This window comes from Micromonospora sp. NPDC049497, from assembly GCF_044465805.1.
Lineage (GTDB): Bacteria > Actinomycetota > Actinomycetes > Mycobacteriales > Micromonosporaceae > Micromonospora.
Map to the genome: position 1 here is coordinate 1 of NZ_JBITMC010000018.1, position 56,372 is coordinate 56,372.

The following is a 56,372-nucleotide window of genomic DNA, read 5'->3' on the forward strand; positions in this document are numbered from 1 at the left end:
AAACGGTTGGCTCGACACCACCGGACCTACCGAGGGCCTTCCCTTACCTCCAACACGACACGCCGCCGAACCAACCCACTTCTCAAACGCTCACTTAACGCCTGGCGTTGTAAAAGGGCCCCTTGTTAACACCGGCCTGACGGGTGTGCGTCGGGTGTGGTGGCGAGGTGTTAAGGCGGGGCCCTTCCTCTACCGCAGGCGTTAAGAAGGGGCCCTTCCTTTCACTCGGGCAGGAGGCAGCGTCGTTCGCGGTCGGAGGCGGGCCAGACGTACTCCAGGTCGGGAGGGACGGCGTCGTCGAAGAGCGGCCGGTAGTGCTCGGGGTCCTTGCGCAACAGCGACGAGCGGTGGCTGAGGTGCAGCTCCTCCCGGCCCAGCCAGGGCGGCAGCTCACCGGCGGCGGCCAGCTCCCCCTGGGTGCGGACCCGGGTCAGGCCGCACGCGGCGGCGAGGTCGCTCGTCATCGTGGCGGCGCAGGTGTCCGCCCGGCCCGGCTCACACCAGACCGCGCACATGTCCAGCCCGTACCGGGTCAGGGCCTCCTCGTACCCGGCCCACATCTTCACCGCCGGGTGGTTGCGCCACCCGTACGCCGGGCGGGTGAGGCCGCGCAGCACCTGGATCGTCTCCACCCGCTGCTTGCCCAGCCGCTTCTGGTCCAGCGTCCGTGCGCTGGCCAGGAAGTCCGGGTACGGGAGGAACGTCTGCATACCGCTGCTCTACCCGTCGCGGGGCGCGACATGCTCCGGCGACCAGCGTTCATGATCAGGGGGCAGCGCGCGTTGCGACCGGGTGACTACCATGCGGCACATGGCGGAGCCCCTCCTCGATCGCGCGCGCCGGGCCGGCCGGCGCTGGGTCAACGGGGATCCCAGGGCGCACTACGTGATCTGCGGCCACGACGCGCTGGCGTACTGGGTGGTCAAGGCGCTGCTCGCCACCGAGGTGCAGAGCGGCGGGATCCGGATCACGCTGGTGGTGCCGGAGCGCCGGCGTACGGACAGCCCGGACGGGCGGGACATCGAGGGCGTCGAGGTGGTCCGCGCCGACCGGCTGGACGAGGTGACGTTCCGCCGCGCCGGCCTGGCCGGGGCCGACGGGCTCGCCCTGCTGCACCAGGACGACGTCGGCAACATGCACGCCGCGCTCTGCGCCCAGGAGGTCGAGCCCCGGCTGCGCCTGGTGGTGCGGATGTTCAACACGGGCCTGGCGAACGGGGTCCGGCAGATCTTCCCGGACTCAGCGGTGCTGTCGGACGCGTCGATGGCGGCGCCGGCCTTCGTGGCCGCCGCGCTCGGCGAGGTCGATCCGACGCACTTCCGGCACGGTGGGCGCACCCTGTACGTGGCGCGGCGCGACGACGTCCGGCCGGTCGACGTGGTGTGCGCGATCGCCGACACCCGGGACGCGCAGGAGGTCCGGGTGCTCCCGGCCGACGAGGGCGACGCGGACGTGGTGCTCGCCGAGGCCACGGGCGCGCCCCCGGGCACCGAACTGGCCGCCCGCCGGTTGCGCCGGGCGCGGCGCCGGCGTCGTCCGGTCGCGATGCTGGTCCGCGCGGTCCGCAGCTTCGCCACCCGCAAGATCGGCATCGCGGTGCTCGTCCTGCTCGCGGTGATCGCCGCCCTCGGCGGGCTGTACGCGGGCACCGCCCACGTGAGTCTGGGTCAGGCGCTCTACCTGACGCTCGTCACCACGTTGAGCGGGCAGGATCCGGAGCCGGGCAAGCCGGTTGCCCAGCAGGTCATGCAGGTGGTGCTCAACCTGGCCGGGCTGGCGTTGATCCCCCTGATCACGGCCGTGGTCGTCGACGGCATCGTCAACGCGCGGCTCGCCCTGCACACGGGCCGCATCCTGCCGGAGCGCTCGGGGCACGTCGTGGTGGTCGGGCTGGGCAACATCGGCATGCGGGTGATGGCCCAGCTCTGCGACTTCGGCGTCGAGGTGGTGGCGATCGACAAGGACCCCAACGCGCGAGGCGTGCCGTTGGCCCGGCGGCTCGGCGTACCGGTCGTGGTGGGGGACGCGGCCCTGGAGGAGACGCTGCGGGTCGCGTCGGTCGAGAGCTGCCAGGCGCTGGTGGTGGTGTCGACCGACGACGGCGCCAACCTGCGGGCGGCCCTCAACGGTCGGGCCCTCACCGACGAGTTGCGGGTGGTGCTGCGCCTCTTCGACGGCGACTTCGCCGAACGCGTCCAGCGGGCCTTCGGTATCGGCATCTCGCGCAGCGTGTCGTACCTGGCCGCGCCCTCGTTCGTCGCCGCGTTGCTGGACCGGGCGGTGCTCGCCACCATCCCGGTGGGCCGGCACGCGCTCCTGGTCACGGAGGTCTCGGTGGCGGCCGGCTCCGGACTGGACGGCCGGGCGCTCGCGGCGGTGGACCGCCCGGAGAGCGTACGGCTGCTGGCGCACGCCCGCGCCGGCCAGAAGTACGACTGGGCGCCCGACCGGCGGCTGGTGATCGTGGCCGGTGACCGGCTGACCGTGGTGGCCCGCCGGGCCGGGCTGAACGCCCTGCTCCGCGAGACCGCCCCACCGGAGCCCCCGCCGCCTCCCGGCGCGTCCCCGCGTCCGGCGGGCACGCCGCCGCGACCGGCCGGCCTGCCGGGGCCGCGCGAGGCGGAGGACTGAGCGTCAGGATCGTCGGCGGAGGGCGTAGCCGGTCGCGCCGACGGCGAGGACCCCGAAGCCGGCGAGCACGCTCGACAGCGGCAGGTTGACCGCGAGCAGCAGGCAGCCGACCAGCCCGAGCGCGGCCAGCGCCTGCACCGGCAGCTTCCGCGCGGGCTCCCGGCCCAGGGTCAGCGCCGCCGCGTTCGTGATCGCGTAGTAGACCAGCACCGTGACGCTGGAGAACCCGATGGCGTCCCGCACGTCGCCGAGCAGCACCACGACGATCACCACTGCGGCCACCGCCAACTCGGCCCGGTGCGGCACCCGGTGGACCGGGTGCACGGCGTCCAGCGCGCCGGGCAGGTCGCGGCGGCGGGCCATCGCCAGGGTGGTGCGGCCGACCCCGGCCAGCAGGGAGAGCAGCACCCCGGTCACCGCGACGGCCGCCCCGGCGCGAACCACCCAGGCCAGGCCGGGCAGCCCGGCGGCGCTCACCACGTCGGCCAGCGGCGCGGCGGACCCGGCGAGCCGGTCCGGCCCGAGGACGCCGAGCGCGATCACGGCGAGCACCAGGTAGATCGCCAGCACGATGCCGAGCGCGAGCGGCACCGCCCGGGGGATCGTCCGTTCCGGGTCGCGGACCTCCTCGCCGAGGGTGGCGACCCGCGCGTACCCGGCGAAGGCGAAGAAGAGCAGTCCGGCAGCGGTGAGCACGCCCCGGCCGGCGCCGTCGGTGTCGGCGAGCCGGCCGACGGAGAAGTCGGTCGCACCGACCACGGCCACCACCGCCAGGATCGCCAGGACGACGACGACCAGGACCCGGGTCGCGGTCGCGGTCTTCGCGACGCCACGCAGGTTGACGGCGGTCACCGCGACGACGGCGGCGACCGCGACGAGCCGGGCCTGGCCCGGCCACAGGTACGCCCCGATGGTCAGCGCCATCGCCGCGCAGCTCGCCGTCTTGCCGACCACGAACCCCCAGCCGGCCAGGAACCCGGCGAACGGGCCGAGGCGCTCCCGCCCGTAGACGTACGTGCCGCCGGACTCCGGGTAGCGGGCGGCGAGCCGCGCCGAACTGGTCGCGTTGCAGAAGGCGACGAAGCCGGCCAGCGCCAGCGCCGCCAGCAGCCCGACACCCCCGGCCGCCGCCGCGGCGGGGGCGAAGACCACGAAGACGCCCGCGCCGAGCATCGAGCCCAGACCGATGACGACGGCGTCGCGTACGCCCAGCCGGCGCGCCAGTTGATCCACGAGCGACACCCTAGGGGTACGAGGTGAACGGCGGGTTCCAGCGGTCGAGCGCCCTCGGCAGCGGCAGGTCGTCCCAGGGCACCCGGTGCAGCAGCCGGTCCAGCAGGAGGCCGAGCAGCAGTCCGGCCACCGAGTCGGTCAGCCAGTGCCAGCCGAGGTAGGTGGTCGTGGTGAGCACCACGAGCGGCGGGACGATCCGGACCACGGTGACCAGTCGGGGCGGCATCGTGCGTCCGTAGCCGCGCAGCAAGGGGGCGAGCAGCAGGGCGATCACCCCGTACCAGACGATCGCGTTGGCGACGTGCCCGGACGGGTAGGACTGGGCGAAGCGCAGCGGCAGGTCGTCCTGGAAGAGCGGGAGGGTCCGCTCCGGTGGCAGGAACGGCTCGCGGGTGGCGGCGCTGGGCGCCGGCCGGGCCGTCCACACCTTGAGCGGGCCGATCGTCAGGTAGGTGAACGCGAACGCGACGACCGGCGGCAGCAGCGGACGGACCGACCGGAGCCGGACCGCCAGCAGGAGGCCCAGCCCGGCGGCGATCAGCGTCAGCGGGGTGCCCTGCCCGAGGTAGTTGAGGATCCGGGCGACCCAGTACGCCACCGGAGGGCGGTGCGCGTCGGACCAGTCGGCGATCGCGCGGTCCAGACCGAAGAGGTGACCGTTGGCGAGGGCGACGGTGAGCAGCACCAGCCCGGCGAGCAGCAGAACGTCGAACCACCAGCCGGCCGGGCGGACCGGCCGGAGCAGTGGCTTCGGCCGTACCGTCGTGGTTTCCCGCACGCGACCACGCTACCGGCCACCCGCGAGGCCCGACCGGGACGGGCCGGGGGCCCTGTGTGCCCAGCCACGAAAAGCGGCGCTCCGCGGGGACAACCGTCACACTTGTCCGCGTGCGGATCACCTCGGCCCTCGTCGACCCGGCGCTGCTCGACCTTCCCTGGTCGACGCCGCTGGAGGAGTGGCCTGCCCAGCACCTGGTGGCGCTGCCCCAGGGCATCTCCCGGCACATCGTCCGGTTCGTCCGGCTCGGTGACTACGTGTACGCGTTCAAGGAGACCCGCGAGCGGATCGCCGAGCGGGAGTACGACCTGCTGCGCGCCCTGGAGCGGATCGACTTCCCCTCGGTGGAGGCGGTGGCGATCGTCGCCGACCGGCAGACCGAGGACGGTGAGCCGCTCGAGTCGGTGCTGATCACCCGGCACCTCCAGTTCTCCCTGCCGTATCGGGCGCTGTTCTCGCACACGCTGCGCCCGGAGACGATGCAGCGGCTGCTCGACGCGCTGGCCGCGCTGCTCGTGCGGATGCACCTGACCGGATTCTTCTGGGGCGACTGCTCGCTGTCGAACACGCTGTTCCGGCGGGACGCCGGGGCCTTCGCCGCGTACCTGGTCGACGCCGAGACGGGCGCCCTGCACAGCGCGCTGTCCAACGGGCAGCGCGGTGAGGACCTGGAGATCGCCCGGGTCAACATCTTCGGTGAGGCGCTCGACCTCCAGGCCGCCGGCCTGCTGCACGAGTCGATCGACCCGGAGGTGGTCTGCGAGGAGGTCGTGCAGCGCTACGAGCGGCTCTGGCACGAGATCACGTACGAGCAGCAGGTCGAGCGGGAGGCCCGGCACGACATCGAGGGCCGCATCCGCCGCCTCAACGAGATGGGCTTCGACGTCGCCGAGGTGGCCATGTCGACGATCGACGACGGGCGTTACCTGATCCGCCCGAAGGTGGTCGACGCCGGCTACCACACCCGGCGGCTGCTCCGGCTCACCGGCCTGGACGCCGAGGAGAACCAGGCCCGGCGGCTCCTCAACGACCTCGACGCGTACCGGGCGGAGAGCGACCTGACCGACGAGCAGCAGGCCGCCCACCGCTGGCTGACCGAGGTCTTCGAACCGGTCGTCCGGGCGGTCCCCGCGAACCTGCGCCGGAAGCTGGAGCCGCAGGAGATCTTCGCGCAGATCATCGAGCACAAGTGGCTGCTCTCCGAGGAGGCCGGCCGGGACGTGGGGATGGCCCCGGCCGTGCAGTCGTACCTGTCCAACGTGCTCGCGCACCGCCCCGACGAGCAGGCCGTCCTCGGCGTCGAGGTCCCCGCCGTCATCGGCTGACCGGGTGCGGGAGCCTGGCGCATGCGGCGCGGCGTCCGGTTGCTGGGGAGGCTGTGACGGTCACTCCACCCAGGAGCCGCCGCGCATCACCCGCACCACGTTCAGGTCGTCGTCGAGGACGACCAGGTCGGCGCGGAGCCCGATCTGGAGGGCGCCGAGCCGGTCGCCGAGCCCGATCGCGCGGGCCGGCGTGGTCGCCACCATCCGGGTCGCGTCGGCCATCGGGATGCCGGCGTCGACCGCGTGCCGCAGCGCCGCGTCCATGGTCAGGGTGCTGCCGGCGATCGCACCGTCGCGGGCCAGCCGGGCCATCCCGTCGGCGACGGACACGGCCTGGCCACCCAGCTCGTACTCCCCGTCGGGCATGCCGGCGGCGGCCATCGCGTCGGTGATCAGCGCGGTCCGGTCGGGGCCGGCGGTCGTGCTGGCGAAGGCCAGCATGCCGTCGTGCAGGTGCACCCCGTCGGCGACCAGCTCGCACACGACGTTCGGGGCGGACAGCAGCGCCACGACCGGGCCGGGCTCGCGGTGGTGCACCGGGCGCATCCCGTTGAAAAGGTGGGTGCCGACGCTCGCGCCGGCCGCCACGGCGGCGCGGGTCTGGTCGTACGTGGCGTCGGTGTGCCCGACGGCGGCCACCACGCCCCGGCCGGTGAGCAGCTTGACCGCCTCCAGCGCGCCGTCCCGCTCGGGCGCCAGGGTGACCATGCGGACCGCGCCGTCGCCCAGCTCGATCAGCTCGGCCAACTCGTCGGTCGACGGGTCACGGAGGAACTCCGGGTTCTGCGCGCCGCAGCGGGCCGCCGACAGGTAGGGCCCCTCGAAGTGGATCCCGGCGAGCACGCCCTCGCGGACCAGCGGGGCGTACGCGGCGGTGGCGTCGCGCATCAGCGCGAACGGCGAGCTGACCAGGCTGGCCAGGAGGGTGGTGGTGCCGTGCCGCAGGTGGAAGCCGGCCGCCGCGCGGGCCTGCTCGGCGTCGCCGGTGGTGAAGGTGTGCCCGCCCCCGCCGTGGGTGTGGATGTCCACGAAGCCGGGGAGGATCCAGTGGCCGTCGCGCACCGACGGGTACTCGGCCACCGCGCTGATCCGGTCGCCGTCCAGCTCCACGCAGCCCTGCCGGATGACACCGGTCGGGGTCACCACCTTGCCGTTCACCCGAAGGGCCATCACGTCTCCTTAACTGTCGAGGGCGAGCAGGGCCGCGCCGAGACAGCCTGCCTCGTCGCCGAGGGCCGCCGCGACCAGGCGCGGTTCCCGGTGGAACGTCATCCGCTCGTGCACGGCGGCACGCAGCGGGTCGAGCAGCTGGGCGCCGGCCCGGACCAGTCCGCCGCCGACGACGATCGTCTCCACGTCGAAGAGGGCCTGGCCGGTGGCGAGCCCGTCGGCCAGCGCCTCGACGGCCTCCCGCCACACCCGCCCGGCCCGCTCCTCGCCGGCCGCGGCCCGCTCGGCCACCTCGGCGGCGGTCACCGTGACACCGGCCAGCTCCGTGTAGCGGCGGCCGATCGCGGAGGCGGACGCCACCGCCTCCAGGCAGCCGGGTCGGCCGCAGCCGCAGCGGGGCCCGTCGGGGCGTACCAGGATGTGGCCGATCTCCCCGGCGGCGCCGTGCGCGCCGGTGACGGCCGACCCGTCGACCACGTGGGCGGCGGCGATGCCGGTGCCGATCGCGACGAAGAGCACGTGCCCGGCGTGGCGTCCGGCTCCCAGGCGGGCCTCGGCGAGGCCGCCGGCGCGCACGTCGTGGCCGAGCGCCGCCGGCAGGCCGAGCCGCGCGCCCACCAGGTCCCGCAGGGGTACGTCCCGGAAGCCCACGTTCGCCGACCAGACCGCCACCCCGGCGGCCTCGTCGACGACGCCCGGCACGGCGACGCCGACCGCCACCGGCGTGTGTCCCTCGGCGCGGGCCTTGCCGGCCAGCCCTTCGGCGACCTCCAGGATCGTGTCGACCACGGCGTCCGGACCGCGCCCGGCGTCGGTGGGATGCCGCTCGGTGTGCACGGGCGTGCCGTCCGGGCGGACCAGGGCGCACTTCATCCCGGTGCCGCCGACGTCGAGCGCGACGACGAGATCGGTCACGCGAGAACCACGGAGCGGGTCAGGTGCCGCGGCGTGTCCGGGTCGAGGTCGCGGCTGGTGGCCAGGGCGACGGCGAAGCGCTGGGCGAGGATCAGGTCGGCCATCGGGTCGACCGGCGTACGTCCGGCGGCCCAGCTCCCGAGCACGGTGCGGCAGCCGTGGGTGCGGCTGTGCACGAACGCCGCCCCGGTCGCCGCCACGTCCTCCGGCAGGCCGTCCGGCAGCTCGCCGAACGCCCACACCAGCCGACCGGGGGCGGCGACCGAGATCGGGCCGTGCCGGTAGTCCATCGCCGGGTACGCCTCGGCCCAGAAGGTGGCCGCCTCACGGCACTTCAGCGCGGCCTCGTGGGCCAGGCCCACCGTCCAGCCGCGACCGAGGAAGGTGACCTGACCGATGGTGGTCGGGTCGATCGGCAGTGGGGCCCGCACGGCCACCTCCGCGTCGGCGGACAGCGCGGCGATGTTGTCGCCGAGGTGGGCGCGGAGCAGGGACAGCGCGGTCGTCGCGAAGCGGGTCTGCACCACCGAGCGCTCGTCGGCGAAGGGCATGGTGACCGCGGCGTCGGCCAGCTCCACGGCGGGCGAGGCGGGGTCGCCGACCAGGACGGTCGTGGGCACCTCGCCGCGCAGCGCGGCGAGCAGCTCGGTGACCTCGGTGGTGGTGCCGGAGCGGGTGATCGCGACGAGCCGGTCGTAGCGGCGACCGGCGGGGAACTCGGACGCCTGGAAGGCGTCGGTCTCGCCCTGGCCGGCGGCTTCGCGGCGGGCCGCGTACGCCATCGCCATGAACCAGGACGTGCCGCACCCCACGACGGCGACCCGCTCCCCCCGGCGCGGGAGGTGCGTGCCGACGGTGGCGGCCAGGTGCGCCGCCTCCCGCCAGCAGTCGGGCTGGCTCGCGATCTCCGCGTCGACGTACGACATGGGAAACTCTCCTCCGCAGGGGAGCGCTGCGCAATACGGCTCGTTTGACCCGTCTTTCGCGCGCCATTCTGCGCGAGACCCGGGGCCGGTGGCAACCGGCCCCGCGACCGCGCAGGTCAGGGTTTTGCGCACTCGTAGTTTCGCGCACTACTGTGCACGCAATCAATCACCGACTGTGCAGTAACTGGGAGGGTCTGGGTGGATCGCTACGCCAGATGGAACGCCCTGCTCGAAATGCTGACCGACAACGGCCGGGTCAGCGTCGAGGAGGCCGCCGGGCGGCTCGACGTCTCCCAGGCCACCATCCGGCGTGACTTCGACCAGCTCGCCCAGCAGCAGATGATCACCCGCACCCGGGGTGGCGCGGTCGCCAACGGCGTCTCCTACGACCTGCCGCTGCGCTACAAGACCGCCAAGCACTCGGCGGAGAAGCAGCGGATCGGGGCGGCAGCCGCCGCGCTGGTGACCCCGGGCACCGTGGTCGGCCTCAACGGCGGCACCACGAGCACCGAGGTCGCGCGCGCCCTCGCGGTCCGCCCGGACCTGAACACCAGCGCCGAGGGTGCCCAGCTCACCGTCGTCACCAACGCCCTGAACATCGCCAACGAACTGCTGGTCCGCTCGCGGATGAAGGTGGTGGTGGCCGGAGGTGTGGTCCGCCCCAAGTCGTTCGAGCTGGTCGGCCCGCTGGGCGGTGCCCTGCTGCGCGAGGTCACCCTGGACGTGGCCCTGCTCGGTGTGGACGCCATCGACCCGCAGCTCGGGGCCGCCGCCCACCACGAGGGCGAGGCGGCGATGAACAACCTGATGGTCGCCCGGGCGAAGCGCGTGGTCATCATCGCCGACTCGTCGAAGCTCGGCGGGCACGCGTTCGCCCGGATCTGTCCGGTGGACCGGGTGGAGACGCTGGTCACCGATTCCGGGGCCGCTCCGGAGGTGGTCGAGGCGTTCCGCGCCGCCGGAGTCCACGTCATCTGCGCCTGACACCGGATGCATCGGCGTGTCGATGCATACCGGGTATTGCCCTCCGGGGTATACCGCGTATGGTGTCTGGCGTCACCCACACCATCGGGGGAGGTGCAGCTTGCCAGCTGTCCTGGAGATCGAAGGTCTACGCAAGACGTACAAGAGCCGTCGGCGCGGCACCCGCAACGCGCTGGACGGTTTCGACATGCGGGTCGAGGCCGGGCAGGTGCACGGCTTCCTCGGCCCCAACGGGTCCGGCAAGACGACCACCCTGCGGACCCTGCTCGGCCTGATCCGCCCCGACGGTGGGCGGATGGCGGTCCTCGGCCACGAGGTGCCGGCCGCGCTGCCCACGGTGGCCGGCCAGGTCGGCGCGATCGTGGAGAGCCCGCAGTTCTTCCCGCACTTCACCGCCCGGGACACCCTGTCCCTGCTGGCCGGCGCCGGCGAGGTGCCCGCCACGCGGGTCGACGAGGTGCTGGAGCTGGTCGGGCTGCGCGACCGGGCCGGTGAGCGGGTCAAGACGTACTCGCTCGGCATGAAGCAGCGGCTCGCGGTCGCGTCGGCGCTGCTCAAGAACCCGAAGCTGCTGATCCTCGACGAGCCGGCCAACGGTCTCGACCCGGGCGGCATCCGGGAGATGCGCTCGCTGATGCGCGACCTCGCCGCCTCGGGCATGACGGTGGTGCTGTCCAGCCACATCCTCGGCGAGATCCAACTCATCTGCGACTCGGTCACGATCATCTCGCTCGGCCGCCGCGTCGCGTTCGGTCCGGTCGAGGAGGTGCTCGCGCAGCATTCCTCCGGCGCGGTCCGGATCCGCCTCGAGGCGGTCACCGACCTGCCCGTCGCGGCGGAGACGCTGAGCCGGGCCGGCATCCGTGTCACCGGGCAGCCGGACCACCTGATGCTCGCCGGCGTCGACAAGCCGGCGACCGTGACCCGGCTCCTCGCCGAGCAGGGCCTGTACGTCAGCGAACTGGCCCCGGTCGCGGTCGACCTGGAGAGCGTCTTCCTCGAACTGACCGCCACCGCGCCGGTTCCCGGCCAGCACCGGCAGGTCGACCAGTCCACGAAGGTCGGTGAGCCGGGCCAGTCCGGCGGCACCGGGGGAGGTTGGGGCGCGTGAGTCTCTACCGTACGGAGCTGCGCCGGCTCGCCAAGCGGCGCTTCACCCGCTGGATGACGGTCCTCGGCCTGCTGGTGCTCGCCGCGGTGGTCGTCGGCAGCTTCTTCTCCAACCAGAAGATCGACGCCGCCACCGTCGCCAAGGCCGAGCGCGCCGCCGAGGCTCAGTGGCAGCGTGACGTCCAGATCAACGAGCAGTTCCGGGCCGAGTGCGAACGGGCCAAGACGGCCGGGACGGCGCAGCCGGGGCAGTTCCCGGACGACTGCTCGGTGATCACGCCACCGCCACGGGAGGCCATCGAGGCGCAGTGGTTCCTGCCGTCCACCTTCGACTTCCGGGAGAACTTCGGCTTCACGCTGCTGCCACTCGCCGCGATCCTGGCGCTCGTCGGGTTCATCGTGGGCGCCTCCTTCGTGGGGGCCGAGTGGAGCACCGGCGGCATGATGAACCTGCTGCTGTGGCGGCCGAAGCGGCTGACCGTACTCCTGACGAAGCTGGCGGCCCTGCTCACCGGCGTGTTCGCCCTGGCCGTGACCACGACGGCGCTGTGGTTCGGCAGCTTCTGGCTGGTCGCCAACCTGCGCGGCACCACCGAGAAGATGACGTCCGGTGCCTGGCAGTCCTTCGCCCTGACCGGCCTGCGCGGTGTCGCGCTCGTGGTGGTCCTGACGGCGGTCGGCTTCGGGCTGGCGTCGCTCGGGCGGCACACCGCGATGGCCCTCGGCGGGGTGGTCGCCCTGATGGTGGTCGGCCAGTTCGGCCTGGGCATCCTGCTGGACCTGTCCGGCGTCAAGTTCGCCGAGGCGTGGCTGCTGCCGACGTACGCCATCGCGTGGATGCGTAAGAAGGTCGTCCTGGAGAACTGGGACGCCTGCCAGGCGACCTACTTCGGTGAGTGCAAGCCGGAGACGATGGAGATCACCTGGCAGCAGTCGTCGCTGCTGCTGGGTGTCGGGGCGGTACTGATCCTCGGGGCGGCCCTCTGGGCCATGCGCCGGCGCGACGTCGCCTGACCGGTAGCGGGTGTCCGGACGGCCCTCCCCGGCCCCGGGCACCCGCCGCCGCGGCCGGCGGACCGACGGTCGGTGACGCGCCAGCGGTACGACACGCCGGCCGACGTGCCGCTGAGACGTCACGGTTCGCACCGGCCCGGATCGGGCGGATGCGGTTTGGAGGGGCCCTGGTTAGGGTGGGGTCCCCGGGTTGGCGTCACCGTGCCGCCGCCCGCCCTCGCGAGGAGCGCCATGCAGCCCGACGCCGCCCCGGTCCGCACCGAGCCGTCGGTCCCCCCGCCCCGCTCCGCCCCCGAGTCCACACTCGCGAGCGGCGCCGCCGAACTGGACGCCACGAGCGCCGAGCCCGACGCCACCACCGGGGCCGAGCCCCCGGCGGGGCTGACCGACCGGGAGCGCGACATCCTCGACTTCGAGCAGCAGTGGTGGCGGCACGCCGGTGCGAAGGAGCAGGCCATCCGGGACCGCTTCGACCTCTCGGCCACGCGTTACTACCAGCTGCTCAACGGGCTCCTCGACAATCCCGCCGCGCTGGCCGCCGAGCCGCTGCTGGTCGGTCGACTGCGTCGGCTGCGCTCGTCGCGGGCCCGCAACCGCCGGCGCTGAGTCAGTGCTTCTCGTACATCTGCAGGCCGTTGCCGATGGCGAAGAACGTCGGCGCCCACTCCCCGATGAAGATGCCCCAGCGGTCGGCCCGCGCCACGCCCGCCCTCTCCAGGTGCTTCGAGAGGAACCAGCTGGTGAACGACAGCCCGATGCTGACGAACCCGGCCACGTACGCGTGTTCCGCCTTCACCCCGGCCTCGTGCAAGCGCTTCAACATCGTCCGATTCCCCCTGTCGCGACGGACGGTCCCGCCGTGGGCGGCCCGTAGGCCGACGCTACAACGCGTCACCGGGGCGTATCCGACTGTTGGAGCAACCGGCGGGCGCACGGACGCGGCGAGCATGCGCCGCACCGAGGTGGGTAGGCGAGTCGTCCGTCCGCGGACCGGCGGGCGGGGAGGGAGGGTGCGGCCATGGGAGTGACGGACCCGGCCGGGTCGCGGGTGGGCTACCGCGCGCCGGAGGCGGTGGACGAGCCCCGACGCTCGGCGGTGGTCCGGACGATGCGGGTCCGCTCGGCCTCGGTGGCGGCTCCGGGCCGCACGCTCAACGAGGACGTCGTCTTCCAGGTCGGCCCGCTGGTGGGGGTCCTCGACGGGGCGACGGTCCCGGAGGGTTTCGACACCGGTTGCGTGCACGGGCCGTCCTGGTACGTGCGGCACCTCGCCGCCCGGCTGGCGGTGGCCGAGGCGGCCCGACCGGCGGCGACCCTGGTCAGCAACCTGGCGGCGGCGATCCTGGCGGTACGCGCCGATCACGGCGGTGTGTGCGACCTGGACCACCCCGGCACCCCGTCGAGCACGGTCTGCCTGCTGCGGGACGGCGGCGACCAGGTGGACTGGCTGGTGCTCTGCGACAGCCCGCTGGTGCTGGACACCGGTGACCGGGTGACGGTGGTGGCCGACGACCGGCTGGACGCCGCGATGGCGGACCTGCGGGCGATCGCCGCGACGATCCCGGTGGACCCGACCGATCCGGCCGCCCGGTTCCGGCACGCCGTGAACCTCCAGCGGCAGCGGATGAACCGTACCCACGGCTACTGGGTGGCGGCGGCGGACCCGGACGCCGCGTACCACGCGTTGACCGGGACGGTGCCGCTGCGGGGGCCCGGTGCGCTACGCCGCGCGGCCCTGCTCAGTGACGGCGCGTCAGCGGTGGTCGACCAGTTCGGTCTCCTCGACTGGGCCGGGCTGCTGGACGTGGTCACCGTCGAGGGGCCGGAGGCGCTGATCGGTCGCGTCCGCGCCGCCGAACGGGACCACGCCGGCCGCCTGCGCCGGTACAAGTCCGTCGACGACGCCTCGGTGGTGCTCTGCGAGTTCGGCACCGACGGGCGCGGCGACAGCGGAGCGTGAGGCGGAACACCATGCCGGCCGACCGGCTCATACCCGCCGCCGGACCGCCACTCGCCGTTCATTGGGGTGGACTCGGGCCGGTGGGGACGGCAGACTGCGGCACGTGACGCGTGCGGTCCGGTTGGAGCCGGTGAACGAAGGGAACCTGGAGCCGTTGCTCTCCGTAGCGGCGGCCGAGGCGGAGCCCGGCGACGTGATGCCGCCGGTGGAGGCTCCGGCCGGCTGGTCGCACGCCCGGCGGGAGGCGTTCCGGGAGTTCCACCGTGCCAGCTTCGGCGGCCTCGACGGGCCCACCCGGACCCGGATGTACGCGATCCTGGCCGGCGGCGAGGTGGTCGGCATGATCAGGATGACCCGGTGTGACGAGTTGGGCACGGCGGAGACCGGCATGTGGCTCGGTCGGTCCGCCCGCGGTCAGGGCATCGGTCCGGCGGCGCTGCGCGAGTTGCTGAACGAGGCCGCCGCCGCCGGCATGCGACTCGTCGTCGCCGAGACCGTTCCGGACAATTACGGGGCCCTGAAGGTGCTGGAGAAGTGCGGCGCGAAATTGCGTGAGGATGACGGCAAGGTCCGTGCCGAGATCTGTCTCGATTCGACGCCGCCCGCCCTCTGAGCGTCCTTTTCCTCCTTCGTTCCTCTTTGGTGTTCAGGCTGCTCAGGACGGCTTGATTGTCCGTATTGCGGCGCTGTGGACCGCGGCTCCGAATACCTGCCCCCCACGCATCGCGTAAATGTTTCACGCATTTGTCGCCGGGTACTGCCTGCCGGGTCCGCTGATGACGGGCACCTGATCGCGGGCCATTTCTGTTTTCCCCGGTGGCTGCTTTCCCGGCCTTGCACCGGTCAGGTGCCGCTGCCCCGGGGAGCGAAGGAGTACTGATGAACAACGGAGCGCGAATCGGGCTGGCGGTGGGTGCCGGATACCTGCTCGGCCGCCGGCGCAAGCTGCGCAAGGCGCTGGTGCTGGCGGCTGCCGTCGCAGCCGGCCGGGCCAGCCAGAACTCCGGCGGGCTGATGAACGCCGGATCGCGGCTGCTGCAGTCGTCCCCGCAGCTGAGCAACCTGGGCCGACTCGGTGGCCCCCTCGTCTCGGCGTCCAAGGCCGCCGCCACCGCCGCTGCCGGCAGCGGCATCGACGCGGTCGGCGGCAAGCTGCGTGGTTCCGCCGACGCGCTGCGCCGCAAGGGCGGTGCCGGGCAGCAGAACGAGGGCGATGCCGAGCAGCAGAACGACGGCGATGCCGGACAGCAGAACAAGGACGGCGCCGAGCAGCAGAACAAGGATGACCAGGGGTCCGGCGACGCCCGGCCCGAGGGTGCCGGCGCCGACAAGAAGCAGCGGGGGCGGTGACCATGGCACCGAACACGGGTGGACTCGGCGACCGGGTCCGGACGCAGCTCGGCGGTGAGGTGCGCAATCTGGCGCACGCGATCGGCGAACGCGCCGTCCAGGTGGTGACCGACCGGATCACCGGCGCCACCGGCCGGCTCAGCGACTACGCCCAGCAGGGCGGTGGACCGGGGTTGATCGCCGCGGCGACGGGCGCGCAGAAGCTCGCCCAGGGCGACTCACCGATGAAGGCGATGTTCCATGCCGGGTTGGCCGGCGGTAAGGAGAAGGTGATGGCGGCCTTCCGCGGTGGCAAGGGCGGCAAGGGTGGCGGCAAGAAGCAGAAGGTCACCAACATCGTCGAGACGATCGAGGTCGGGGTTCCCGTACGGGTCGCGTACAACCAGTGGACCCAGTTCGGTGACTTCCCGAGCTTCATGAAGAAGGTCGAGCAGGCCGAGAACGACTCCGACGAGAAGATGACCTGGAAGGCGCAGGTCTTCTGGTCGCACCGGACGTGGGAGTCGACGATCGTCCGGCAGATCCCGGACAAGCTGATCCACTGGCGGTCCAAGGGCGAGAAGGGTTCGGTCGACGGCACCGTCAGCTTCCACGAGGTGTCACCGGACCTGACCCGGATCCTGGTGGTGCTGGAGTACCACCCGCAGGGCCTCTTCGAGCACACCGGCAACCTGTGGCGCGCCCAGGGGCGGCGGGCCCGGCTGGAGCTGAAGCACTTCGTCCGCCACGTGATGACCTCCACCGTGCTCGACCCGGACTCGGTCGAGGGCTGGCGTGGCGAGATCGAGGACTCCCAGGTCGTCAAGGACCACGAGACCGCCCTCCGCGAGGAGCAGGAGGCCCGTGAGAAGGCCGCCGCCGAACCCGAGCAGGCCGAGGAGCAGCCGGAGGAGGAGCCCGAGGAGGAGCGCGAGGAGCGCCGGCCCGCCGAGCGCGCCCGCCGTCGGCCGCCCGCGCGCCGTCGTCCTCCGGAGGAGGAGTACGACGAGTACGACGAGGGCGAGGACTTCGACGAGGGGTACGACGAGGAGGAGCCCGAGGAGGAGCCGGCCCCGCCGCGTCGCCGCGCTCCGGAACGGGCCCGTCGACCCCAGCCCCGGGAGGAGCCGCGACCCCGCGAGGAGCCCCGGTCCCGGGAGGAGCCGCGGTCCCGCCGTGCCCCGGAGGCGCCGCGCCGCCCGGTCGTCCGCCGTCGGCGTGAGGAGCGCGACCAGTGACCGTCGCGACGAACACGGGCCAGCCTGGCGGCGCCCTCGAGCGGGGTGGCGCCGGCTCGAATCTGGCCGACGTGGTGGAGACCGTCCTGGACAAGGGCGTGGTGATCGACGCCCAGGTGTCGGTGGCGGTCGTCGGCATCCAGCTCCTGGAGATCAACGCCCGGATCGTCATCGCCAGCGTGGAGACGTACCTGCGGTTCGCCGAGGCGGTCGACCGCTACGACATCACCCCCAAGGGCCAGAAGGGCCTGCCCGACCTGCTCGACGGGGCGACCGGGGCGGTCGGTGCCGGCAAGGCCGTATCCGGGCTGGGCAGCACGGTCGGCGCCATCGGCGGTGCCGTGAAGGACGCGGTCGGCGAACTCGGCTCCGGCGGTCGCGACCAGGACCGCGAACGGGACCGCGACCGGGAACGGGACCGTCCCCGACGGCGGCGGGACGAGGAGCGCTGACATGGCCGAGGAGACCGGACTGTTCGTCTACGGCATCGTGCCCTCCGACGTGGAGCCGACCCCGGACGCCCCCGGGGTCGGCGACCCGCCGGGGGAGGTCACCGCGGTCCGCCACGGCGACCTCGCGGCGCTGGTGAGCGAGGTGCCCCTCGAAGGGCCGCTCGGACGCCCCGCGGACCTGACCGCGTACCAGGAACTGCTCGACGGCACCGTGGCGGTCGCGCCGGTGCTGCCGGTGCGCTTCGGGACGGTGGTGACCGGGACCGACGCGGTGGTCGACCTGCTCGACGCCCACCAGGACCGGTTCGCCGACGCGCTGGACGAGTTCGAGGGACGGATCCAGTACACGGTGCACGCCCGGTTCGACGAGCAGACGCTCATTGCCGGCATCCTGGCCGACAACCCCGCCGCCGCCGACCTCGCCGACCAGGTGAAGGGCCAGCCGGAGGCGACGAGCCGGGAGCAGCGCATCCGGCTGGGTGAGATGATCAGCCAGGCGGTGGAGCTGGCACGGGAGGCGGAGAACCGGCACGTCCTGGACCTGCTCTCGCCCTTGGCCGTCGCGGCGGCACCCCGGCCGCCGAGCAACGAGATGGACGCGGCGAACGCCGCCTTCCTGGTGGAACGGGACCGCGAGGACGAGTTCGTCGGCGCGGTGGAGGAGTACGCCGAACAGCGCCAGGAGCTGATCCGGACGCGTCTGCTCGGCCCGCTGGCCCCGTACGACTTCGTCAGCGCCCACCAGCTCGCGGGGTGAGCGGTGGACATCCTGTGGGCGCTGCTGACCCTGCCGTACGCACCCGTGCGGGGGCTGACGGCGGTGGTCAAGGTGATCGCGCGGGAGGCGGAGTCCCGACAGGTCGACCCGGCGAACGTACGCCGGGAGTTGGAGGAGCTGGACGCGGCGGCGGCGACCGGGGACATCACCCCGGCCGAGCGCGACCGGGGCCAGCAGCAGGTGCTGGACCGGCTGACCGGCACCGCCCAGCGGCCGGCGCCCCGTACGGGCGGCGGCCGCCGGGCCCGGCCGGGAGCGGAACGGCGCCGGGCGGCCGGGGCGGAGAAGGAACGACGACGAAGCACCGGACGGGCGCGCGACGGCGGTGTGGAAGGTGAGGGCCATGACGCAGCTGATCCGCGGCGACGGCGGTAGGAGCCGCCGGAACGAGCCGGCGAACCACGACGACGACCGGTACGACGACGAGGACGAGTACCTGGAGCCGATCTCGGCGGCCGAGGCCGCCCGGGAGGGGCTGCGGCAGGTCGTGGAGCTGACCGGCCGGGACCCGGTCGGGACCACCTCGCTGAAGTCGGTGCGGGACGGCTGGCTCGTCGGGGTGGAGGTGGTCGAGGACCACCGCATCCCCGCCTCGACGGACCTGCTCGGCCTCTACGAGGTGGAACTGGACGTCGAGGGCGGCCTGCTCGGCTACCGCCGCGTGCGTCGCTACCAGCGTGGGAAGGGCGAGGTGGGGTGAGGTGTCCGTGCAGCCCTCGGTGGTGCAGAACTCCGGGCAGGTCCTGCCCGCCGGCCATGAGCCGGCCAACCTCGGCGACATCCTGGAACGGGTGCTCGACCGGGGCATCGTGATCGCCGGTGACATCCGGGTGAGCCTGCTCGACATCGAACTGCTGACGCTCAAGCTGCGGCTCGTCATCGCCTCGGTGGACACCGCCCGACAGATCGGCATCGACTGGTGGGAGCACGACCCGTGGCTCAGTTCCCGGGCCCGCCCGCCGGTGGAGCCGGGTCCCCGGGACCCGGAGCAGGTGGAGGCGGAGCGCCGCCTCCGGATCGCCCGGCGGGCCGCGTCCCGGGAGGAGTGGGATGACCTGGCCTGAGCCGGCCGGGACCGCCGCCGCGGACCCGCGTACCGGTGCCTGGTTGCACGGGGTGGTGCGCGACGTGGAGCCGGGCACGCTGGCCGCGACCGCCGGCCTGGAGGGCGACCGGGTCCGGGCCGTGCGGGCCGCGGGCCTGACCGCCGTGGTGAGCACCGTGCCGCTGAGCGCGTACGGCGAGGAGGCGCTGCGCCGCAACCTGGAGGACCTGGCGTGGCTGGAGCGGGCCGCGCGGGCGCACCACGCCGTGGTGGACGCCCTGTCGAGGGCGGGCGCGGTCGTGCCCGCCCGGCTCGCGACCGTGCACCACGGCGACGAGGGGGTGGCCCGCGTCCTGGTCGAGCGCCACGACGAGCTGGCCGCGACCCTCGACCGGCTCGACGGTCGCGGGGAGTGGGGCGTCAAGGGGTACGCGGTGCCCGGTGCCGTACCCCGTGCGGAGGCTCCGGCCGGCGGGGGTGGGGCCGGCGCGGCGTACCTGCGGCGGCGCCGGGCCCAGTTGACCGCCCGCGAGGAGGGGCAGCGGATCGCCGCCGAGGCGGCGGCGGCCGTGCACGAGGCCCTCGCCGGGTACGCGGTCGCCGCCCGCCGGCACGCACCCCAGGACCGCCGGCTCTCCGGCGCGGCGACCGCGATGGTGCTCAACGGCGCGTACCTCGTCGACCGGCCCCGCCTGAAGGGGTTCTCCGCGCTGGTCGACGCGCTCGCCGACCGGCACCCGGAGATCCGGCTGGAGCTGACCGGCCCGTGGCCGCCGTACTCCTTCGTGGCGGAACCCACGACGGAGGCCGCGCACACCGTTCGGGAGCCGGCGTGACCGCGGCGCGGAGGCCGGCATGGCGGTGACCACCCTCGCGCCGAGCAGCGCCGACGACCCGCTCGCCCACCGGACCGTGTCCCTGGTGGACCTGCTCGACCGGGTGCTCGCCACCGGCGTGGTGATCTCCGGCGACATCACCATCTCGATCGCGGACGTCGACCTGGTCCGGGTCTCCCTGCGTGCGCTGGTCGCCTCGGTCGGCGCGCTCGCCGCACCCGAGCTGCCCGCCCCGGCGGCCGGCGAGGCCGCGGTCGTCGCGGGGGAGGGGGCATGACCGACCGGGACGAGGCGGCGGAACTGGCGGCGGCGCTCGGCGAGTCGTCGTGGCGGGAACCCCGGGTCACCCCGCTGGACCGGCGGCTCGCGGTCGACCCCGGCTCGGTGGAACGCGGCCTGGCGAGCCTGGTGCTGACCGTGGTCGAGCTGCTGCGCCAGCTCATGGAACGGCAGGCGCTGCGCCGGGTGGACCTCGGTGACCTGACCGAGGAGCAGATCGAGCGGATCGGGACGACCCTGATGGCGCTGGAGGAGCAGATGACGCTGCTCCGCGAGCACTTCGGGCTGTCGCCCGAGGACCTCAACCTGGACCTCGGTCCTCTCGGCCCGCTCCTGCCCACCGACTGACGCTGCGCTGCGGCTATCGCGTGGCCGGTACGGTCTCCGGCCGGGTGGGACCACGTCGTCACGCGCACTGTCGAGCTGATGTCGTGGATGAATCAGAACCGTGCGCTGCCCGGCCGCGTCGCCCCCACCGCTGCCCAACCAGGTCTCTGTGCCTGCGCGGCATCGTCCCCGCCGCTACCCGCGCCGGTCCCCGTCCTGGCCGATCCATGCCCCGGTCGGTGAAGGGGCCTGGCTGCGGCGAGCCGTGGATCGGTGGGCATGGCTGATTCACTGACGACATCAGCTCGACAGTGCCCGACCGGAAGATTTCGCGGCTGGGACGCCCCTCCCGTCGACCCGTCAGATCAGCGCCCGCGAAGGCCGTCGTCGAGGACCACCGGCCGGGTTCAGCCCTGGCGGCCCTCGGCGTACGCCTCCAACCAGGCCACCTGCGCCGGGTCCAGGGACGGGCGGACCCGTCGCCGGGCGGTCTCCACGTGGGCGGCGGTGACCGTCGTGGCGGTCAGCGACTCCCGCATCGCGGCGAGCGCCGCCTCCCGCACCAGCGCCGCGCAGTCCGCCGCCGAGAACCCGTCCAGCTCCCCGCCGAGCGCGGCCATGTCCACGTCCGGCGCGAGCGGTACGGTCCGCGACGCGGCGCGCAGGATCTCGGCGCGGGCCGGGCCGTCCGGCGGCGGCACGTACACCAGGCGTTCCAACCGGCCGGGCCGCAGCAGCGCCGGGTCGACCAGGTCGGGCCGGTTCGTCGCACCGACCACCACCACGTTGCGCAACGACTCCACGCCGTCCAGTTCGGTGAGGAGAGCCGCGACCACCCGGTCGGTCGTACCGCCGTCGGTGGTCTGGCCACGGACCGGCGCGAGGGCGTCCACCTCGTCCAGGAAGATCAGCGTGGGGGCCGCCTCGCGGGCGCGGCGGAACAGCTCCCGTACGGCGCGCTCGCTCTCGCCCACCCACTTCGACAGCAGCTCGGCGCCCTTCACCGACAGCACGTTGGCCCGGCCGGAGCCGGCGAGCGCGGTCACCAGGTAGGTCTTGCCGCAGCCGGGCGGCCCGTAGAGCAGGACTCCGCGGGGCGGCTGCACGCCCAGCCGGGCGAACGTGTCCGGGTACGTGAGCGGCCACAGCACCGACTCGGTCAGCGTCTGCTTCACTTCGACCAGGTCGCCCACGTCGTCGAGGGTCACCCGGGCCAGCTCCAGGGTGGACGCCGCCATGGTCGTCGGGCGGACCACCTCCAGCGCCGCCGTGAAGTCCGCCATCGCCACCGTCGGCCGCTCCGCCGACTTCTGCCGCAGCGCCGCGCGCACGCCGGCCTCCCGGACCAGCGCGGCCAGGTCCGCGGCGACGAACCCGGGCGTACGACCGGCGACCTCGTCCAACCGGACGTCCTCCGCCAGCGGGACCTGCCGGGTCAGCACCGTCAACTGCTCCCGTCGCAGCGCGGGGTCGGGCAGCGGCACGCCGATCCGCAGCGACAGCAGGTCCGGTGCCCGCAGTGCCGGGTCGACGGCCTCCGGGCGGCCGGTGGTGCACACGACCGCCGCCCCCGCGCGGAGGGTCTCGGCGAGCACCTGCCGGAAGACCGTCGCCACCGGGCCGGGCTCGTCCGCCGGGGCGAGCGCCTCCACGTCGGTGACCAGCAGCACCGCCGGCCCGCCCGCCCGTACGTCGGCGGCGGCGTCGCGCAGGCGCTGGGCCGCCGCCTCGTTGGTCAACGCGGCCAGCTCGGGCGCCCAGAGCGGGCGGACCCGCGCGCCGACCCCGGCGGCCACGGCGCGGACCAGCGCGGACTTGCCCGAACCGGCCGGGCCGTCGACCAGGACGCCGAGCGAGACCGTCGTGCCCAGCCGGCCCAGCACCTCGCGATGGTGGAAGCCGAGGTCGAGCAGCTCGGTCAGCTCCTCGGCCTGGGCGCGGAGGCCGGGCAGCTCGTCCACCGACGGCGCGTCGTCGACACCTGTCGCCTCGGCCGGTCGGGCCGCCTCGCCGCCGGCTCCGGGACGGGTGGTGGCGTGGCCTCCGGGGCGGGCCGTCGTGGCGGCGCCACCTCCGGGCGGGCCGGCGGTCCGTGTCGGGGTGGGCGTCCCGGCCCGGCCGGCCGGGTAGCCGTTGGCCGGGACACCGCCGGAGCCGTGGGTGACCGGGCCGTGCTCCCAGGCCACCACGGTGTCCATGGTGACCAGGGCGGCGGTGTCCGGCTCGGCGGCGACCACGGTGAGCAGGGTGCTGGTCCAGGCGTACCCGACCCGGTTCGAGAGGCTTCGTCGCGCCGTCTCGACGAGGCTGCGCACCGAGGCGTCCGGCAGCACGTCCTGCGGCAGCAGCGACACGTCGTCCCGGACGGTTACCACCTTGCCGAGCAGGGCGAGCCGCAGCATCTCCGGCGAGACCACCGCGACGACCGGCGGCGGCCCGGCGAGGACCACGCGGCGCGCGGCGGTGACCGGCACCGGGCTGACGTTCACCTCTCCGCCGTCACGGATGCCGAGGTTGCCCAGCATCAGGTCGTCGGCGTACAGGAGGCCGGTGCCGGCGTCGGGCCCGGCCGGCGCCACGATGCCGGCGCTCACCCGCCGGCCGGCCAGCCGGACCGGGTCGCCCGGGCGCAGCCCGAGCGCGGTGAGTACCTCCGGGTGCAGCCGGACGATGCCGCGCCGGGCGTCCAGCGCCGCCGGCCGCAGGCTCGCGGTCAGGGTCAGGTCGGGTACCGCCACCGCCCGACCCTAGCCCCCGGAGTCACCTCGGCGGGCCGGCGGTCACCGCGGTCGGTGGTCGTCGGTGAGGAGCGAGGGATCCTGGCGGATGATCTCCGCCAGCCGGGCCGCGGGGTCCGGGGTCGGTCCGTCCTGCGGCGTCCACGCCGGAACGGTCTTCACCGACATGGGCCAGGGCGGGGGCGGTACGGCGGCACCTGCCGCGCTGACCGTGACGATGCCGCCCGACCAGGAGACCCGCAGCGGGTACGCCTGCCCGTCGTGGTCGACCCGCACGGACACCGCCATTCCCGGGTGCTCCGCGACCACCCGGCGCACCACCTCGGCGACCTCCTCGACCGGGTCCCGCCACATGACGTCGTCGGCCCGGTGCTGGCCACCGGCGGCGTCGGTCCAGTGCGGAGGACCGGCTCCCTCCGGCCGGTCGCGGTCGCCCGGGCCGCGCTGCGGCCGGCCGCCGTCGGTCGTGCGGGCGGCTTCCCGGCCGTCCGCCCAGCCGGGCCCCGCGTTCCGGCCACCACCGAGGGCGGTGCCGGGACCGGTGGCCGCCGCGGGTCCCGAGGCGGACGGGCCGGGCGCCGTGGGGTGGTCGGACAGCGTGACGGCGCCGGGCGGTGCGCCCGAGCCGGGGAGGGCGACCGTGTCCTCCTCGGCGGCCCGCCGGCGCAGCGCCTCCTCGCGCCGGGCCAGTCGGGCCAGTGTCTCGTCCAGCCCACCTCTCATCACGACCACCCCTTTCCATGAAACGGGTCCGACCGCCGCTTGGTTCAGGTCTTCCTCTCCCGGGTGGCCCGGTCCAGCGCGCGGTCCAGGACGACCAGGAGGGCGTCCCGCACCGAGAGCCGGTCCCGGGCGTCGAACTGCACCAGGGGTACGTGGTCGCCGATGGCCAGCGCCCACCGGATCGCCGTGAGGTCGTGCGCCACCCGACCGTCGAAGGCGTTGACGCCGACCACGAAGGGCAGCCCGCCCCGCTCGAAGAAGTCGATCGCCGGGTAGCAGTCGTCCAGGCGTGCGCTGTCCACCACGACCAGCGCGCCGAGCGCGCCGCGGGCCAGGTCGTCCCACATGAAACCGAACCGCGCCTGGCCGGGCGTGCCGAACAGGTACAGCTTCAGGCTGCGGTCGATGGTGACGCAGCCGAAGTCCATCGCCACCGTGGTGGTGGTCTTCGTGGTGCGTACGCCCGGGTCGTCGACGCCCAGCGCGGCGCTGGTCATCTCCGCCTCGGTGGTGAGCGGGGCGATCTCGGAGATCGCGCCGACCGTCGTGGTCTTGCCCACCCCGAAACCGCCGGCCACCAGGATCTTCACCGGGATGGGCGGTGCGGCGCGCGGCTCGGGCGCGGCGCCCGGTTCCGGCGCGGAGCCCGGCGGCCGGTACGGCGGAGGTGGCGCGGCCGGGCCGTGTCCGGCCGGCGGGTGTCCGCCGGTCGGCGCGCCGTAGCGGGCGGCGGCGCTGTTGGCCGCGAGTCCGCCCAGCGGGGCGGCCGGCCAGTCAGGAGATCGCACGGAGTCCATCAATCACTCGCAGGATGATGTCGGGGTCGAGGGCGTCGTCGGCGGCGCCGACGTGCACGTCCAGGTGCCCGGCGGCGCGCAGGTCGCCGACCAGGACCCGGGTCACGCCGAAGTGCATCCGCATGGTGGCCGAGATCTCCGCCACCGAGATCGGCTCGGCGCAGAGCGCGACGATCGCCGCGAGTTCCGGGGCGAGCCGCGCGGCCGGTGTCGTCCACTCGGCCGCCGGACGAGCCGTGACCTGGGTTTCCAGGCCGATCGCCGGATCCGTGCCGGACACCCGCCCGGCGGTGAGCACGAACGGGCGCGGCCCGGCCGGCCGCTCCGGGTCGGGCTCGAGATCGGCCGTCGCCGCCGGCAGGCCCACCGCGCCGGGCTCACCGGCCGGTACGGGCGAGCGCAGGTAGGGACGGATCCGGATCACGGGCTCCGGATCCGGATCCTCGCCGGCGACGTCGGGAGTCACTGCTGGACGGCGTTCTTCAACTCGGCGATCAGGCGCGGAGTGAGGGCGCCGCCGGCCCTCCCGGCGAAGAGCGTCATCTCGTACGCGACGGTGCCCAGGTTCGCCGAGCGGTCGGCGACCACACCCAGCACGGAGCCGCTGCTGATCGCGCTGATCAGCAGGTACCCCTCGGCCATGTCGACGATGACCCGGTTCAGCCCGCCCAGCGCGTACCAGCTGGCGGCGCCGCCGGCGAGGCTCGTCATGCCCGACACGACGGCGGCGAGCCGCTCGGCGTTGGAGCGGTCCTTGATGGAGGACATGGCCATGAGGAGCCCGTCCGACGAGACCGCGATCGCCTCCAGCACGCCGGCCGTGCTGGAGGTGAACGAGTCCAGCAGCCAGTTGAAGGTGCGGGCCTCGGGGCTGAGGTCCCCGCCCGCCCCGGCGTGGGCCTGGTGGTCGACGTTGTCGTGCAGGAAGGGGCTTGTCACCGTGTTGATCCCTCTTCGTCGCGGCGGTGTGGACTGACCTCACGCAGAGCCCGGGCGACGCCCGCCTCGAACTCGGTGATGAGGTCGCGGACCTCGGCGGGGTCGCCGGGGTCCTGGACGGACGGCTGGCGGGGCGGGCTCACGGTCAGGTTGGCCCCGGGCACCCGCCGGGTCAGCCGGGGCCGTGCCGGCGCCGCCGCGGTGGCGGGCGCCGGGGTTCCCGCGGGACGGGCCAGCTCGGCCCGGCGTACGCCGGACTCGAACGCCTCGACCAGGGCGCGGGCGGCGGCCGGGTCGGCGTGGGTGGCGTCCACCGGACCCACCGGCGGTGCGCCCGCCGGCAGGTTGGCACCCGGCACGCGCTGCCGCACGCCGAGGTCGGCCGGCGGGCGACCGGCGACCGGCAGGTCGCGGGTGGCCTCGTGGCCCGCCAGGCTGATCTCCAGGAAGGCGGTGCCACCGGTGGAGGCACCCGTCGCGGCGGCCGGGCGCGGGTCGCTGCCGCCCGCGCCGAACGCGTCCCACGGCGTACCGGACTCCATGCTGCGGGTGGCCCGGCTGAGCAGGACCGGATCGAAGCCGTGCGACGGGACGTCCGGCTCCCCGCCCGGCGGTGCCTCCGGTGCGGCGCCGACGGCGGCCAGGGCCCGCCCGCCGCGCGCGGTGTCCAGGATGCCGGCCGGGGACCTGCGGTCCCGCCCCGGGACGGTCGCCCGGGCGACGGTCACTCCGGCGCGGTCCGCCCGGCGGATCACCAGGGCCGACTGGGGGATCTCCAGATGGGCGGTCAGCCCGCCGCTGGCGGTCGGTACGAGATCGACCGACCAGCCGTGCCGGCGGGCGAGTCGGCCCACCACGAAGAGGCCCAGCACCTCGGTCGGCGCCAGGTCGAGTCGTTCGCGCCGGGCGAGCCGGGCGTTCTCCTCGGAGAGCCGCTCCTCGGTCATCCCGATGCCGTGGTCGACCACGCTGAGCCGGGCGCCGATGCCGGTCGTCTCGCCAGCCACCGTGACGCGGGTGTGCGGCGGCGAGAAGACGGTGGCGTTCTCCATCAGCTCGGCCAGCGCCAGCACCAGGTCACCGACCGTGCCGGGCGCCGCCGACACACCCGGCGGGACCTGCACGTCCACCCGGGTGTAGTCCTCGATCTCGCCCAGCGCCAGCCGCACCACGTCCGCCAGTGGCACCGGCGCGACGTGCGGGTCGTCGCCGGCCGAGCCGGAGAGCACGACCAGGCTGCCGGCGTTGCGGCGCAGGCGGCTGGAGATGTGGTCGAGCCGGTACAGGTGCTCCAGCCGCCCGGGGTCGGTCTCCTGCCGCTCCAGCCGGTCGATCAGCGCGATCTGCCGGCCGACGAGGTTCTGCGTACGCCGGCCGACGTGCCCGAACATCTGGGCGACGTTGCGCCGGCCGGCCACCTGCCGCTCGACCAGCCGGGCCGCCGTGGTCTGCACCCGGTCGAAGGCCCGCGCGAGGTCGCCGATCTCGTCACGGGCACGGACGTCGACGGGGTCGAGGCGGACCGGTTGGGCGTTCTCCGTCTCGTCGTCGGCGACCCGGGTCAGCTCGGATTCGGCGACCCGGGCGACCCGGTCGGCCGACCGGGTGAGCCGGGTCAGCGGCCGGGCCACCGTCCGGGCGACGGCCACACTCAGCAGCACCACCACGGTGAGGATCAGCAGGGCCACCCCGCCGACCAGGTACGCGGCGACCAGCGCCCGCCGCTGCTCGGCGGTGACCTCGGCGATGACGTCCGCGACGATCTTCTTCTCGACGAACTGGCCGAGGGTGATCATCGAGCGGGACGACGGGAAGAGCGCGTCCAGCGGCACGTCCCTGATCGCCCCGATCGGGTCGATCACGCTCGCGGTGAGGAACTCGGGCGTGGTCCGCGCCTGCACCGCGGCGTCGTTGAGCAGCGCCAGCTTGTACTGCTCCGGCGTGATCAGGCTTCGGAACCGCAGGTTGTCGACCTGGAGCGCGGACATGCACGCGACGTACGCGGTGACCGCCGTCGGGGCCTGGGTGGCCTTGACGAGCACGATCAGCGTGGCGCAGGCGCCCAGCCCCTCGTCGGCGCGCAGCAGCCCGTCCAGGGCGAGCACCTGTCGCCCGGCCGAGGTGTTGGTGTCGACGGTGAAGGGCAGCCGCAGGGACTCGATCAGCGCCATGTTGACCGGCCCGTAGGTGGCCATGATCTGGTCGGGGGTGGCGGTTCCCGCGAGGACCGAGGCCCGCAGGTCGGTCAGCTTGCGGACGCCGTCGAGCGCGGCGAGGACCCGCGCGGGCAGCGTGTCGCCCCGGGTGGCCCGCAGGTCGGCGACCCGGTCGTCCACGGTGGCCGACTTCTGCACCAGTTCGGTCCGGGTGACCCGGCCGAGCAGCAGGCCCACGGAGAGGATCCGTTCCTGTTGCAGGTCCTGGACGAGGGTGCCGATGCGGCTGGCGACGCGGACCTGGTCGGCGATGTCGCCGGCCCGCTGCGCGGCGGCCACCCGGTCGAGCACCACCGGCACGGCGAGGCCCACCATGCTGAGCAGTGGGACCACCACCAGCAGGGCGAGCTTGCCCCGGATCCGGAGCCTACCGAGCAGCATCGAAGGGCCCCCACTGCGCGGATGCCGGCTCCCGGCCCGCACCGGCCGGCTGGAGTGGACGTGGCTCGGCCGGCCGGCCGGCCGGCGCCTGCCACGGGGCGGACGGCAGAGGACCCGAGTCCCCGGTCGTCGCCCGGGCCTCGGCGGTGCGGCGGCGGGCCCGCCGGGCGGCGGTGACGAGGATGGCGGCCAGCACGGCCAGCAGCAGGACGGCCGTCGCGGCGGCGCCCACCGCCAGCCAGCGCTCCCGGTCCAGGTCGTCGAGGCGGTCGGCGAGCAGCGCGTCGAGTTCACCGAGGATGACCGGCTGGAGCTGCCGACCGGCGGCCTGGACGGCGGTCCGGGCGCCGACGAGCCGACCCGCGTCCACCTCGCCGCTCGGCGTGGTGGGGGTCGAGTACGCGGCCAGCGCCTCCACCGCCCGCTGGTAGGTGTCCAGCGGGGTGAGGACGGTGGGGCCGAGGTTGGTGCTCTCCGAGCTGTCCACCGCCGCCCGCAGGTCGGTCACCATGTCGGCGGACGGCGCGAGGGCGGCGACGCGGACGCCGGCGAGTTCGGCGACGGTCCTGGCCCGCTGGGCGGCCGGCCGCTGCGCGGCCAGGATGGTCAGGTCGGCGAGCCGGCCGGCGGCGATCATCGCCTGGGGCAGGTCCTTGCCGATGCCGTCCTGCAGGAAGAAGGAGTCGGACTCGGGGTCGCGGACCAGTCCGGAGGTCTCCCGTACCTTCCGGTGCAGGTCCAGCAGCAGCTCGGTGGTCTCGCCGTAGGCGGCGTAGGCGGTCTCCGGGTCCGTGGGGCTCCGGTCCGACAGCGCCTCCAGTTTGGCCCGCAGTCCGGCCCAGCGTTCCTGGGCGCGCAGGTCGTCGCCGATGCGGGCGTCGACCGAGGCGACCGCCTCCACCGCCCGGGTCAGCTCGTCGCCCGACACCGTCCTCCCTGCCACGGCGGCGGACTGGGCCTCCACCAGCGCGTCGGTCACCGGAGCCAGGGCCCGGAGGTACTCGACGCCGAGACGTTCGGACACGACCAGGTCGCGGTCGTCGTCGGTGAGGCGCCAGGTCTGGACGAAGAGGAGAGCCAGCGGCGCGAGGAGGGCCACCACCAGCAGTAGTGGCAGAGCACGGCCGACGGCGGAGGGTCGCCGGCGGACCCGCGGCGCGGGGACGGTCATGGTCAGTCTCCTCCGGCGGGGGCGGGGAACCGGTCGCGGTGTGGTGCTCGCCGATCGAGTCCCATGCACCGGACCGGAAACTAACCGAAGCCAGGAGGGGGCTTCGCGCCGCCGGGCAGTCAGTTTTGCGTCAGTTCGCGCGAAGTCACCTGTCGTTGATCAGATGGACACCGTCCGTGCCATTCCCGCACCGACATGGATGGATCGGAGCCGATTTCCGCCGAAGATCGGAATTCACGTGATCCGAATTCATCCCGCTGGGACGGGCCTGGACCTTCCGCGCTCGCAGCGATCCGCCCGACGATCGGAGCAACCGGACGGACGTACGGAGGATCTCAGCCAACGCTCAGGATGTGGCCCGTAGCGTGTGCCGCATGAGATCGCCGTCGCCGGCCGCGTGGATCCGGCGTGCCCTGCCCACCCGCCGCCGTGCCGTCGCCGCCACGGCGGTCGCCGTGCTGCTCGTCGGGGCGGTGGTCTGGGCGGTACGACCGCAGGGGCCGGACGTCCGCACCGAGTCCGCCGTCCTGACCGTCCGTTCCGGCCCGGCCGGCAACGAGCCGGTCGACCTGGACACCACGCTCTACCTGCCCGAGGGGGCCTCCGCCGGCGACAAGGTCCCGGCGGTGCTGCTCGCACACGGCTTCGGCGGCACCAAGGAGTCGGTGCGCTCGGACGCGGAGGAGTTCGCCGGTCGCGGGTACGCCGTCCTGACGTGGACGGCCCGCGGCTTCGGCCGCAGCGGCGGGCAGATCCACCTGGACAACCCCGACTACGAGGTACGCGACGCCGAGCGGCTGCTGGACTGGCTCGCCGCCCGGCCCGAGATCCGTACCGACGCCGCCGGTGACCCGAGCGTGGGCGTCGTCGGCGGCTCGTACGGTGGCGGGCTCGCCCTGCTGCTCGCGGCCCAGGACAAGCGCGTGGACGCGATCGTCCCGATGATCACCTGGAACGACCTGTCCCGGGCGTTCCTGCCGGAGAGCAGCGGCCGGGACACCACCGAGGGCGTGTTCAAGTCCGGCTGGGCCGGGCTGTTCTTCGGTGGCGGCGGCAACGCCGGCACCGGACCGGCCGGGATCTCCGGTGCGACCGGTGCCCGGTCGGAGGGTGCGCCCGCGTCGGCCGGCCCGCCCAGCCCGGGGCCGGGCGCCGGCCCGGGGAGCGGTCCGGGCGCCGCTCCGGCCGGGGCAGCCGATCCGGCCTGCGGCCGGTTCGCCGCCGACGTCTGCGCCGCGTACCTGCGCATCGCCACCACCGGCCGCGGCGACCGGGCGGCGGTGGACCTGCTGCGCCGCTCCAGCCCGGCCGGCGTGCTCGACCGGATCACCGCACCGACCCTGCTGGTCCAGGGCGAGGCGGACACCCTCTTCCCGCTCGCCGAGGCGGACGCCAACGCGCGCGGCATCGCCGCGAACGGCACACCGGTGCGGGTCGCCTGGTTCACCGGCGGCCACGACGGGGGTGAGGGGCCGAAGACCGACTCGGACCGGGTGAAGTTCCTGACCGTGCAGTGGCTCGACCACTACGTCAAGGGCGAGGGCGACACCCCGGGCGACGACTTCACCTGGTCCCGCATCGCCGGTTTCGACGCGCTCGACCGGGGTCTGGTCGCCACCGGCTACCGCACCACCGACTACCCCGGCACCGCCGGCACCGGCCGGCGGGACGTCGTCGTCGCCGGCCCGCCGCAGCCGGTCGCCAACCCGCCCGCCGGCAACCCGGCCGCGATCTCCTCGGTGCCCTTCGCCGGTGAACTCTCGTCGCTGCTCAGCGGCGTCGCCGGCGACATACCGGGGCAGCACGCCCGGTTCGAGTCCGCGCCACTGCCCGAGGCGGTGGACGTGGTGGGCGCACCGACGGTGCGCATCCGGGCCGCCTCCGCGACCGGCGAGGCGGTGCTCTTCGTCAAGCTCTACGACGTCGACCCGAACGGCGCGGCCACCCTGCCCAACGGCCTGGTCGCGCCGGTCCGGCTCACCGGCCTGCCGCGCGACGTCGAGGCCGCGCAGCCGGTGACGGTCACCCTGCCGGCGATCGTCCGCCGGATCGAGGCCGGGCACCGGCTCCGCGTGGTCGTGGCCACCTCCGACCAGGCGTACGCCACCCCGGTCGAGCCGGCCGTGCACACGGTGGCCCTCGCCGACGGCGCGGTCGGCCTGCCCACGGTCGACGGCGAGCCGATCCCCACCGCCGCCGCCCTCTGGCGCTGGATCCTCGCCGGCCTGCTCGCCGCCATCGTGCTCGGGCTCGTCGTGGTCGTCGCCGTCGTCCGCCGCCGGCAGCGCCGCCAGGTCAGCTCCGTCCACCCGGCGTACGCGGACACCCCGCTCGCCGTGCGCGAGTTGCGCAAGGAGTACGCCGACGGCTTCGTCGCCGTGTCGAACGTGGACTTCGAGGTCCACCCCGGTCAGGTGGTGGGCCTGCTCGGCCCCAACGGCGCCGGCAAGACCACCACCCTGCGGGTCCTGATGGGGCTGACCCAGCCCACCGCCGGCGAGATCTACGTCTTCGGGCACCGGCTGGTGCCCGGTTCCCCGGTGCTGTCCCGGATCGGCGCGCTCGTCGAGGGGCCCGGCTTCCTGCCGCACCTGTCCGGTCTGGACAACCTGAAGGCGTACTGGCGGGCGACCGGCCGGCCGTGGGAGGACGCGCACTTCGACGAGGCGCTGGACATCGCCGGCCTCGGCTCGTCGGTGCACCGCCGGACGAAGAACTACAGCCACGGCATGCGGCAGCGACTGGCCATCGCGCAGGCCATGCTCGGCCTGCCCGAGCTGCTGGTCCTCGACGAGCCCACCGACGGCCTGGACCCGCCGCAGATCGCCGAGATGCGCCGGGTGCTCCAGCGGTACGCCACGGACGGACGGGCGGTGCTGGTCTCCAGCCACCTCCTGGCCGAGGTGGAGCAGACCTGCACGCACGCGGTGGTGGTGAACAAGGGCCGGATCGTCGCCTCCGGGCCGGTCGAGGAGATCGTCGGAGAGTCGCCGAGCGTGCTCTTCGAGGTCAGCGACCCGACCGCGGCCCGGACAGTGCTGGACCGCCTGGACGGGGTACGGGTGCTGCCCGACTCCGAGGGGCAGCTCGTGGTGGACACCAACGGCACCGCGCGCAGCGAGGTGGTGGCCGAGCTGGTGCGGGCCGGCATCGGGGTGGACCGGGTGGTGCCGAGGCGCCGCCTGGAGGACGCGTTCCTCGCCCTGGTGGGCGAGAACTCTCGGGGAAGCGGGGACCGGTGATGGCGGGATCGACGGGCGGGGAGACCACCACGGGGTCGGTGCACCCGTCCGGCGCGGCGGCCGGCTACCGGCCCTCGGCCACGATGCCGTTCGTCGCCGAGTTCCGGCGGCAGGCGTCCCGGCGGCGTACGCAGCTCGCGCTCGGGTTCATGGTGCTGCTGCCCTTGATCATCCTGATCGCGTTCCAGTTCGACACCGGTGACGACGACGACAACGGCAACAACGAGTTCAGCAGCCTGGTCGACCTGGCCACCTCCGGCGGGCTGAACTTCACGCTGTTCACCCTCTTCGTGTCGGCGGGGTTCCTGCTGGTCGTGGTGGTGGCGCTGTTCTGCGGCGACACGGTGGCCAGCGAGGCGAGCTGGGGGAGCCTGCGCTACCTGCTGGCCGTGCCGGTGCCCCGGGCCCGGCTGCTCACCGTGAAGCTGCTGGTGGCGCTCGCGTACTCGGCGATCGCGCTGGTGCTGCTCGCCGGTACCGCCCTGCTCATCGGCACCCTCCGGTACGGCTGGGAGCCGCTGCGCAGCACCGTCGCCGCCCAGCTGGAGCCGGGGGAGGGCCTGCTGCGGCTGCTCGCGGTGCTCGGCTACCTGGCGGTCGTACTCCTGGTGGTGGCCGGCCTGGCGTTCCTGCTGTCGGTGACGACGGACGCCGCGCTCGGCGCGGTCGGCGGCGCCGTGCTGCTGTGGATCCTGTCCAGCATCCTCGACCAGATCACCGCGCTCGGCGCGATCCGGGCGTTCCTGCCGACCCACTTCAGCACCGCCTGGCTGGGCCTGCTGTCGACACCGGTGCAGACCGACGACGTGGTCCGGGGCTGCATCTCCGCGATCAGCTACGCGACCCTGTTCTGGGGCCTGGCCTACTGGCGCTTCACCCGCAAGGACGTGACGAGCTGAAAGGAAGGGCCCCTTCTTAACGCCTGCGGTAGAGGAAGGGTCCCCTCTTAACGTCGCTGCGCCACGCCCACAAGCTGGGAACCCGGCTGGGTGTGCCGGCCGGCATTGCATAGACTCGGTGGCACAACTGCATACCTCATCCAGAGGGGCTGAGGGATACGGCCCGACGACGCCCCGGCAACCACCCCGCGCGCTCATCGCTGAGCGACCGGCGGGGCAGGTGCCAATTCCGTCCCCGCCGCACCGTGCGATGCGGGGAAAGATGAGAGGACTCTCGACATGACGTCGACGCTCGCCCCCTCCGGCATCGACACCACCGCCAGCCCCGCCCGCGCCCTGGCCTGCCGCGCCTGTTCGGCGCGCTACCCGCTGGCCGCCCAGCACGCCTGTTACGAGTGTTTCGGGCCGCTGGAGGTCGACTACGACACCGCCGCGCTGGCCGCCGTCACCCGCGAGCAGATCGAGGCCGGCCCGCAGAACATCTGGCGGTACGCGGCGCTGCTGCCCGCCGGCCAGGACCCGGCCACCCGGGTCACCCTGGATCCGGGGCTCACCCCGCTGGTCGCCGCCCCGCACCTCGCCGCCGAGCTGGGCATCACCGCGCCGCTGTGGGTCAAGGACGACAGCGCGAATCCCACCCACTCGTTCAAGGACCGGGTGGTGTCCGTCGCGCTGACCGCCGCCAAGGCGCTCGGCTTCACCCGCTTCGCCTGTGCCTCCACCGGGAACCTGGCCAACTCGGTCGCCGCGCACGCGGCCCGCGCCGGCACGCCCTCGGTGGTCTTCATCCCCAGCGACCTGGAGCAGGGCAAGGTCGTGACCACCGCCGTCTACGGCGGCGAGCTGGTCGCCATCGACGGCTCGTACGACGACGTGAACCGCCTCTGCGGCGAACTGGTGGAGACCGACGAGTTCGAGGACACCGCGTTCGTGAACGTGAACGTCCGGCCGTACTACGCCGAGGGCTCCAAGACTCTCGGCTACGAGGTGGCCGAGCAGCTCGGCTGGCGTATCCCCGCCCAGGTGGTCATCCCGATGGCCTCCGGCGAGCTGCTCACGAAGATTGACAAGGCGTTCTCCGAGCTGGTCGAGATCGGCCTGGTCGAGGCACCGGCCGGCGGCTGGAAGGTCTTCGGCGCCCAGTCGGCCGGCTGCAACCCGATCGCCACGGCCCTGCACGCCGACAGCGACACGATCACCCCGGTCAAGCCGACCGGCATCGCCAAGTCGCTCAACATCGGCGACCCGGCCGCCGGCGTGTACGCGCTGGAGGCGGTACGGCGTACCGGTGGCTGGATGGAGTACGTCGACGACGACGAGATCCGCGCCGGCATCCGGCTGCTGGCCCGGACGACGGGCGTGTTCGCCGAGACCGCCGGCGGGGTGACCGTGGCGGTGCTGCGCAAGCTCGTGGAGTCCGGCAGGCTCGACCCGACCGCCGAGACCGTCGTGTTCAACACCGGTGAGGGCCTGAAGACCCTCGACGCGGTGGCCGCCGAGGTCGGCCCGACCCACCGCATCAAGCCGTCCCTGCGCGCCGCCCGCGACGCCGGCCTCCTCGGCTGACGAGGCACGTCCCGCCATGTTCGTCTGCACGCGAGCGGTCCGACACGCCACACCGTCGACCGCTCCGGTGCAGACGAACATGGCTGGTCAGCCGCGCCGGAGGCGCTTCGGTCGAGGGGTGGCTCGCCCGGACGGGGGATCGGGCCGATCCGCGCGGTAACCGGCTTTTCGCGGTGAGTGCGGAAAACGCGCCGTCAAGGACTTGACGACAGGAACCGGGCGGCGCAAGATGCTCCGTGCGGGAGGGCGTTTCGCCGGAGACTTTGATAGTTCTTACGACCCAACGCCGGAGGCGTTGTGCGATCGTCCCTCCCGACCAACGTTCCGAGGGCCAGCGGTTAAATCGCTGGCCCTCGGTGTTTCTCCGGGGCATCCTCGCCACATGAGCATCGTCGTCGCGCCCTTCGACACCGCCGACCCGGCCGCGGTCGACGAGGCACACTGCATCTCCGCCGCCGTCGGGGCCGCCGACCAGCCCGACTTCCCGGTGCCCGACCGGGCCGAGTTCGGCGTGACGCTGGCGCATCCCATGCCCGGCAACGTCTTCGTGCACGCGCTGGGCCGGATCGACGGGGTGGCCGTCGGGCGCGTCCAGGTGCGGCTGTCGCAGCTGGACAACACCGACCTCGCCAGCGTCCTCGTCGAGGTCTACCCCGAGCACCGGCGGCGTGGTGCCGGTCGGGCGCTCTTCGCGTACGCCCGGCAGGTCGCCGTGGAGCACGGCCGTAAGAAGCTGATCTGGGACGCGGTGGCGACGCTGCCCGGCGGGCCGGCGCGACCGGAGGCCGGCGCGGCCTTCTCGGCGACGACCGGCGCGAAGCCGGCGCTGGCGGAGGTCCGCCGCCGGTTGGACACCGCCCGGCTCGACCACGCCGCGCTGGACGAGGCGCTGGCCGAAGCCCGGTCGCGCGCCGCCGGCTACCGGGTGGTCGGCTGGCACGGTCCGGTCCCCGACGAGTACGTCGCCGACGTGGCCCGGCTGGAGAGCCGGATCATCTCCGACGCGCCGATGGGTGACCTGGAGATGGAACCCGAGAAGATCGACACGGACCGCATCCGCGGCATCGAGGTCGTCCTGGCGGCCAGGGGCCGGCGGGCCTACCACCACGGCGCCGTGGACCCGGCGACCGGGCGGCTGGTCGCCTGGACGATGCTCGACGTGGGCGCGTCGGCACCGTGGCACGCCTGGCAGCAGACCACCATCGTCGACCCGGACCATCGCGGCCATCGGCTCGGCCTGCTCGTCAAGATCGAGAATCTCCGGTACGCGTTGGCCCGTGAACCGCAGCTGACCGCGATCGACACGTGGAACGCCGCCGTCAACGACTACATGATCAGCATCAACGAGCGGATGGGTTTCCGGGCCGTCGACGGCTGGACGGACTGGCAGCTCGTCCTCTGAGCAGGCTCGCCGCCCGCGCGGCCCACGGTCGCAGCACCGGCTCGCCGTAGCCGCCGGCGGCCAGACCCGCCCGCCGCTCGAACGTGTTCCCTCGCCCGTAACTGCCGGTCAGGCCGTACGACCAGAGGCACGCCAGCCAGTACGCGGGCCAGAACAGGGGCCCGAGCAGCGCGTACTGCCGGGCGTGCCGCAGCTCGTGACCGAGCAGGTCGGCCCGGTCCGGGTGGAGCAGCCACTCCGGCGGCCGGCGGGTCAACACCACCGAGCCCACCGTGAAGCACTCCTGACGGGGTATCCGCAGGCGGTAGCCGCCGGCCACGATCACCCCGTCCGGCGTGCGCAGCCGCCGGGTCCGGGTCAGCGTGGCCAGCACCAGCCCGACCAGGGTGGTGCCGTTGAGCCAGGTGGCCCGGGCGCAGGTCCGCTGCCGCACCACCCCAGCATGCGACCGGTCGTCCACGGCCGCCATCGGGCGACCGGCCGCTGACGATCCGTGTTGTGACACTGCTCTACTGATCTGGGGGCTTTCTGTTGCATGATGGCGGGCATGACGGAGACCCCGCACCCCCTGTACGACAGGCACGCCGAGACCCTCAACCGCGCGCTGACCGCGATCACGGAGCGGGGGTACTGGTCCGCCTACCCCGAGTCACCCAGCCCGCGCGTGTACGGCGAGACCGCAGCCGCCGACGGCAGGGCCGCCTTCGAGGCGTACCTGCACGGCGACTTCCCCCTCGACCAGCCCGGTGACGGCGGCACGGTCGCCACCGAGGCGAGTCCGTTCGGCCTGGAACTGGGCGTGCGCTACCCGCACGCCGCCGCCGACCAGCTCGTCGGCGCCGCGACCGCCGCCCTGCCCGCCTGGCGCGACGCCGGCCCGCAGGCCCGCGCGGGCGTCTGCCTGGAGATCCTCGACCGGGTCCACAAGCACATCTTCGAGCTGGCCAACGCCGTGCAGTTCACCAGCGGCCAGGCGTTCGTGATGGCCTTCCAGGCCGGCGGCGCGCACGCGCTCGACCGCGCGCTCGAGGCGGTCGCCTACGCGTACGCGGAGATGACCCGCCATCCCGGCACGGCCGGCTGGGAGAAGGCCGCCGGCAAGGGTGACCCGCTGCGGATGACCAAGACGTTCCACGTGGTCCCCCGGGGCGTCGCGCTGGTGATCGGCTGCAACACCTTCCCGACCTGGAACTCCTACCCGGGGCTCTTCGCCTCGCTGGTCACCGGCAACCCGGTGGTCGTCAAGCCGCACCCGCGCGCGGTGCTGCCGCTCGCGATCACCGTGCGCTACGCCCGGGAGGTGCTCGCGGAGGCCGGGTTCGACCCGAACCTGGTGCTGCTCGCGGCCGAGGCCCCCGGCGAGACGCTCGCCTCGACCCTGGCCCTGCACCCGTCCGTACGGATCGTCGACTTCACCGGCTCCACCGAGTACGGCGACTGGCTGGAGGCCAACGCGCGGCAGGCCGCCGTCTACACGGAGAAGGCCGGCCTCAACACCGTCGTGGTCGACTCCACCGACGACTTCGCCGGCATGTGCCGCAACCTCGGCTTCACGCTGACCCTGTACAGCGGCCAGATGTGCACCACCTCGCAGAACATCCTGATCCCCTCGGGCGGCATCGAGACCGACCAGGGGCACAAGAGCTTCGACGAGGTGGCGGGGGGCATCGCGGCGGCGGTCGGGAAGCTCACCGCCGACCCGGCCCGCGGCGTGGAACTGACCGGCGCGATCGTCAACGACGGGGTGCTGGAGCGGCTCGACGAGATCACCAAGGTCGGTGAGCCGGTGCTGGAGTCGCGTACGGTCGAGCACCCCGCCTTCCCGGGCGCCGTGGTGCGTACGCCGACGATCGTCAAGCTCGCCGCCGACGACAACGCCACCTACTCGCGGGAGTGGTTCGGGCCGATCTCCTTCGCCATCGCGACCGACTCCACCGCGCACAGCCTGGAGATCCTGCGTTCGACGGTCGGCGAGAAGGGTGCCCTCACCGCGGCGGTCTACTCCACCGACGAGGCGGTGCTGGACGCCGCCGAGGCGACGGCCATCGAGGTCGGCGTGCACCTGTCCTGCAACCTGACCGGCGGCGTGTTCGTGAACCAGTCGGCGGCGTTCTCCGACTTCCACGGCAGCGGCGCCAACCCGGCGGCCAACTCGGCCCTCACCGACGGCGCCTACGTGGCGAACCGCTTCCGTGTCGTCCAGAGCCGCCGCCACGCCTGAAAGGAAGGGCCCCTTCTTAACGCCTGGCGTAGAGGAGGGGCCCCTTCTTAACACTCAGGCGGGGCGGCGCATCTGGAGTTCGGTGAGCGCGGGGATCTTCGGGTGCGGAACGCGTACGCCGGTGTCCTCGAAGCCCAGCCGCTGGTAGGCGCGGTGGGCCCGCTCGTTGCCGACCACCACCTCCAGCATCAGCTCCGGCCGCCCGCAGGTGCGTGACCACCTCGCCACCGCCTCGACCAGGTCGCCGAGCAGGCCGGTGCCCCGCCAGGCCGGGGTGAGGTAGACGGCGTACACGACGGTCAGGCCCGGCTCGTCCGGCGTGGCGGTGCCCCCGGCGTGCCCGACGAGGCGGCCTCCGGGGTCCGCCACGAACTGGGCGTTCCCCGTGCCCGCCGACGCGTACGCGATCCGGGCCGCGTACTCGGCGTGCGGTCGGGCGGCGGCGTCGGCGATGGTCTCCAGGAACGCCAGCGGCGCGTCCGCGAGCATCTCCAGCCGCAGCGCCCGCATGCGGGCGGCGTCCCGGGGGTGGACCCGCCGGACCGGCGCCCTCCGCGCGGCGGGCCACCCGCCGGTGTCCCGTCGGGACGGCATCCGCACCGCGCTGGGCATCCCCGGACCGGTTGTCATGAGCGCATGCCTACCACAGCGACGGGCGACGATGCCGATCGCACGGAATGCGCCCGATTTGTGGTCGTGCGTGGTCGTCACGCCTCGTGTAGCGTGCGATTCCGGTCACCGATTCAGCGGCCGTCGCCGATCGCCGAACGGTGGTCCCCGGCGGCCGGCGTGCCGGTTCCCGGGTCGTGGAATGCCGCGCAGAGTGAGGAAGTGCACCGTGGCACAGGGCACCGTGAAGTGGTTCAACTCCGAAAAGGGCTACGGCTTCATCGCCGTCGACGGCGGCCAGGACGTCTTCGTCCACTTCTCCGCCATCGAGATGGACGGCTACAAGGCGCTGGACGACGGCCAGCGGGTGGAGTTCGAGATCGCCCAGGGCCAGAAGGGCCCCCAGGCGGAGCGGGTCCGCGTCATCGCCTGACCGTCGACCGGCCCGCCGGGAGCGCCGGGCAGGGGCTGCGGTGCGCGTACGCACCGGGGAGGATCATGAGCCTTTCCAGCTGTCGCTGAGGAGGGTTCTTTGTCCGACCAGCAGCCTCCGGCCACTCCGTCCCCCGGTCCCGGAGACCCCGACCCGTCGGCGCGGCCGACGGGTGACCCGACCGCGCCGCAGCCCGGCCCGCCGCCCCAACCGTGGGAGCCGAGCGTGGCCCCCGGGGCGTACGGCGCCCCGCCGCCCGGCCCGTACGGCGGCCAGCCGTGGTACCCGGGTGGTCCGGCGGCCTGGCCGGCCCCGGCGTACCCCGGCGGGTGGTTCCCGCCCGGGTTGGACCCGAACGATCCGCTTGTCAACCCGCCCGGAGCCGGCGTGGGCGGATGGTGGGCGCGCTGCGTCGGCGCGGTGCGACGCGGCTGGCCCCTGCTGGTGCCGATCCTGCTGCTCACCCAGGTGCTGCCGGCGGCGCTGATGTCCCTGCTCTCGCTGGCGGTCGACCCGACCGCGCGGTGGGACGCCGACCTGGCCGAGAACGCCGACGCGCTTCCGGACACCTTCCTCGCCGACCTGGCGGCGATGTTGGGCGTGCTCGTCGGTGCGCTGGTGGTCTTCGGCCTGGTCCAGGCCGTCGGCTGGGCGGCCGGCACCTGGGTGGTCGCCCGCCAGGCGGCCGGCGAGCCGGTGAGCCTCGGCGGGGCGTTGCGCCACGGCGCCCGCCGCGCCCTCGGTCTGTGGGGGTGGAGCCTGCTGGTGGGCGTGCTGGTCGGGGTCGGTGTCTGCTTCTGCGTTCTGCCCGGGATCTACCTCGTGTTCGCGCTGAGCCTGGCCGGGCCGGTCTACCTCTTCGAGCGGCAGAACCCGATCGGTCGCGCGTTCCGGATGTTCCACGAGCGGCTCGGCCTGGTGCTGGGTCGGATGGCGCTGGTGGCGGTTGCCTTCGTGGTCGTGTCGGTGGTGGCCGGCATCGTCGAGGCGGTCGGCGGGCTGCCGTTCGGCGTCACTCCACTGGACTCGCCCGGTACGGCGGTGGGGATCGTCGTGGTGAGCCTGACCGGTGCGGTGCTGGCCCTGCCGGCGTACCTCGCCCAGCTCGTCGGTCTGGTCGTCACGTACGCCGAGCAGCGGGCCTGCGAGGGTCCGGTGAACGCCGCGCGACTTGCCGCGGAACTCGGCTGACCCGGGCACTCGTGCTTGCACTCGGCAGGGGAGAGTGCTAAACAAGTCATTGGCACTCGCATACCGTGAGTGCCAATGGTCGGGGCGGTAGGGCCACGGCCGCAACGGCGCCCAGTCGCTGGTGCGGCACATGGCCGGTCGTCGCGGGCTATCCGGCCCGGCCGAGGAGACGTCGTCGTCGCCAGGTGGCGACGTCCCCAAGGTGCGTACACCAGGCGGCCCATCCGGGACACACACTCGGGTGGCCCGTGAGTGTCCAGGAGGACAACGCCGTATGGCCAAGATGATCGCGTTCGACGAAGAGGCGCGCCGCGGCCTCGAGCGGGGCATGAACCAGCTCGCCGACGCCGTGAAGGTGACGCTCGGCCCCAAGGGCCGCAACGTCGTGCTCGAGAAGAAGTGGGGTGCCCCCACCATCACCAACGATGGTGTGAGCATCGCCAAGGAGATCGAGCTCGAGGACCCGTACGAGAAGATCGGCGCCGAGCTGGTCAAGGAGGTCGCGAAGAAGACCGACGACGTCGCCGGTGACGGCACGACGACGGCGACCGTCCTGGCCCAGGCCCTGGTCCGTGAGGGCCTGCGCAACGTGGCCGCCGGCGCCAACCCGATGGCCCTGAAGCGGGGCATCGAGGCGGCCGTGGCCAGCGTCTCGGAGGAGCTGCTGAAGCTCGCCAAGGACGTCGAGACCAAGGAGCAGATCGCCTCCACCGCCTCCATCTCCGCCGGTGACAGCACCGTCGGTGAGATCATCGCCGAGGCGATGGACAAGGTCGGCAAGGAAGGCGTCATCACCGTCGAGGAGAGCAACACCTTCGGGCTGGAGCTGGAGCTCACCGAGGGTATGCGCTTCGACAAGGGCTACATCTCCGCGTACTTCATGACCGACCCGGAGCGTATGGAGGCCGTCTTCGACGACCCGTACATCCTGATCGTCAACAGCAAGATCTCGTCGGTGAAGGACCTGCTCCCGATCCTGGAGAAGGTCATGCAGGGCGGCAAGCCGCTGCTGATCATCGCCGAGGACCTGGAGGGCGAGGCCCTGGCCACCCTGGTGGTCAACAAGGTCCGGGGCACCTTCAAGTCGGTCGCCGTCAAGGCGCCGGGCTTCGGTGACCGCCGCAAGGCCATGCTGACCGACATCGCCATCCTCACCGGTGGCCAGGTCATCAGCGAGGAGGTCGGCCTCAAGCTGGACGCCGTCAGCGTCGACATGCTGGGCCGGGCCCGCAAGGTCGTGGTGACCAAGGACGAGACCACGATCGTCGACGGTGCCGGTGACGCCGAGCAGATCCAGGGCCGGGTGAACCAGATCCGGGCCGAGATCGACAAGAGCGACTCCGACTACGACCGCGAGAAGCTGCAGGAGCGCCTGGCCAAGCTGGCCGGCGGTGTTGCGGTGATCAAGGTCGGCGCGGCCACCGAGGTCGAGCTCAAGGAGCGCAAGCACCGCATCGAGGACGCCGTCCGCAACGCGAAGGCCGCCGTCGAGGAGGGCATCGTTCCGGGTGGTGGCGTCGCGCTGGTGCAGGCCGGCAAGACCGCCTTCGACAAGCTGGACCTCGCCGGTGACGAGGCGACCGGCGCGCAGATCGTCCGGATCGCGCTGGACGCCCCGCTGCGGCAGATCGCCGTCAACGCCGGCCTCGAGGGCGGCGTCGTGGTGGAGAAGGTTCGTAACCTCGACGCGGGCCACGGCCTCAACGCCGCCAACGGCGAGTACGTGGACCTGCTGGCCGCGGGCATCATCGACCCGGCCAAGGTGACCCGGTCGGCGTTGCAGAACGCTGCGTCGATTGCGGCGCTCTTCCTCACCACCGAGGCCGTCGTGGCGGACAAGCCGGAGAAGACCCCGGCCGCCCCGGCTGGTCCGGGTGGCGGGGACATGGACTTCTGAGTCCGGTTTCCTGAACGCCGAAAGGGGCGGGCCGCGTCAGCGGTCCGCCCCTTTCCGTGTTCCGCCCTGGCGACAGCGGCGCGCTCCAGCCTGTCACGTCGGCAGGGGCCGCTGGTTGCGCCGCTTGTGTGCCCGGTCGTACGGCTGCCGGATCTGGACCGGTTCGTCCACCGGCGTGACCGGCTCGTCGGCCGGTTGGTCGGCGCCGGTCATCTCCGCCCGCTGCTCGGCGTCGCCGTAGTCGAGTCGGTCGAACGGCAACGGGCCGGGCAGTTCGTCGTCCGTGGTCATGAGAGCCTCCTCTACCGAAACGGTAGGGGGCGTCGATGACCCATGCGGGCGAATGACGTTATCTGGGTCTATATCCTATTCGCCCCTTTATTGATCTCCGAGCGTCCTCCGGTACAGGAAGAACACCCGCTCGATCCGCGCGCCCGCGCTGCCCGAGTAGAACGGCACAGGTCCCACCCAGCCGATCTGCGCGGTGTCGATTCCCGCCGCCCGCTGGTCGGCCAGGCAGCGCCGCAGCAGCACCCCGCCGATACCCGAACCCTCGGCCGCCGGCGCCGTGCCCATCGGGCCGAACCAGCTGGGCCGGGACGACCCCCACGCCGCGAAACCGAGCAGCTCGCCCTCGCGTTCCGCCAGGTGGCAGCCCGCCCGGTCACGGCCGAGCGACCCGGCCAGCTCCTCGTCCCACGAACCACCGAAGGTGGAACGGGCGAAGGCCGTCAGCGCCGGCAGGTCCGCCGGCTCCGCGCGCCGCACCGACACACCCTGGCCGGCCAGCCGCGCCTCCGCGGTCTCCGTCGGCCGCAGGGCCGGGGACCCGGCGTACGACAGGTCGGCGGTCATGTTCCACGCCGTACGGTCCTGCGTGTAGCCGAGCGCCAGCGCGGCGCAGACCGCCGGGGTGTAACGCACGTCGATACCGGGCCAGCCGTACCAGGGCGGGTTGCCGGCGAGCAGCACTTCGGCCGCGCCCAGCCCGGCGAGCGTCCGCTCGGCGTACGACAGCAGCGCCCGCCCGACGCCGCGCCGGCGGTGCGCCGGGTCCACCGCCACCAGGTCGACGTGCCCGAGTCGGGTGTCCCGCCCGGAGATCGAGCAGACCACCGTCCCGACCAGCTCTGCACCCCGGTACGCGCCGAGCGCCACCACCGGCCGGTCGGCGCCCGCCCGGATCCACAACGTGTCGATCAGGGCGTCCGCCTCGGCCGCGTCCTCGGGCAGGTCCAGCGCCCGCCGGCACAGCTCCACCACGTCCGGCACACGGTCGACGGCCAGCTCGGTGACGATGATCTCCGCGTCCATGGTCGCCGACCCTAGAGCACCGGAGGTCACCTGTTAAGAAGGGGCCCTTTCACCTCACCAGGCGTTAAGCGGGGGCCCTTCCTTACCGCTGGGCGGCCTGGACTGCGGCGTACGCGTCGACCAGCCCGGCGCCGACGACGTTCCGCGGGTCGCCGCAGGTGTCCGTCGGCACCTGCGCGGGTGTCGCGGTCTCGGCGAGGATCCGCCGCGTCCGGTCCAGGTCCCCGACCAGCGCCGGGTTCGCCGACCACATCAGCGCCACCACGCCCGCCACCTGGGGGGTCGCCATGGAGGTGCCGCTGAGCGACCCGTACCCGCCCCCGGGCATCGCGGAGAGGACCTCCTCGCCCGGCGCGACCAGGTCCGGCTTGGCGACCCCGCCCGGTGCCGGTCCCCGCGACGAGAAGCTGGCCACCCGGCGCCGGTCGTCCACCGCGCCCACGGTGAGCACCTCCGCGTACGGCGCGGGCGGATCGTCGAGCGAGCCACAGGAGGGTCCGGTGTTGCCGGCCGCCGCGACGACCATGATCCCGGCGGCGTCGAGCGCGGCGGCGGCCGGCCGGAGCACCCCCGGGTCGCAACCCTCGATCGATGGGCAGCCCCACGAGTTGGTGAGGATCTCCGGCGCGCGGGCGGGGCGACCGTCGGTGAACGGGTCCCCGCCGGGCGGGAACGGGGCGAGCATGAACTGGAGGCAGTCCAGGTAGTACGCGGGGTTGCCCAGGTTGCGGTCCAGGTTGACGCAGCCCACCCAGCCGGCACCCGGGGCCACCCCGACGCCGTTGCGGCCCACCGCGCTGCCGACCGTGTGGGTGCCGTGGCCGCCCTGGTCGGTGGGGAAGCGGGTGGCGTCCCACGGGTCGTACCAGGAGTCGTCGCCGCCCCGGAAACCCTCGGCCAGCGCCGGATGCCTCCCGTCCACCCCCGAGTCGGAGCTGCCCACGGTGACGCCGGTGCCGGTCACTCCCAGCTCCGACCAGACCCGGTCCGCGCCGATCAGGCGGACGTTCCACTCCGGTCCGGCCGGCGCGGGGGCGTCGCCCCGGGTCATGCCGGCCGGCTCGGGCAGCGGCCGTACCCGCTGGCTCACCAGCACGCGGGCCACCTCGGGCCGGCCGGCCAGCCAGGCCCGCACCGCGGGGCCGCCGTCCACCTCGATCGCGTTGACCAGGTAGTACGAGGTGTGGTCGAGCCGCAGCCGGCGCAGGTCCCGGCGCAGGCCGGCCTGCGTCCGGTCGGCGGTCTCCACGAGCCGCCGGTAGACCTCGGTCGCCCGCGCGTCCCGCCCCGCCTTCCCGGGGGCGGTGGAGACGCCGCTCAGGTCCGCCTGGTCCCGGAGCACCACCAGCAGCCGCTCGCCGTGCAGGCCGGGTTGACCGGGGCCCACCGCGACCACCCCGACGGTGGCCAGCAGGACCGCGGCGGTCACCCCGGCCACCCGCCGACGCGGCACGCCGCCGCGGGGACGGGCGAACAGCACGCCGTACGCGACGGCGAGCACGACCGCGACGGCGAGCCCGGCGCCGGCGGCGGCCGCCACCCAGTACGGCACGTCGCGGGTGTTGACCAGGACGACGCTGATCTCCTCGGGATCGGTGAACGCCAGCGGGCCGAACACGCCGAGCCCGACCAGCCAGCCGGTCGCGGAGCGCGGGACAGCCGACCCCGGGTCGGGTTCCGCGCCGGCCGGACCGGTGTCGGTGGAGATCGGGGCGGTGTCGGTCGACCGGCGGGTCGCCATGGCTAGGGCGGCGAGCGCGAAACCGGTCGGCGGCAGGGTCAGCAGGAGCGGCAACTGGGCACCCGACTGGCCGACCCCGGCCCCCAGCAGCAGCAGCGCCACCCCGGCGACCAGTCCGCCGACCAGCACCAGCCGCGCCGGCCGGGGCGGCGTGCCGACCGCGAACACCGACCAGAAGGCGTCGTCCAGCAGCGCGGCGGCCACCATGCCGACGGCCGCCGCCGCGAGGACGGCGAGCAGGGTCTCCAGCAGCCCGCCGAGCGCGCCCACCCACACCCACGGCAGCAGCAGGGCCAGCCCGGCGGTCACCCCGAGCGGGCGTGCGGCGATCGTGCGTTTCGGGTCGCTCGTGCGGGCGCGGCCCAGCCCGCGTACGACGAGGGCGGCTACGGCGGCGGTGACGGCGAGGGTCGCGAGGTAGGCCTCGTGGTGCACCGGGGGGAGGGCCCGGAGCAGCCCGAGCAGCCCCAGCACGAGCACCGCGACCAACCAGACCCGGCCCGTCGTCCGGACCGCCGCCGAGCGCGGCACCAGCGCCAGCGCCAGCGCGGGCGCACCGGCCAGCAGCACTGTGGCCAGCGCCAGCACCGGCCACAGCCAGACCGCCCGGTCCAGGCCCGACGCGAGCAGCACCTGGTCGGTCAGCCACCCGCCGAACTGGGAGACCACGGTGAACCCGACGATCCAGAGCCCGGTGAACACGGCCGCCACCACGGCCCAGGGGCTGTTACTGGTTCCGGTGACTGGAGCGTTGACAGCGGAACCGGGCCAGTCGGGTTGCATTGAAGAACAGTACGTTGCGCCTGAGGTCGTCCGATGACGCGCCGGTTGGCAAAACGACAACGCTTCGGCCCGGGAGAGCCGCGACTTGCAGATTAAGCTACCCCCTAAATTGCAAGACCTCGGTGTAACGTGGCCGTATGTCGTCATTCAGCCCCGGGGCTGACCTCATCGAGGCTCGCGAGCGCCTACGAATCCTGGTCGAGGGCGTCCTGGCGAAGCTCGCCGCCGGAGTCCTGCCGAGCGACGCGGAGCGGGAGAAGGTCGACTGCAAGGAAGAAGCCGGGCGTCGAGGACGCGACGGCAGCCTCCTCGTGGGGGAGCCGCACAACCAGGAGGCCGCGCGACAACTGGCCAACGAGGTCACGTGCATGGCGAACACCCCCGGTGGTGGCGCCTTGCTGGTGGGCGTCGAGGACCGTACCGGGCAGCTCCTCGGTGCCGGCCTGGACGCCGAGTGGTTGCGGCACCGGGTCTACGAACACGTCGAGGTGGCGCCGGCCGTCGAGGTCCTGCGCCTCAACGGCGTCCGTCTCCTCGTCCTGTACGTGGCTGAGGCACGAGAGCCCGTGGAGGACCTCAACGGGCGGATCCGCTGGCGTACCGGAGGGCACTGCGTACCCGTCGACCGCGCCGAATGGTGGCTGCACCGGCAGTCGAGCGCGGGACACGATCCGATGGCCCAGGTGACCGAACGGACCGAGAACGACGTCTCGCCCGGAGCGGTGGCAGTGGCTCGCCGTTACCTGTCGGCGGGCGGCCGCGATGTCGGGGAGTTCGACTACCGCAGCAGCCGTGACCTGTTGATGTCGCTCGGAGTCCTCCGGCCCGACGGTCGCCTGACCGCGGCCGGAGCCCTGACCTTCTGCCCGGCCGACCGTACTCACATCACCTTCTCGGTGCTCGATGTGGAAGGCGGGGACCTGCTCACCTCGCCGCGTGACCTCAGCGGGTTGAGCCTGCTGGAACAGATTGCGACGATCGACGACCGCCTCGACACGTTGAACAAGGCGATCAGAGTCGCCCAGGACACCACCTTCGCTCAGCAGCAGGTGCGGCAGCTTCCTCCTCAGGCACTGCGAGAGGCGGTACTCAACGGTGTCGTGCACAGGGACTGGATGCAGCCGGAGCCGGTGACGGTGACCTGGGTCGAGGCCGATTCCGCCGTACAGGTGGTGAGCCCGGGTGGGTTCACCGGAGGCATCACGTCCGAGACTGTACTGACGCACCGGTACGCCCGCTATCCGGCGCTGGCGGACCTGTTCCGGGCGCTGCGTCTGGTGGAGAAGCAGGGCCTGGGTGTGGACCGGATGTATCGGGACATGGTGGCGCTGGGGCACCGACCGCCCGTCCTCGTCGAGGAGGGCGGTCCACGGGTCCGAACCCGCCTCGTCGGCGGAACACCGGTGGTGCCCGTGATGAATCTCATGGGTGCGATCCGGCCCGAGGTGCGCCAGCGGGACGTGCGGGTCGCGCTGATCGTGCACACCCTCCTTCACGAGCCCTTCGTCACGGCCGCCGGGCTGACCCGGATCCTGCAACGGAGCGAGTCGGAGGCGGATGAGGCACTCGAGACAGCGGCCGACTGTGTCGTCGGCGATGGTCCGTTGATCAACCGTCACAAGGATGTCTGGGCTCTCAGCTGGGACGCCGTCTCCGTGGTCGAGCGGAGTGCCGGGCACGATGTGCTGCGACGTCGAGGTGTCCTGCCGCACGTCAGGCCCGACCTCCCGGGGGCGGAGGCGGTGGCCCGGCGATGGCTTGCCCGACACGACCGTTACTCATCAGGCGACCACTCCGCGCTGACCGGGCTGACCTACGCGGGTGCCCGTGGGCAGCTCGAACGCTTGGAGCGCACCGGCCTGCTGCGTCGTGGGGAGGGCAGCGGCCGCAGTGCGCACTTCGTCGCTGGCCCGCTCCTCGACGCGAATGCTGCCACCCGACCGGGCCGGTGACCTTTCGTGTCCGGCGACAGTACGGCGCGGGCGGTACATGCCGTCGGACGGCCACGACCGCTACCGTGGAACCGTGCGTGACCCCAACGTGTCCCGGTCCGTGGCCGGCCAGCTCTCGCCCGAGCGGCGTGCCGCCGACCTGCGCCGACTCCGGGCGGAACGCTTCGACGTCCTGATCATCGGCGGGGGTGTGACCGGAGCGGGCGCCGCCCTGGACGCCGCCTCCCGAGGTCTCAAGGTGGCCCTGGTGGAGGCGCGCGACTACGCCGCCGGCACCTCCAGCCGGTCCAGCAAGCTCATCCACGGCGGCCTGCGCTACCTGGAGCAGTTGGAGTTCCACCTGGTGCACGAGGCGCTGACCGAGCGCGGGCTGCTGGCCACCCGGCTCGCACCGCATCTCGTCCGGCCGGTGCCGATCCTCGTTCCGCTGCCCGCCGGTAACGGCATCCGGGACCTGCCGGCCCGGCTGTTCCGCCGCTCCTACTACGGGGCCGGCGTGGCCGCGTACGACGCCTTCGCGGGCGTCTTCGGCGGCGGTCGCGGGATGCCGCTGCACCGGCACCTCACCCGCGAGGGTGCCCGGCGGATCTTCCCCAGCCTGCGTCCCGACACCCTGGCCGGCGCCATCCGCTACTACGACGGGCAGGTCGACGACGCCCGGCTGGTGGTCACGCTGGCCCGGACGGCGGCCAGCCTCGGCGCGACCGTGGTCACCAGCACCCGGGCGGTCGGCCTGATCCGGCAGGCCCGCGAGGTGACCGGCGTCCGGGTCCGCGACCTGGAGGCGCCCGCCGGCTCCGAGGCCGAGTTCGAGGTACGCGCCCGCGTGGTCATCGGTGCCACCGGCGTGTGGAGCGACGACATGTCGCGGATGCTCAACGACGTGGGGCTGCGCCCCGGCATCCGGGTGCGGGCCTCCAAGGGTGTCCACCTCGTGGTGCCGCGCTCGGCGATCACCGGCGAGGCCGGCCTGATCCTGCGCACCGCCACCAGCGTGCTCTTCGTCATCCCCTGGGGCGGGCACTGGATCATCGGCACCACGGACACCGACTGGCGGCTGGACCGCTCCCACCCGTCCGCCTCGGCCCGTGACATCGAGTACCTGCTCGACCAGGTCAACACCGTGCTCGACCGGCCGCTCACCACCGCCGACATCGAGGGCGTGTACGCGGGCCTGCGGCCGCTGCTGGCCGGCGAGGCCGACTCGACCTCGAAGCTGTCCCGGGAGCACGCGGTCTTCGAGCCCATGCTCGGCCTGCTGCTGGTGGCCGGCGGCAAGTACACGACGTACCGGGTGATGGCCTCGGACGTGGTCGACCGGGCCGCGCACCGGCTCGGCGCGGTCCGTCCGTCGCGTACCGCCGACCTGCCGCTGCTCGGCGCCGACGGGTACGCGCCCATGTGGCGGGACCGGGCCGACCTGGCTCGCCGGCACGGCGTGCCGGTCGGGGTGGTGGAGCACCTGCTGGAGCGGTACGGCACCCTCACCCGTGACCTGCTCGCCCTGATCGACGCCGACCCGCTGCAGGCCTCCCCGCTGGCCGGCGCCCCGGAGTACCTGGCCGCCGAGGTGACGTACGCGACCCGCGCCGAGGGGGCGCTGCACCTGGAGGACGTGCTGACCCGGCGTACCCGGATCTCGTTCGAGACCGCGCACCGGGGCCTGGACTCGGCCGAGCACACCGCCGAGCTGATGGGCGCGGTGCTCGGGTGGGACGCGGCGACGCGTGCCCGCGAGGTGGAGCACTACCGGGCCCGGGTGGAGGCCGAGCGGCAGTCCCAGCTGATGCCGGACGACGCCACGGCGGACGCGGCCCGACTGGGGGCGCCGGACGTACGTGGTTTCGCGGCCGACCGCGGTGGTGACGGCGACCCCGCTGAACTTCCGTCGTCCTCCCGCTGACCGATGGTCCGAAAGACCGTCCATCATCGATGCCCGACCGGTCGGCCGGTTTCGAGCGCTACCTACGGTGGGGTAGGTTGCGGCGCGTGGTTCCCCCTTCCTGGTCGCGTCCGGTCCTTTTGTCCGTAGCCGTGCTGACCGCGATCGTGCTCGCCGGCTGCTCCGGCGCCGACGCCGGTGGAGCGCCCCGAACGGACGGGTCCGCAGCCGGCCGGCCGGGGCTGCCCGGCGCGGCCACCGCCGAGAAGGGCCGGGTCAGCCTGTTGCAGAAGGTCGGCGACGACGGCCCGCTGCGGAGCCTCAACGTGCAGGCGGACGGCCGGTGGGAGTGCGCCGACTGCGCCGGGGACGGTGTCACGTCGACCGGCGCCCTCGACGCGGAACAGGTGAAGCGGTTGCAGGACCTGCTCGCCGACCCCGGGCTGGCCAAGGAGACCGACCAGGCCCGGGAGTACCGGGTGAGCTGCATCGACGCGCTCACGTCGAGCCTGGTCACCGCGGTCGGGCTGATCACTTCGCAGGACTGCCCGGGTGAGGAGAAGCCACCGGTCGCGTACGAAATCCTGCTGCTGCTCACCCAGGCCACGCCGGCCGAGCCCACCGCCTGAGCGGCCCCGTCAGAGCACCTTGCCCGGGTTGAACAGCCCGTCCGGGTCGAGCGCCGCCTTGATCGCCCGGTGCACCCGGACGCCGACCGGGCCGATCTCCCGGGCCAGCCAGTCCCGCTTGAGCAGGCCGACGCCGTGCTCCCCGGTGCAGGTGCCGCCCAGTTCCAGGCCGAGCCGCATGATCTCGTCGAACGCGCGCCGGCCCCGTTCCAGGCTCCCCGGGTCGGCCCGGTCCACCACGATGTTCGGGTGCATGTTGCCGTCCCCGGCGTGCCCCACGACGCCGATCGGCACCTCGCACTCCGCCGCGATCCGGGCCACCCCGTCGAGCAGGGCGGCCAGCGATCCCCGGGGCACTGCCACGTCGTCGATGACCAGCCCGCCGGTGCCGTCCGGGTACGTCTCGGCCGCGTACCTCTCCATCGCCGGATGGGCGAGCCGGCGGGCCTGCAACAGCGCCGCGGCCTCGACCTCGTCGGTGGCCGCGTAGACCTCGTCGGCGCCCGCCTCCTCGCACACCCGGGTCAGGCCGGCCAGGTCGTCCGGCGCCCGGGAGCCGGTGTCGACGGCGGCCAGCAGCAGCGCCTGCGCGTCGGTGCGCAGACCCATCGGCCGGTACGCCTCGATCGCCCGCAGGTGGGTCTGGTCGAGCAGCTCCAGCAGGCTGGGGGAGAGGCCCTGGGCGGCGATCGCGGCGACCGCCGCGCCGGCCGCGGCGGTGGACGGGAAGACCGCCACCATGGTCAACGACTCCGCCGGGGCGGGCCGCAGGGCGACGGTCACCTCGGTGATCACCCCGAGGGTCCCCTCGGATCCGACGAACAGACGGGTCAGGTCGTAGCCCGCCACCCCCTTGGCGGTACGCCGGCCGGTGCGCAGCACCTCGCCGTCGGCGAGCACCACCTCCAGGCCCAGCACGTACTCGGTGGTGACTCCGTACTTGACGCAGCACATGCCGCCCGCGTTGGTGGAGACGTTGCCGCCGATGGTGGACGACTCCCAGGAGCCGGGGTCCGGCGGGTACCAGAGGCCCTGCTTCGCGACGGCGGCGGCGAGCGCGGCGTTGACCACGCCCGGCTGCACCACCGCGATCCGGCTGACCGGGTCGATCTCTCCGATCGTGTCCATCGCGACCGTGCTGAGCACCACCGCGCCGTCGACCGCGTTCGCCGCGCCCGCCAGCCCGGTCCGCGCCCCCTGCGGCACCACCGGTACGCCGTGCCGCGCCGCCGCCCGCACCACCGCGACGACCTCTTCGGTCGTCCGTGGGCGGGTGACCACCAGCGGCGTGCCGGACGCGCAGAGGTCGGCCTCGTCCCGCTCGTGCATCCGGAGCAGGTCGGGGTCGGTCAGCACGGCGTCGTCGCCGAGGGCGGCGCGCAGCTCGTCGAGGAGGGGGGTACCAGCCATGCCGGGAAGGCTACGGTCGTCGCCACGTGATCATCAACCGGCGCGGGGCGGGCTAGATTGGCCGCCATGCTCTATGTCGACCGGCCGGCCTGGCCCTGGCGCGGGCGGCTCTGGTCGCATCTGATCAGCGACGTCTCCCCGGCGGAGCTGCACGCCTTCGCCGAGGCGTTGGGCGTGTCCCGCCGGGCCTTCGACCGGGACCACTACGACATCCCGGCCGAGCGCTTCGCCATGGCGGTCTGGCTCGGCGCCGAGGTGGTCCCGAGCCGCGACCTGGTGGCGCTTCTGCGGCGCTCCGGCCTCCGCCGCCCCAAGCACCTCACCCACCCCGCCCGCTGACTCTCCCGCCGTCGTCGCGCCTTCCCCGATCCGGGGCGGTGTGGTCGACCCCGGCGTCGTCGTGACCGAGAGTGATCGTCGTGGCGGTGGAGCCGGCGGACCGAGCGACGGGCCGGAGGGTCAGGTGAGGGTGGCCAGTTCGCGTACGAGGTTGCCGCGGGCGGCGGCCTCCCAGGCCGTGGACGGTCCCGGGAGGTGGAAGAGCGCGGGGAGGGCGAGGAGACTCCGGAGCACGTCGGCGCGGCCGGCGCGGAAGGCCGGGTCGGGCACGTGGGCGTACTCCGCGCGGACCGCGGCGGCGTAGCGGTCGTACGCCTCCGGAGTGCCGGCGAGGACGGCCAGGTCGGCGTCGCAGAGCAGCGCGCCGTCGGTGTCGGCCGGGTCGGGGGCGTGACCGGCGGTGAGCAGCACCAGGCGGCGGACCTCGGCCACGGCGGCGGCCGGCAGACCGCACCGGCTGAGCAGCGTGCCGGCCAGCGCGGCACTGTCCCGCTCGTTGGCGTCGCGCGCGGCCCGCGGGTCGTACACCGCGTCGTGGCACCAGGCCGCGAGCCGGACCAGGTCCGGGCGCCGGGCCAGCGGGGCGTACGCGTCGACGACGTCCAGCACGGCGGACAGGTGCGTGAGCGTGTGGTAGTGCCGGTGCGGCTCTCCCCAGCGGGCGAGCAGGTCGTCTCCGGCGGCGGCCACCGCCGCCGGGTCGGTCGCCCCCGCGTCCCGGGCCGCCGCCCGCCACCGCTCGGTCAGGTCCACCACGCCGCCGAGTCTGCCGCCTCTCTCCGGCACGTCGAAAAGGGGGAGCCTTCCGCACGATTCACCGTGCGTGGCGCGGGTAGTCCCGGCCATGGCCGTGGCCCGGGAGCGCCGACACTCGCTGATGCGTCGGGTGGGACTGCGCGACGGCGCAGGTGACGTCGACGGCACCCGGATCGCCGGGGCGATGGAGCAGATCCGGCACCGGGGCCGCGCCACCCTGCACGACCGGCTGCACCGCGTGCGGTTGTCGATGGGCCTGGCCGTCCAGGCCGGCCTCGCCGCCGGCCTGTCCTGGCTCGCGGCCCACGAACTCCTCAACAACCCGCAGCCGGTGTTCGCGCCGATCTCCGCGGTCGGCACGCTCGCCGTCTCGGTCGGCCAGCGGTTCAAGCGTACGGTCGAGCTGATCGTCGGGGTCGCGATCGGCGTGGCGCTCGGCGACCTCCTCATCTTCCTGCTGGGCACCGGCCCGTGGCAGCTCGGCCTGGTGGTCTTCGCGGCGATCATCCTGACCGTCTTCGCCGGCGCGAGCGTCGCCATCGTCATCCAGGCCGCGGCGACGGCGGTGCTGATCGTCACGCTCAGCCCGTCGACCGAGAACCTGGAGTTACCCCGGTTCGTCGACGCCTTCGTCGGCGGCGGCATCGCGCTGCTGGTCACCGCCGTGCTGCTGCCGTTGAACCCCCTCCGCGTGATCAACCGGGCCGCGCGCCCGGCGCTGGACCTGCTCGCGGCCCAACTGGACAGCACCGCGGACGGCCTGCGCGAGCGGGACCGGAACAAGGTGCAGCAGTCCCTGGAACGACTGCGGAACAACAAGGAGGAACTGGCCACCTTCACCGAGGCGATCGAGGGGGCGAAGGAGACCGCGATGCTCTCGCCGGCCCGGTGGCACCGGCGCGACGAACTCACCCACTACGGCGAGGCGGCCGAGCCGATCGACCGGGCGATGCGCAATACGGGCACCCTGATCCGCCGCTCGGTGACCCTCATCGAGGACGAGGAGGCCATCCCGGAGCCGATGCCGGACTCGGTGGCCCACCTCGCCGAGTCGGTGCGCATGCTCAAGCACGAGTTCGCCGTCGGTGAGGAACCGGAGAAGGCCCGGGAGCGGGCGCTGCGAGCGGTCAGCGAGGCCGGTCGGGCGTACAAGGAGGGGGTGGGGTTCTCCGGCAACGTCGTGATCGCCCAGGTGCGGACCACCGCGAGTGACCTGCTGGTCGCCTCCGGCCTCAGCCAGGAGGAGGCGAACCGGCTGGTCCGGCAGTCCTTCGGCGACCGGGAACAGGCGGGCGGGCAGGCCGAGCCGGAGAGCGCTCCGAAACGACCCACCGCCCCACCCGTCGGCTGAGGCCGTCCGGTTCAGCCCAGGTCGCCGAGCGCGGCGAGGAGCCGGTCCACGTGCTCGGCCGTGCTGCCCAGGCCGATGCTGGCCCGCAGGGCGGTGGCCGGCAGGTCCCGCCGCCCGCTACGCGCCGCCGCCTCGGCGAGTAGCCGTCGGGCCAGCGGGTGGGCACAGAAGAGCCCGTCCCGTACGCCGATCGCGTGGTCCCGGGCCAGCCCGGCCGCCACCTGCGCGGACTCGCGGCCGGCCACCACGAACGACACGATCCCCACCCGGGGCGCCGAGGGACCGAACGCGCGCAGCTCGACCGCGTGCGGCAGGGCCGCGAGGCCGTCCCGCAGCCGGGCCAGCAGGGTCTGCTCGGCCCGGTGCAGCGCCACCCGGTCCGCCTCGGCGAACGCCGCGCACACCGCCGCCAGGGCCACCGCGCCGAGCAGGTTCGGGGTGCCCGCCTCGTGCCGGGCCGGGCCGGTCGCCCACCGGACGTCGTGCGTGGCCGCGCCGACGTGGCTGGTGGCGCCCCCACCGGCCAGGTACGGCGGGGCGGCGTCCAGCCAGTCCGCCCGTCCCACCAGGAGGCCGGTGCCGAACGGTGCGTACAGCTTGTGGCCGGAGACGGCCAGGTAGTCCACGTCCAGGGCGGTCACGTCCACCGGGGCGTGCGGGGCGAGCTGGGCGGCGTCCACCGCGATCCGGGCGCCGTGTCGCCGGGCCACCCGGGCCAGCGCGGCCACCGGCCAGCACTCCCCGGTCACGTTGCCCGCCCCGGTCACCGCGACCAGCACCGGCGGTCGGTGGCCGCCGGCCGTACCGCCCCGGCGCAGCTCGGTGAGGGCGGCGTCCAGCGCGCGTACCGCGCCGTCGGGCGAGTCGGGCACCGGCAGCCGGACCGAACCCCGTGGCCACGGCAGCAGGTTGGCGTGGTGCTCCCCGCCGAACGTCACCACCGTCGTGCCGGCGGGCAGCGCGCGGGCCAGCAGGTTGAGCGCGTCGGTGGTGTTCCGCGTGAACACCACGTGGTCGTCGGCGCGGGCACCGAAGAAGTCACCGAGGGTCTGCCGGGCCCGCTCGTAGGCGAGGGTGCAGCGCCGCGACAGCGCTCCGGCGCCGCGGTGCACGCTCGCGTACCACGGGAGAAGCTCGGCCACCGCGTCCGCCGCCGCCCGCGCGCAGGGCGCGGTGGCCGCGTAGTCCAGGTTGATCTGACCGGGCACCCCGAGGACGTCCAGGGGGCCCGGCGTCGAGGTGGCCGGCGCGGTCCGCGCGACGCGCGCCGCGCGCGGGGGTGCGAGGGTGATGGTCATGTGCCAGACCTCCGGGTCCAGGGACCCCGGGTGGGCACACGGGCGGGGTCCGCGCTTGCCCAGCACACGGAACGGGCCGGGCCCGGTCATCACCCGGGGCACCCCACCGCGAACCTCGACGAGGGTTGCCGGCCAGCAAGCCGGGGCTTGACGCTGGCGCTC

At 73.8% G+C, this 56,372-nt stretch carries 51 protein-coding genes, 2 pseudogenes and 2 riboswitches (1 of these 55 running past the window's edge); of the genes and pseudogenes, 31 read left to right on the top strand and 22 right to left on the bottom strand.

Going from position 1 to position 56,372, the window contains the following annotated elements:
* Window positions 1–221: 221 nt before the first annotated feature.
* Window positions 222–710, bottom strand: a complete 489-nt coding sequence (locus tag ACIBR0_RS22325) for an MSMEG_6728 family protein (protein ID WP_396718605.1) — start codon at window positions 708–710, stop codon at window positions 222–224.
* A 91-nt stretch (window positions 711–801) separates the two neighbouring features.
* On the opposite strand from ACIBR0_RS22325, the gene ACIBR0_RS22330 reads away from it, so the two are divergent.
* Window positions 802–2,631, top strand: a complete 1,830-nt coding sequence (locus ACIBR0_RS22330) for an NAD-binding protein (RefSeq protein WP_396718607.1) — start codon at window positions 802–804, stop codon at window positions 2,629–2,631.
* A 3-nt stretch (window positions 2,632–2,634) separates the two neighbouring features.
* On the opposite strand, the gene ACIBR0_RS22335 is transcribed toward ACIBR0_RS22330, so the two are convergent.
* The gene (locus ACIBR0_RS22335) at window positions 2,635–3,864 is read right to left on the bottom strand and encodes an APC family permease (RefSeq protein ID WP_396718609.1); all 1,230 of its coding nucleotides are present in this window, start codon (window positions 3,862–3,864) and stop codon (window positions 2,635–2,637) included.
* A 10-nt stretch (window positions 3,865–3,874) separates the two neighbouring features.
* Window positions 3,875–4,642 carry a phosphatase PAP2 family protein gene (locus tag ACIBR0_RS22340; protein ID WP_396718611.1) on the bottom strand — a complete coding sequence of 256 codons (768 nt, stop codon included), beginning with the start codon at window positions 4,640–4,642 and terminating at the stop codon, window positions 3,875–3,877.
* A gap of 56 nt (window positions 4,643–4,698) precedes the next feature.
* Between ACIBR0_RS22340 and ACIBR0_RS22345 the strand changes: the two genes are divergently transcribed.
* Window positions 4,699–5,967, top strand: coding sequence for a DUF4032 domain-containing protein (locus ACIBR0_RS22345; protein WP_396718613.1), 1,269 nt, complete (start codon window positions 4,699–4,701; stop codon window positions 5,965–5,967).
* A 60-nt stretch (window positions 5,968–6,027) separates the two neighbouring features.
* On the opposite strand, the gene nagA is transcribed toward ACIBR0_RS22345, so the two are convergent.
* The 3 genes from nagA to ACIBR0_RS22360 are packed head-to-tail and all read right to left on the bottom strand — an operon-like array spanning window position 6,028 to window position 8,978.
* Window positions 6,028–7,137 carry an N-acetylglucosamine-6-phosphate deacetylase gene (gene nagA, locus ACIBR0_RS22350; protein WP_396718615.1) on the bottom strand — a complete coding sequence of 370 codons (1,110 nt, stop codon included), beginning with the start codon at window positions 7,135–7,137 and terminating at the stop codon, window positions 6,028–6,030.
* A gap of 9 nt (window positions 7,138–7,146) precedes the next feature.
* On the bottom strand, window positions 7,147–8,052 hold the full coding sequence (locus ACIBR0_RS22355; protein WP_396718618.1) for an ROK family protein: 906 nt from the start codon (window positions 8,050–8,052) through the stop codon (window positions 7,147–7,149).
* A complete protein-coding gene (locus ACIBR0_RS22360; RefSeq protein ID WP_396718622.1) occupies window positions 8,049–8,978 on the bottom strand; it encodes an SIS domain-containing protein in 930 nt (309 codons plus the stop codon). Before ACIBR0_RS22360 ends, ACIBR0_RS22355 begins: the two co-directional genes overlap by 4 nt.
* A 198-nt stretch (window positions 8,979–9,176) precedes the next feature.
* On the opposite strand from ACIBR0_RS22360, the gene ACIBR0_RS22365 reads away from it, so the two are divergent.
* From ACIBR0_RS22365 to ACIBR0_RS22380, 4 genes are all read left to right on the top strand, one after another.
* Window positions 9,177–9,962: a DeoR/GlpR family DNA-binding transcription regulator gene (locus ACIBR0_RS22365; protein WP_357030986.1), complete on the top strand. Its 786-nt coding sequence runs from the start codon at window positions 9,177–9,179 to the stop codon at window positions 9,960–9,962.
* 100 nt (window positions 9,963–10,062) lie between these two features.
* Complete coding sequence (locus ACIBR0_RS22370) at window positions 10,063–11,073, top strand: ABC transporter ATP-binding protein (protein WP_396718625.1); 1,011 nt, start codon at window positions 10,063–10,065, stop codon at window positions 11,071–11,073.
* The gene (locus ACIBR0_RS22375; protein WP_396718627.1) at window positions 11,070–12,086 is read left to right on the top strand and encodes an ABC transporter permease subunit; all 1,017 of its coding nucleotides are present in this window, start codon (window positions 11,070–11,072) and stop codon (window positions 12,084–12,086) included. The genes ACIBR0_RS22370 and ACIBR0_RS22375 overlap by 4 nt, the downstream gene beginning before the upstream one ends.
* Window positions 12,087–12,317: 231 nt before the next feature.
* Window positions 12,318–12,692 (top strand): DUF3263 domain-containing protein, encoded by a 375-nt coding sequence (locus tag ACIBR0_RS22380; protein ID WP_396718630.1) that lies wholly within the window; start codon window positions 12,318–12,320, stop codon window positions 12,690–12,692.
* A gap of 1 nt (window position 12,693) precedes the next feature.
* Here the strand turns inward: ACIBR0_RS22380 and ACIBR0_RS22385 are convergent, their stop codons facing one another.
* On the bottom strand, window positions 12,694–12,909 hold the full coding sequence (locus tag ACIBR0_RS22385) for a hypothetical protein (RefSeq protein WP_396718632.1): 216 nt from the start codon (window positions 12,907–12,909) through the stop codon (window positions 12,694–12,696).
* A 195-nt stretch (window positions 12,910–13,104) separates the two neighbouring features.
* Between ACIBR0_RS22385 and ACIBR0_RS22390 the strand changes: the two genes are divergently transcribed.
* The 12 genes and pseudogenes from ACIBR0_RS22390 (at window position 13,105) to ACIBR0_RS22445 (ending at window position 20,351) form a co-directional block, all read left to right on the top strand.
* Entirely contained in the window at window positions 13,105–14,046 is a 942-nt protein-coding gene (locus ACIBR0_RS22390) for a hypothetical protein (RefSeq protein WP_396718634.1), read from the top strand.
* 103 nt (window positions 14,047–14,149) lie between these two features.
* Window positions 14,150–14,659, top strand: coding sequence for a GNAT family N-acetyltransferase (locus tag ACIBR0_RS22395; RefSeq protein WP_396718635.1), 510 nt, complete (start codon window positions 14,150–14,152; stop codon window positions 14,657–14,659).
* Between the two features lie 266 nt (window positions 14,660–14,925).
* On the top strand, window positions 14,926–15,396 hold the full coding sequence (locus tag ACIBR0_RS22400; protein WP_396718637.1) for a hypothetical protein: 471 nt from the start codon (window positions 14,926–14,928) through the stop codon (window positions 15,394–15,396).
* Window positions 15,397–15,398: 2 nt separating this feature from the next.
* Entirely contained in the window at window positions 15,399–16,613 is a 1,215-nt protein-coding gene (locus ACIBR0_RS22405; RefSeq protein ID WP_396718840.1) for an SRPBCC family protein, read from the top strand.
* Window positions 16,610–16,825 (top strand): annotated as a pseudogene (gene gvpJ / locus ACIBR0_RS22410) (gas vesicle protein GvpJ); the annotation flags it as partial. The gene ACIBR0_RS22405 and the pseudogene gvpJ (ACIBR0_RS22410), both read left to right, overlap by 4 nt.
* Before the next feature lie 241 nt (window positions 16,826–17,066).
* Window positions 17,067–17,822 (top strand): GvpL/GvpF family gas vesicle protein, encoded by a 756-nt coding sequence (locus ACIBR0_RS22415; RefSeq protein WP_396718639.1) that lies wholly within the window; start codon window positions 17,067–17,069, stop codon window positions 17,820–17,822.
* Window positions 17,823–17,825: 3 nt separating this feature from the next.
* Complete coding sequence (locus ACIBR0_RS22420; RefSeq protein ID WP_396718642.1) at window positions 17,826–18,218, top strand: gas vesicle protein GvpG; 393 nt, start codon at window positions 17,826–17,828, stop codon at window positions 18,216–18,218.
* Window positions 18,187–18,543: a gas vesicle protein gene (locus ACIBR0_RS22425; RefSeq protein ID WP_357040356.1), complete on the top strand. Its 357-nt coding sequence runs from the start codon at window positions 18,187–18,189 to the stop codon at window positions 18,541–18,543. The genes ACIBR0_RS22420 and ACIBR0_RS22425 overlap by 32 nt, the downstream gene beginning before the upstream one ends.
* A gap of 43 nt (window positions 18,544–18,586) precedes the next feature.
* Window positions 18,587–18,739 (top strand): annotated as a pseudogene (gvpJ, locus tag ACIBR0_RS22430) (gas vesicle protein GvpJ); the annotation flags it as partial.
* Window positions 18,740–18,893: 154 nt separating this feature from the next.
* A complete protein-coding gene (locus ACIBR0_RS22435; protein WP_396718644.1) occupies window positions 18,894–19,724 on the top strand; it encodes a GvpL/GvpF family gas vesicle protein in 831 nt (276 codons plus the stop codon).
* 19 nt (window positions 19,725–19,743) lie between these two features.
* The gene (locus ACIBR0_RS22440) at window positions 19,744–20,001 is read left to right on the top strand and encodes a gas vesicle protein (protein WP_396718646.1); all 258 of its coding nucleotides are present in this window, start codon (window positions 19,744–19,746) and stop codon (window positions 19,999–20,001) included.
* Entirely contained in the window at window positions 19,998–20,351 is a 354-nt protein-coding gene (locus tag ACIBR0_RS22445; RefSeq protein WP_357040368.1) for a gas vesicle protein K, read from the top strand. The genes ACIBR0_RS22440 and ACIBR0_RS22445 overlap by 4 nt, the downstream gene beginning before the upstream one ends.
* Window positions 20,352–20,737: 386 nt before the next feature.
* Here the strand turns inward: ACIBR0_RS22445 and ACIBR0_RS22450 are convergent, their stop codons facing one another.
* Genes ACIBR0_RS22450 through ACIBR0_RS22480 form a run of 7 tightly spaced genes read right to left on the bottom strand, consistent with a single transcriptional unit; the run spans window position 20,738 to window position 29,295 of the window.
* On the bottom strand, window positions 20,738–23,068 hold the full coding sequence (locus ACIBR0_RS22450; protein WP_396718649.1) for an AAA family ATPase: 2,331 nt from the start codon (window positions 23,066–23,068) through the stop codon (window positions 20,738–20,740).
* A gap of 42 nt (window positions 23,069–23,110) precedes the next feature.
* Window positions 23,111–23,791: a hypothetical protein gene (locus ACIBR0_RS22455; protein ID WP_396718652.1), complete on the bottom strand. Its 681-nt coding sequence runs from the start codon at window positions 23,789–23,791 to the stop codon at window positions 23,111–23,113.
* A gap of 44 nt (window positions 23,792–23,835) precedes the next feature.
* Window positions 23,836–24,588: a GTP-binding protein gene (locus ACIBR0_RS22460; RefSeq protein ID WP_396718654.1), complete on the bottom strand. Its 753-nt coding sequence runs from the start codon at window positions 24,586–24,588 to the stop codon at window positions 23,836–23,838.
* Window positions 24,566–25,054 carry a DUF742 domain-containing protein gene (locus ACIBR0_RS22465; RefSeq protein WP_396718656.1) on the bottom strand — a complete coding sequence of 163 codons (489 nt, stop codon included), beginning with the start codon at window positions 25,052–25,054 and terminating at the stop codon, window positions 24,566–24,568. Before ACIBR0_RS22465 ends, ACIBR0_RS22460 begins: the two co-directional genes overlap by 23 nt.
* Window positions 25,051–25,527, bottom strand: a complete 477-nt coding sequence (locus tag ACIBR0_RS22470) for a roadblock/LC7 domain-containing protein (protein WP_396718658.1) — start codon at window positions 25,525–25,527, stop codon at window positions 25,051–25,053. The genes ACIBR0_RS22465 and ACIBR0_RS22470 overlap by 4 nt, the downstream gene beginning before the upstream one ends.
* Window positions 25,524–28,124: a nitrate- and nitrite sensing domain-containing protein gene (locus tag ACIBR0_RS22475; RefSeq protein ID WP_396718660.1), complete on the bottom strand. Its 2,601-nt coding sequence runs from the start codon at window positions 28,122–28,124 to the stop codon at window positions 25,524–25,526. Before ACIBR0_RS22475 ends, ACIBR0_RS22470 begins: the two co-directional genes overlap by 4 nt.
* Window positions 28,111–29,295, bottom strand: a complete 1,185-nt coding sequence (locus ACIBR0_RS22480) for a hypothetical protein (RefSeq protein WP_396718663.1) — start codon at window positions 29,293–29,295, stop codon at window positions 28,111–28,113. Before ACIBR0_RS22480 ends, ACIBR0_RS22475 begins: the two co-directional genes overlap by 14 nt.
* A gap of 374 nt (window positions 29,296–29,669) precedes the next feature.
* On the opposite strand from ACIBR0_RS22480, the gene ACIBR0_RS22485 reads away from it, so the two are divergent.
* The 4 genes from ACIBR0_RS22485 (at window position 29,670) to ACIBR0_RS22500 (ending at window position 36,404) form a co-directional block, all read left to right on the top strand.
* A complete protein-coding gene (locus tag ACIBR0_RS22485; protein WP_396718666.1) occupies window positions 29,670–32,537 on the top strand; it encodes an alpha/beta fold hydrolase in 2,868 nt (955 codons plus the stop codon).
* Window positions 32,537–33,436, top strand: coding sequence for an ABC transporter permease (locus ACIBR0_RS22490; RefSeq protein WP_396718668.1), 900 nt, complete (start codon window positions 32,537–32,539; stop codon window positions 33,434–33,436). The genes ACIBR0_RS22485 and ACIBR0_RS22490 overlap by 1 nt, the downstream gene beginning before the upstream one ends.
* Before the next feature lie 133 nt (window positions 33,437–33,569).
* Window positions 33,570–33,705: riboswitch (SAM riboswitch) on the top strand.
* 10 nt (window positions 33,706–33,715) lie between these two features.
* Window positions 33,716–35,002 (top strand): threonine synthase, encoded by a 1,287-nt coding sequence (thrC, locus tag ACIBR0_RS22495; RefSeq protein ID WP_396718670.1) that lies wholly within the window; start codon window positions 33,716–33,718, stop codon window positions 35,000–35,002.
* 382 nt (window positions 35,003–35,384) lie between these two features.
* Complete coding sequence (locus ACIBR0_RS22500) at window positions 35,385–36,404, top strand: GNAT family N-acetyltransferase (RefSeq protein WP_396718673.1); 1,020 nt, start codon at window positions 35,385–35,387, stop codon at window positions 36,402–36,404.
* Here ACIBR0_RS22500 and ACIBR0_RS22505 read toward each other — a convergent pair.
* Window positions 36,343–36,837, bottom strand: a complete 495-nt coding sequence (locus tag ACIBR0_RS22505; RefSeq protein ID WP_396718675.1) for a hypothetical protein — start codon at window positions 36,835–36,837, stop codon at window positions 36,343–36,345. The two genes, ACIBR0_RS22500 and ACIBR0_RS22505, sit on opposite strands and share 62 nt — an antisense overlap.
* 114 nt (window positions 36,838–36,951) lie before the next feature.
* Between ACIBR0_RS22505 and paaN the strand changes: the two genes are divergently transcribed.
* Window positions 36,952–38,625 carry a phenylacetic acid degradation protein PaaN gene (paaN, locus tag ACIBR0_RS22510; protein ID WP_396718678.1) on the top strand — a complete coding sequence of 558 codons (1,674 nt, stop codon included), beginning with the start codon at window positions 36,952–36,954 and terminating at the stop codon, window positions 38,623–38,625.
* A 54-nt stretch (window positions 38,626–38,679) separates the two neighbouring features.
* On the opposite strand, the gene ACIBR0_RS22515 is transcribed toward paaN, so the two are convergent.
* Entirely contained in the window at window positions 38,680–39,219 is a 540-nt protein-coding gene (locus tag ACIBR0_RS22515; protein ID WP_396718842.1) for a GNAT family N-acetyltransferase, read from the bottom strand.
* Between the two features lie 244 nt (window positions 39,220–39,463).
* Between ACIBR0_RS22515 and ACIBR0_RS22520 the strand changes: the two genes are divergently transcribed.
* The 3 genes from ACIBR0_RS22520 (at window position 39,464) to groL (ending at window position 42,755) form a co-directional block, all read left to right on the top strand.
* Entirely contained in the window at window positions 39,464–39,667 is a 204-nt protein-coding gene (locus tag ACIBR0_RS22520; protein ID WP_067305333.1) for a cold-shock protein, read from the top strand.
* A 99-nt stretch (window positions 39,668–39,766) separates the two neighbouring features.
* A complete protein-coding gene (locus ACIBR0_RS22525; RefSeq protein ID WP_396718682.1) occupies window positions 39,767–40,858 on the top strand; it encodes a hypothetical protein in 1,092 nt (363 codons plus the stop codon).
* Window positions 40,859–41,132: 274 nt separating this feature from the next.
* The gene (gene groL / locus ACIBR0_RS22530) at window positions 41,133–42,755 is read left to right on the top strand and encodes a chaperonin GroEL (RefSeq protein WP_357029802.1); all 1,623 of its coding nucleotides are present in this window, start codon (window positions 41,133–41,135) and stop codon (window positions 42,753–42,755) included.
* 93 nt (window positions 42,756–42,848) lie between these two features.
* Here groL and ACIBR0_RS22535 read toward each other — a convergent pair whose 3' ends face one another.
* The 3 genes from ACIBR0_RS22535 to ACIBR0_RS22545 form a co-directional block, all read right to left on the bottom strand.
* Entirely contained in the window at window positions 42,849–43,046 is a 198-nt protein-coding gene (locus tag ACIBR0_RS22535; protein ID WP_357029800.1) for a hypothetical protein, read from the bottom strand.
* Between the two features lie 87 nt (window positions 43,047–43,133).
* The gene (locus ACIBR0_RS22540) at window positions 43,134–44,069 is read right to left on the bottom strand and encodes a GNAT family N-acetyltransferase (protein WP_396718685.1); all 936 of its coding nucleotides are present in this window, start codon (window positions 44,067–44,069) and stop codon (window positions 43,134–43,136) included.
* Between the two features lie 82 nt (window positions 44,070–44,151).
* Window positions 44,152–46,593 carry a S8 family serine peptidase gene (locus tag ACIBR0_RS22545; protein ID WP_396718688.1) on the bottom strand — a complete coding sequence of 814 codons (2,442 nt, stop codon included), beginning with the start codon at window positions 46,591–46,593 and terminating at the stop codon, window positions 44,152–44,154.
* Between the two features lie 137 nt (window positions 46,594–46,730).
* Between ACIBR0_RS22545 and ACIBR0_RS22550 the strand changes: the two genes are divergently transcribed.
* The 3 genes from ACIBR0_RS22550 (at window position 46,731) to ACIBR0_RS22560 (ending at window position 51,056) form a co-directional block, all read left to right on the top strand.
* The gene (locus ACIBR0_RS22550) at window positions 46,731–48,545 is read left to right on the top strand and encodes a DUF5635 domain-containing protein (RefSeq protein WP_396718691.1); all 1,815 of its coding nucleotides are present in this window, start codon (window positions 46,731–46,733) and stop codon (window positions 48,543–48,545) included.
* Between the two features lie 88 nt (window positions 48,546–48,633).
* Window positions 48,634–50,448, top strand: a complete 1,815-nt coding sequence (locus ACIBR0_RS22555; RefSeq protein WP_357029825.1) for a glycerol-3-phosphate dehydrogenase/oxidase — start codon at window positions 48,634–48,636, stop codon at window positions 50,446–50,448.
* A gap of 131 nt (window positions 50,449–50,579) precedes the next feature.
* A complete protein-coding gene (locus tag ACIBR0_RS22560; RefSeq protein ID WP_396718693.1) occupies window positions 50,580–51,056 on the top strand; it encodes a hypothetical protein in 477 nt (158 codons plus the stop codon).
* A 9-nt stretch (window positions 51,057–51,065) separates the two neighbouring features.
* On the opposite strand, the gene ACIBR0_RS22565 is transcribed toward ACIBR0_RS22560, so the two are convergent.
* Window positions 51,066–52,466, bottom strand: a complete 1,401-nt coding sequence (locus ACIBR0_RS22565) for an FAD-binding oxidoreductase (protein WP_396718696.1) — start codon at window positions 52,464–52,466, stop codon at window positions 51,066–51,068.
* A gap of 66 nt (window positions 52,467–52,532) precedes the next feature.
* On the opposite strand from ACIBR0_RS22565, the gene ACIBR0_RS22570 reads away from it, so the two are divergent.
* Entirely contained in the window at window positions 52,533–52,805 is a 273-nt protein-coding gene (locus ACIBR0_RS22570; protein WP_396718699.1) for a DUF4031 domain-containing protein, read from the top strand.
* 120 nt (window positions 52,806–52,925) lie between these two features.
* On the opposite strand, the gene ACIBR0_RS22575 is transcribed toward ACIBR0_RS22570, so the two are convergent.
* Window positions 52,926–53,561, bottom strand: coding sequence for a metal-dependent phosphohydrolase (locus ACIBR0_RS22575; protein ID WP_396718701.1), 636 nt, complete (start codon window positions 53,559–53,561; stop codon window positions 52,926–52,928).
* A 121-nt stretch (window positions 53,562–53,682) separates the two neighbouring features.
* Between ACIBR0_RS22575 and ACIBR0_RS22580 the strand changes: the two genes are divergently transcribed.
* Entirely contained in the window at window positions 53,683–54,912 is a 1,230-nt protein-coding gene (locus tag ACIBR0_RS22580) for an aromatic acid exporter family protein (protein WP_396718845.1), read from the top strand.
* A gap of 11 nt (window positions 54,913–54,923) precedes the next feature.
* Here the strand turns inward: ACIBR0_RS22580 and ACIBR0_RS22585 are convergent, their stop codons facing one another.
* Window positions 54,924–56,210 (bottom strand): aminotransferase class V-fold PLP-dependent enzyme, encoded by a 1,287-nt coding sequence (locus ACIBR0_RS22585; protein WP_396718703.1) that lies wholly within the window; start codon window positions 56,208–56,210, stop codon window positions 54,924–54,926.
* 46 nt (window positions 56,211–56,256) lie between these two features.
* A riboswitch (SAM riboswitch) is annotated at window positions 56,257–56,372 on the bottom strand; it runs 6 nt beyond the window's last position.

Coding starts and splice junctions, on each gene's coding strand:
- ACIBR0_RS22415 (WP_396718639.1), top strand. CDS start 17,067: ATGGCCGAGGAGACCGGACTGTTCGTCTACGGCATCGTGCCCTCCGAC.
- ACIBR0_RS22360 (WP_396718622.1), bottom strand. CDS start 8,978: ATGTCGTACGTCGACGCGGAGATCGCGAGCCAGCCCGACTGCTGGCGG.
- ACIBR0_RS22330 (WP_396718607.1), top strand. CDS start 802: ATGCGGCACATGGCGGAGCCCCTCCTCGATCGCGCGCGCCGGGCCGGC.
- ACIBR0_RS22580 (WP_396718845.1), top strand. CDS start 53,683: ATGCGTCGGGTGGGACTGCGCGACGGCGCAGGTGACGTCGACGGCACC.
- ACIBR0_RS22390 (WP_396718634.1), top strand. CDS start 13,105: ATGGGAGTGACGGACCCGGCCGGGTCGCGGGTGGGCTACCGCGCGCCG.
- ACIBR0_RS22435 (WP_396718644.1), top strand. CDS start 18,894: ATGACCTGGCCTGAGCCGGCCGGGACCGCCGCCGCGGACCCGCGTACC.
- ACIBR0_RS22460 (WP_396718654.1), bottom strand. CDS start 24,588: ATGGACTCCGTGCGATCTCCTGACTGGCCGGCCGCCCCGCTGGGCGGA.
- ACIBR0_RS22550 (WP_396718691.1), top strand. CDS start 46,731: ATGTCGTCATTCAGCCCCGGGGCTGACCTCATCGAGGCTCGCGAGCGC.
- ACIBR0_RS22570 (WP_396718699.1), top strand. CDS start 52,533: ATGCTCTATGTCGACCGGCCGGCCTGGCCCTGGCGCGGGCGGCTCTGG.
- ACIBR0_RS22425 (WP_357040356.1), top strand. CDS start 18,187: ATGACGCAGCTGATCCGCGGCGACGGCGGTAGGAGCCGCCGGAACGAG.
- ACIBR0_RS22400 (WP_396718637.1), top strand. CDS start 14,926: ATGAACAACGGAGCGCGAATCGGGCTGGCGGTGGGTGCCGGATACCTG.
- ACIBR0_RS22515 (WP_396718842.1), bottom strand. CDS start 39,219: ATGCCGTCCCGACGGGACACCGGCGGGTGGCCCGCCGCGCGGAGGGCG.
- ACIBR0_RS22455 (WP_396718652.1), bottom strand. CDS start 23,791: ATGAGAGGTGGGCTGGACGAGACACTGGCCCGACTGGCCCGGCGCGAG.
- ACIBR0_RS22445 (WP_357040368.1), top strand. CDS start 19,998: ATGACCGACCGGGACGAGGCGGCGGAACTGGCGGCGGCGCTCGGCGAG.
- ACIBR0_RS22565 (WP_396718696.1), bottom strand. CDS start 52,466: ATGGCTGGTACCCCCCTCCTCGACGAGCTGCGCGCCGCCCTCGGCGAC.
- nagA (WP_396718615.1), bottom strand. CDS start 7,137: ATGGCCCTTCGGGTGAACGGCAAGGTGGTGACCCCGACCGGTGTCATC.
- ACIBR0_RS22490 (WP_396718668.1), top strand. CDS start 32,537: ATGGCGGGATCGACGGGCGGGGAGACCACCACGGGGTCGGTGCACCCG.
- ACIBR0_RS22535 (WP_357029800.1), bottom strand. CDS start 43,046: ATGACCACGGACGACGAACTGCCCGGCCCGTTGCCGTTCGACCGACTC.
- ACIBR0_RS22325 (WP_396718605.1), bottom strand. CDS start 710: ATGCAGACGTTCCTCCCGTACCCGGACTTCCTGGCCAGCGCACGGACG.
- ACIBR0_RS22585 (WP_396718703.1), bottom strand. CDS start 56,210: ATGACCATCACCCTCGCACCCCCGCGCGCGGCGCGCGTCGCGCGGACC.
- ACIBR0_RS22440 (WP_396718646.1), top strand. CDS start 19,744: ATGGCGGTGACCACCCTCGCGCCGAGCAGCGCCGACGACCCGCTCGCC.
- ACIBR0_RS22380 (WP_396718630.1), top strand. CDS start 12,318: ATGCAGCCCGACGCCGCCCCGGTCCGCACCGAGCCGTCGGTCCCCCCG.
- ACIBR0_RS22500 (WP_396718673.1), top strand. CDS start 35,385: ATGAGCATCGTCGTCGCGCCCTTCGACACCGCCGACCCGGCCGCGGTC.
- ACIBR0_RS22545 (WP_396718688.1), bottom strand. CDS start 46,593: ATGCAACCCGACTGGCCCGGTTCCGCTGTCAACGCTCCAGTCACCGGA.
- groL (WP_357029802.1), top strand. CDS start 41,133: ATGGCCAAGATGATCGCGTTCGACGAAGAGGCGCGCCGCGGCCTCGAG.
- ACIBR0_RS22475 (WP_396718660.1), bottom strand. CDS start 28,124: ATGCTGCTCGGTAGGCTCCGGATCCGGGGCAAGCTCGCCCTGCTGGTG.
- thrC (WP_396718670.1), top strand. CDS start 33,716: ATGACGTCGACGCTCGCCCCCTCCGGCATCGACACCACCGCCAGCCCC.
- ACIBR0_RS22405 (WP_396718840.1), top strand. CDS start 15,399: ATGGCACCGAACACGGGTGGACTCGGCGACCGGGTCCGGACGCAGCTC.
- ACIBR0_RS22385 (WP_396718632.1), bottom strand. CDS start 12,909: ATGTTGAAGCGCTTGCACGAGGCCGGGGTGAAGGCGGAACACGCGTAC.
- ACIBR0_RS22540 (WP_396718685.1), bottom strand. CDS start 44,069: ATGGACGCGGAGATCATCGTCACCGAGCTGGCCGTCGACCGTGTGCCG.
- ACIBR0_RS22485 (WP_396718666.1), top strand. CDS start 29,670: ATGAGATCGCCGTCGCCGGCCGCGTGGATCCGGCGTGCCCTGCCCACC.
- paaN (WP_396718678.1), top strand. CDS start 36,952: ATGACGGAGACCCCGCACCCCCTGTACGACAGGCACGCCGAGACCCTC.
- ACIBR0_RS22480 (WP_396718663.1), bottom strand. CDS start 29,295: ATGACCGTCCCCGCGCCGCGGGTCCGCCGGCGACCCTCCGCCGTCGGC.